This is a genomic window from Comamonas testosteroni (assembly GCF_000761245.1).
In the GTDB taxonomy this organism is placed as follows: Bacteria; Pseudomonadota; Gammaproteobacteria; order Burkholderiales; family Burkholderiaceae_C; genus Comamonas; species Comamonas testosteroni_C.
This window is the reverse complement of record NZ_AWOR01000001.1, coordinates 688219-745889: the sequence shown is the minus strand read 5'-3', so window position 1 is coordinate 745889 and position 57671 is coordinate 688219. Positions and strand designations below refer to the sequence as shown.

At 62.6% G+C, this 57671-nt stretch carries 50 protein-coding genes and 1 pseudogene (2 of these 51 only partly in view); 20 read left to right on the top strand and 31 right to left on the bottom strand.

The genetic code is table 11. From position 1 onward, the window contains the following. Both mutL and P353_RS03365 read left to right on the top strand, forming a co-directional pair. Nucleotides 1–1586, top strand: partial view of a DNA mismatch repair endonuclease MutL gene (gene mutL, locus P353_RS03370; protein ID WP_198529013.1) — the 3' portion only. It extends 712 nt beyond the left edge of the window; 1586 of the gene's 2298 nt are visible here — the last part of the coding sequence; its start codon lies off the left edge, out of view; the stop codon is at nt 1584–1586. 87 nt (nt 1587–1673) lie between these two features. Further along, nucleotides 1674–2549: a MurR/RpiR family transcriptional regulator gene (locus P353_RS03365; protein WP_034365140.1), complete on the top strand. Its 876-nt coding sequence runs from the start codon at nt 1674–1676 to the stop codon at nt 2547–2549. A 129-nt stretch (nt 2550–2678) separates the two neighbouring features. On the opposite strand, the gene P353_RS03360 is transcribed toward P353_RS03365, so the two are convergent. Together P353_RS03360 and P353_RS03355 are read right to left on the bottom strand one after the other, a co-directional pair. After that, entirely contained in the window at nt 2679–3383 is a 705-nt protein-coding gene (locus tag P353_RS03360; protein ID WP_034365138.1) for an aspartate/glutamate racemase family protein, read from the bottom strand. Next, nucleotides 3380–4876, bottom strand: coding sequence for an MFS transporter (locus P353_RS03355; RefSeq protein WP_034365136.1), 1497 nt, complete (start codon nt 4874–4876; stop codon nt 3380–3382). Before P353_RS03355 ends, P353_RS03360 begins: the two co-directional genes overlap by 4 nt. A 525-nt stretch (nt 4877–5401) precedes the next feature. On the opposite strand from P353_RS03355, the gene gdhA reads away from it, so the two are divergent. Continuing rightward, a complete protein-coding gene (gdhA, locus tag P353_RS03350; RefSeq protein ID WP_003064453.1) occupies nt 5402–6748 on the top strand; it encodes an NADP-specific glutamate dehydrogenase in 1347 nt (448 codons plus the stop codon). Between the two features lie 104 nt (nt 6749–6852). On the opposite strand, the gene P353_RS03345 is transcribed toward gdhA, so the two are convergent. Then, entirely contained in the window at nt 6853–9558 is a 2706-nt protein-coding gene (locus P353_RS03345; protein ID WP_034365133.1) for an HAD-IC family P-type ATPase, read from the bottom strand. A gap of 46 nt (nt 9559–9604) precedes the next feature. Between P353_RS03345 and P353_RS28970 the strand changes: the two genes are divergently transcribed. From P353_RS28970 to P353_RS03330, 4 genes are all read left to right on the top strand, one after another. Next, nucleotides 9605–9892 carry a hypothetical protein gene (locus P353_RS28970; protein ID WP_157839501.1) on the top strand — a complete coding sequence of 96 codons (288 nt, stop codon included), beginning with the start codon at nt 9605–9607 and terminating at the stop codon, nt 9890–9892. Between the two features lie 32 nt (nt 9893–9924). Further along, nucleotides 9925–10917: a Bug family tripartite tricarboxylate transporter substrate binding protein gene (locus P353_RS03340; protein WP_034365130.1), complete on the top strand. Its 993-nt coding sequence runs from the start codon at nt 9925–9927 to the stop codon at nt 10915–10917. A 162-nt stretch (nt 10918–11079) separates the two neighbouring features. Further along, nucleotides 11080–11532, top strand: a complete 453-nt coding sequence (locus P353_RS03335) for a cupin domain-containing protein (protein WP_080750408.1) — start codon at nt 11080–11082, stop codon at nt 11530–11532. A 93-nt stretch (nt 11533–11625) separates the two neighbouring features. Beyond that, nucleotides 11626–11991: a DUF5329 domain-containing protein gene (locus P353_RS03330; protein WP_034365127.1), complete on the top strand. Its 366-nt coding sequence runs from the start codon at nt 11626–11628 to the stop codon at nt 11989–11991. Between the two features lie 16 nt (nt 11992–12007). Here P353_RS03330 and P353_RS03325 read toward each other — a convergent pair whose 3' ends face one another. Continuing rightward, nucleotides 12008–12883, bottom strand: a complete 876-nt coding sequence (locus tag P353_RS03325) for a methylglyoxal synthase (RefSeq protein WP_012837335.1) — start codon at nt 12881–12883, stop codon at nt 12008–12010. A 184-nt stretch (nt 12884–13067) separates the two neighbouring features. Between P353_RS03325 and P353_RS03320 the strand changes: the two genes are divergently transcribed. The 5 genes from P353_RS03320 (at nt 13068) to miaA (ending at nt 18853) form a co-directional block, all read left to right on the top strand. Continuing rightward, nucleotides 13068–13931, top strand: a complete 864-nt coding sequence (locus P353_RS03320) for an alpha/beta hydrolase (protein WP_034365124.1) — start codon at nt 13068–13070, stop codon at nt 13929–13931. A gap of 158 nt (nt 13932–14089) precedes the next feature. Further along, entirely contained in the window at nt 14090–15265 is a 1176-nt protein-coding gene (locus P353_RS03315; RefSeq protein ID WP_034365122.1) for a multidrug effflux MFS transporter, read from the top strand. A gap of 116 nt (nt 15266–15381) precedes the next feature. Then, nucleotides 15382–16380 carry a tripartite tricarboxylate transporter substrate-binding protein gene (locus P353_RS03310; protein WP_034365119.1) on the top strand — a complete coding sequence of 333 codons (999 nt, stop codon included), beginning with the start codon at nt 15382–15384 and terminating at the stop codon, nt 16378–16380. A gap of 16 nt (nt 16381–16396) precedes the next feature. Next, nucleotides 16397–17719 (top strand): sulfatase, encoded by a 1323-nt coding sequence (locus P353_RS03305; RefSeq protein WP_034365116.1) that lies wholly within the window; start codon nt 16397–16399, stop codon nt 17717–17719. Between the two features lie 126 nt (nt 17720–17845). After that, nucleotides 17846–18853 carry a tRNA (adenosine(37)-N6)-dimethylallyltransferase MiaA gene (gene miaA / locus P353_RS03300; protein ID WP_034365521.1) on the top strand — a complete coding sequence of 336 codons (1008 nt, stop codon included), beginning with the start codon at nt 17846–17848 and terminating at the stop codon, nt 18851–18853. Nucleotides 18854–18871: 18 nt separating this feature from the next. Here miaA and P353_RS03295 read toward each other — a convergent pair whose 3' ends face one another. The 8 genes from P353_RS03295 to P353_RS03260 form a co-directional block, all read right to left on the bottom strand. Next, nucleotides 18872–20683 carry an acyclic terpene utilization AtuA family protein gene (locus P353_RS03295; protein ID WP_034365114.1) on the bottom strand — a complete coding sequence of 604 codons (1812 nt, stop codon included), beginning with the start codon at nt 20681–20683 and terminating at the stop codon, nt 18872–18874. Nucleotides 20684–20695: 12 nt separating this feature from the next. Next, on the bottom strand, nt 20696–21484 hold the full coding sequence (locus tag P353_RS03290) for an enoyl-CoA hydratase/isomerase family protein (RefSeq protein WP_052084653.1): 789 nt from the start codon (nt 21482–21484) through the stop codon (nt 20696–20698). 6 nt (nt 21485–21490) lie between these two features. After that, on the bottom strand, nt 21491–22708 hold the full coding sequence (locus tag P353_RS03285) for a CaiB/BaiF CoA transferase family protein (protein WP_052084651.1): 1218 nt from the start codon (nt 22706–22708) through the stop codon (nt 21491–21493). A gap of 14 nt (nt 22709–22722) precedes the next feature. Next, the gene (locus tag P353_RS03280) at nt 22723–23694 is read right to left on the bottom strand and encodes a Bug family tripartite tricarboxylate transporter substrate binding protein (protein WP_034365111.1); all 972 of its coding nucleotides are present in this window, start codon (nt 23692–23694) and stop codon (nt 22723–22725) included. Then, on the bottom strand, nt 23688–24530 hold the full coding sequence (locus P353_RS03275; RefSeq protein WP_034365108.1) for an enoyl-CoA hydratase/isomerase family protein: 843 nt from the start codon (nt 24528–24530) through the stop codon (nt 23688–23690). The genes P353_RS03280 and P353_RS03275 overlap by 7 nt, the downstream gene beginning before the upstream one ends. 15 nt (nt 24531–24545) lie before the next feature. Continuing rightward, nucleotides 24546–25679, bottom strand: coding sequence for a porin (locus P353_RS27445; protein WP_080750407.1), 1134 nt, complete (start codon nt 25677–25679; stop codon nt 24546–24548). Between the two features lie 81 nt (nt 25680–25760). Next, nucleotides 25761–26741, bottom strand: a complete 981-nt coding sequence (locus P353_RS03265; RefSeq protein WP_034365105.1) for a Bug family tripartite tricarboxylate transporter substrate binding protein — start codon at nt 26739–26741, stop codon at nt 25761–25763. Continuing rightward, nucleotides 26738–27913 (bottom strand): CaiB/BaiF CoA transferase family protein, encoded by a 1176-nt coding sequence (locus P353_RS03260; protein WP_052084645.1) that lies wholly within the window; start codon nt 27911–27913, stop codon nt 26738–26740. The genes P353_RS03265 and P353_RS03260 overlap by 4 nt, the downstream gene beginning before the upstream one ends. A 151-nt stretch (nt 27914–28064) precedes the next feature. Here P353_RS03260 and P353_RS03255 point away from each other — a divergent pair, with 151 nt between their 5' ends. Then, nucleotides 28065–28955, top strand: coding sequence for a LysR family transcriptional regulator (locus P353_RS03255; RefSeq protein ID WP_034365102.1), 891 nt, complete (start codon nt 28065–28067; stop codon nt 28953–28955). A 35-nt stretch (nt 28956–28990) separates the two neighbouring features. Here the strand turns inward: P353_RS03255 and P353_RS27710 are convergent. Next, nucleotides 28991–29808, bottom strand: a pseudogene (locus P353_RS27710) (IS481 family transposase). Between the two features lie 417 nt (nt 29809–30225). On the opposite strand from P353_RS27710, the gene P353_RS03240 reads away from it, so the two are divergent. From P353_RS03240 to P353_RS03225, 4 genes are all read left to right on the top strand, one after another. After that, the gene (locus tag P353_RS03240; RefSeq protein WP_034365099.1) at nt 30226–30960 is read left to right on the top strand and encodes an ABC transporter ATP-binding protein; all 735 of its coding nucleotides are present in this window, start codon (nt 30226–30228) and stop codon (nt 30958–30960) included. Beyond that, on the top strand, nt 30957–33605 hold the full coding sequence (locus tag P353_RS03235) for an FtsX-like permease family protein (protein WP_034365096.1): 2649 nt from the start codon (nt 30957–30959) through the stop codon (nt 33603–33605). The genes P353_RS03240 and P353_RS03235 overlap by 4 nt, the downstream gene beginning before the upstream one ends. A gap of 87 nt (nt 33606–33692) precedes the next feature. Next, nucleotides 33693–34133, top strand: a complete 441-nt coding sequence (locus P353_RS03230) for a VOC family protein (RefSeq protein WP_034365094.1) — start codon at nt 33693–33695, stop codon at nt 34131–34133. A 63-nt stretch (nt 34134–34196) separates the two neighbouring features. Then, nucleotides 34197–35369 carry a lipocalin-like domain-containing protein gene (locus P353_RS03225; RefSeq protein ID WP_034365092.1) on the top strand — a complete coding sequence of 391 codons (1173 nt, stop codon included), beginning with the start codon at nt 34197–34199 and terminating at the stop codon, nt 35367–35369. A 1-nt stretch (nt 35370) separates the two neighbouring features. Here P353_RS03225 and P353_RS03220 read toward each other — a convergent pair whose 3' ends face one another. The 7 genes from P353_RS03220 to P353_RS03190 all read right to left on the bottom strand — a co-directional run bounded on the left by P353_RS03220 (nt 35371) and on the right by P353_RS03190 (nt 43725). After that, complete coding sequence (locus P353_RS03220) at nt 35371–36042, bottom strand: TetR/AcrR family transcriptional regulator (RefSeq protein WP_052084677.1); 672 nt, start codon at nt 36040–36042, stop codon at nt 35371–35373. Between the two features lie 214 nt (nt 36043–36256). Further along, on the bottom strand, nt 36257–38701 hold the full coding sequence (locus P353_RS03215; protein ID WP_034365090.1) for a membrane-bound PQQ-dependent dehydrogenase, glucose/quinate/shikimate family: 2445 nt from the start codon (nt 38699–38701) through the stop codon (nt 36257–36259). A 222-nt stretch (nt 38702–38923) separates the two neighbouring features. Next, nucleotides 38924–39916, bottom strand: coding sequence for a branched-chain amino acid ABC transporter permease (locus P353_RS03210; RefSeq protein ID WP_034365087.1), 993 nt, complete (start codon nt 39914–39916; stop codon nt 38924–38926). A 12-nt stretch (nt 39917–39928) separates the two neighbouring features. After that, nucleotides 39929–40813: a branched-chain amino acid ABC transporter permease gene (locus P353_RS03205; protein WP_003057801.1), complete on the bottom strand. Its 885-nt coding sequence runs from the start codon at nt 40811–40813 to the stop codon at nt 39929–39931. A gap of 48 nt (nt 40814–40861) precedes the next feature. Continuing rightward, a complete protein-coding gene (locus P353_RS03200) occupies nt 40862–42058 on the bottom strand; it encodes an ABC transporter substrate-binding protein (protein ID WP_003076472.1) in 1197 nt (398 codons plus the stop codon). 55 nt (nt 42059–42113) lie between these two features. Continuing rightward, nucleotides 42114–42833, bottom strand: a complete 720-nt coding sequence (locus tag P353_RS03195) for an ABC transporter ATP-binding protein (RefSeq protein ID WP_034365084.1) — start codon at nt 42831–42833, stop codon at nt 42114–42116. Between the two features lie 121 nt (nt 42834–42954). After that, entirely contained in the window at nt 42955–43725 is a 771-nt protein-coding gene (locus tag P353_RS03190; protein ID WP_034365081.1) for an ABC transporter ATP-binding protein, read from the bottom strand. A 717-nt stretch (nt 43726–44442) separates the two neighbouring features. On the opposite strand from P353_RS03190, the gene P353_RS03185 reads away from it, so the two are divergent. Genes P353_RS03185 through P353_RS03175 form a run of 3 tightly spaced genes read left to right on the top strand, consistent with a single transcriptional unit; the run spans nt 44443 to nt 46160 of the window. Beyond that, nucleotides 44443–44832: a hypothetical protein gene (locus tag P353_RS03185; protein WP_034365078.1), complete on the top strand. Its 390-nt coding sequence runs from the start codon at nt 44443–44445 to the stop codon at nt 44830–44832. Then, nucleotides 44833–45360 carry an RNA polymerase sigma factor gene (locus P353_RS03180; RefSeq protein WP_034365075.1) on the top strand — a complete coding sequence of 176 codons (528 nt, stop codon included), beginning with the start codon at nt 44833–44835 and terminating at the stop codon, nt 45358–45360. An 11-nt stretch (nt 45361–45371) separates the two neighbouring features. Continuing rightward, nucleotides 45372–46160: an anti-sigma factor family protein gene (locus P353_RS03175; RefSeq protein ID WP_034365507.1), complete on the top strand. Its 789-nt coding sequence runs from the start codon at nt 45372–45374 to the stop codon at nt 46158–46160. Nucleotides 46161–46211: 51 nt separating this feature from the next. On the opposite strand, the gene P353_RS03170 is transcribed toward P353_RS03175, so the two are convergent. The 11 genes in view from P353_RS03170 to nuoF are tightly spaced (at most 56 nt apart) and all read right to left on the bottom strand, a layout consistent with a single transcriptional unit that may run on beyond the window. Further along, nucleotides 46212–46724: a DUF1178 family protein gene (locus P353_RS03170; RefSeq protein ID WP_034365073.1), complete on the bottom strand. Its 513-nt coding sequence runs from the start codon at nt 46722–46724 to the stop codon at nt 46212–46214. 8 nt (nt 46725–46732) lie between these two features. Beyond that, nucleotides 46733–47038: a DUF2818 family protein gene (locus tag P353_RS03165; RefSeq protein WP_003057814.1), complete on the bottom strand. Its 306-nt coding sequence runs from the start codon at nt 47036–47038 to the stop codon at nt 46733–46735. 56 nt (nt 47039–47094) lie between these two features. Beyond that, nucleotides 47095–48588 carry an NADH-quinone oxidoreductase subunit NuoN gene (nuoN, locus tag P353_RS03160; protein ID WP_034365070.1) on the bottom strand — a complete coding sequence of 498 codons (1494 nt, stop codon included), beginning with the start codon at nt 48586–48588 and terminating at the stop codon, nt 47095–47097. 24 nt (nt 48589–48612) lie between these two features. Next, a complete protein-coding gene (locus tag P353_RS03155) occupies nt 48613–50088 on the bottom strand; it encodes an NADH-quinone oxidoreductase subunit M (RefSeq protein ID WP_034365067.1) in 1476 nt (491 codons plus the stop codon). A gap of 16 nt (nt 50089–50104) precedes the next feature. Further along, the gene (gene nuoL, locus P353_RS03150; RefSeq protein ID WP_198529012.1) at nt 50105–52141 is read right to left on the bottom strand and encodes an NADH-quinone oxidoreductase subunit L; all 2037 of its coding nucleotides are present in this window, start codon (nt 52139–52141) and stop codon (nt 50105–50107) included. 30 nt (nt 52142–52171) lie between these two features. Then, on the bottom strand, nt 52172–52480 hold the full coding sequence (gene nuoK, locus P353_RS03145) for an NADH-quinone oxidoreductase subunit NuoK (RefSeq protein WP_003057821.1): 309 nt from the start codon (nt 52478–52480) through the stop codon (nt 52172–52174). After that, nucleotides 52477–53157, bottom strand: a complete 681-nt coding sequence (locus P353_RS03140) for an NADH-quinone oxidoreductase subunit J (protein WP_034365061.1) — start codon at nt 53155–53157, stop codon at nt 52477–52479. The genes nuoK and P353_RS03140 overlap by 4 nt, the downstream gene beginning before the upstream one ends. Nucleotides 53158–53191: 34 nt before the next feature. Beyond that, complete coding sequence (gene nuoI / locus P353_RS03135) at nt 53192–53701, bottom strand: NADH-quinone oxidoreductase subunit NuoI (RefSeq protein WP_003057824.1); 510 nt, start codon at nt 53699–53701, stop codon at nt 53192–53194. A gap of 11 nt (nt 53702–53712) precedes the next feature. Further along, nucleotides 53713–54789 carry an NADH-quinone oxidoreductase subunit NuoH gene (gene nuoH, locus P353_RS03130; RefSeq protein WP_003057825.1) on the bottom strand — a complete coding sequence of 359 codons (1077 nt, stop codon included), beginning with the start codon at nt 54787–54789 and terminating at the stop codon, nt 53713–53715. Beyond that, nucleotides 54786–56903, bottom strand: coding sequence for an NADH-quinone oxidoreductase subunit NuoG (gene nuoG, locus P353_RS03125; protein WP_034365059.1), 2118 nt, complete (start codon nt 56901–56903; stop codon nt 54786–54788). Before nuoG ends, nuoH begins: the two co-directional genes overlap by 4 nt. Nucleotides 56904–56926: 23 nt before the next feature. Then, nucleotides 56927–57671, bottom strand: partial view of an NADH-quinone oxidoreductase subunit NuoF gene (nuoF, locus tag P353_RS03120; protein WP_034365057.1) — the 3' portion only. 620 nt of this gene lie beyond the right edge of the window; the window shows 745 of its 1365 coding nt (coding positions 621–1365); the start codon falls outside the window, past its right edge — the gene reads right to left on this strand; it ends in the stop codon at nt 56927–56929.

The following is a 57671-nucleotide window of genomic DNA, read 5'->3' as shown; positions in this document are numbered from 1 at the left end:
ATGTGCTCAACGACAAGTTCGTCGACAACTCGGTGGCCGTCGATCACTGGGCCGGCCCCGTCCATGTCACGGGCCGCGCCGGCATCCCGGACGCGGCTCGCTCGCGTCCCGACCAGCAGTTCTGCTACGTTAACGGCCGATTTGTACGCGACAAGGTATTGACGCATGCGGCCCGCTCTGCTTACGAGGACGTGCTGCATGGCAACAAGCAGCCGGTCTACGCGCTCTACATCGAGATCGACCCCGCGCGCGTGGATGTGAACGTGCACCCCACCAAGATCGAGGTGCGCTTTCGCGACAGCCGCGAAGTCCACCAGGCGGTGCGCCACGCGATCGAGAACGCGCTGGCCACGCCGCGCGCCGCAGCCGTGGTCGAGGCGGCGGCTCAGGAAGCCGCGCGCCAGCCCGGCCTGATCGACGACGGCGCAGCCACGCCTGTGGCAGCCAAGGCCGCGACCAAGCCAGCCGCAGCCCCGGCCTGGCCGCAAACCCGCATGAGCTTTGGCGAGCCCGCCGTCGGCAATCCCGTGCGCGACCTGGCCAAGCTCTGGGAGCCCATGCGCGAAGCCGCAGCGCAAGCAGAGCCCGCGCCCCAGATGGCGACTGCGGCACCAGCCCCGGCGAGTGCCACCGCTGCCACGCCTGCGACAACACCTTCGACAACACCTGCGTCAACGCCTGCGCCACCCGCAACACCTGAATCTGCCAGCGGCGCGACCACGACCACGATCACCAACGCCACGGCCATGCCAAGCCCCGTGCCTCAGCCCGAGGACGAAGGCATCAGGCTGCGCCCTTCGGGCCAGTCCAGCTACTTTCAGCGAAAAGCGCCTGCTCCCCAGATGCAGGAAACGCCAGCCGCTGCGCAGGTCGCTGTCAAGGCTGCAACTGCAGCTGCGGCCGAGCCGGCTGCAGCCATGCAAGCTGCCGAACATGCCGCAGCGCCAGCAACGCAGCCCCCCGTAACGGCTGCGACAGACAGCGCCCCGGTCTGGCCGCTGGGCCGGGCCGTGGCCCAGCTGCACGGCGTCTATATCCTGGCCGAAAACAGCCAGGGCATGATCATCGTGGACATGCATGCAGCCCACGAGCGCATCGTCTATGAACAGCTCAAGAGCGCCGTGAATACGGAAAATGGCGACCAGCAGATTCCCAGCCAGCCGCTGCTGATTCCCGCCACCTTTGCCGCAACGCCCGAGGAAGTCGCCACGGCCGAAGCCCATGTCGAGACCTTGCTGACCCTGGGCATGGAGGTCTCTCCCTTCTCGCCCAAAACCCTGGCCGTGCGCGCCGTGCCGGCCACGCTGGCCCAGGGCGATGCCGTGGAGCTGGCGCGCAGCGTGCTGGCCGAGCTGGCCCAGCATGACGCCAGCACCGTGGTGCAGCGCGCGCGCAACGAGATTCTGGCCACCATGGCCTGCCACGGCGCGGTGCGCGCCAAACGCAAGCTCACGCTGGACGAGATGAATGCGCTGCTGCGCCAGATGGAGGTGACCGAGCGCTCCGACCAGTGCAATCACGGCCGCCCCACCTGGCGCCAGCTGAGCATGAAGGAGCTGGATGCGCTGTTTCTGCGCGGACGCTGATGGCAGGGCTGCAATAGCCGCTACATTGCCGTTATCGACCAAAACAGCGGGCCGGCAGATCAGCGGGCCCGCCTGCCATTCGCCGTCATGAACTCCAGCTCCTCCAACCCGGAACCCGCCGAAGCCCATTCCTTCATTGCTCGCGTGCGTGCGGCCCTGCCGCAGCTGCCGCCCTCGGAGCGGCGGCTGGCGGAATTCCTGCTGGACTTTCCCGGCAATCTGTCGAGCTACGCGGCGGCCGAGATGGCCAAGCTCACAGGGGTCTCGAATGCCACGGTCACGCGCTTCATACAGCGGCTGGGCTATGAGGGCTACGAGGATGCTCGCCGCCATGCACGCGCGCAGGGCGACAACGGCTCGCCACTGTTTCTGGCTGCCGCATCGGCCCAGGGCAGGCCCACGGCGGATGTGATCGCCACCCATCTGCGCCAGGCCTCGGAGAATCTGGCCGTCACCATCGGACAGATCTCGGCAGATCAGCTCGATGCCATCGCCATGGCCCTGATCGGCGCGCGCCAGCTGTTCTTTGTCGGCTATCGCCAGAACCGCAACTTTGCCGCCTATCTGCGCTGGCAGCTGCTGCAGGCGCTCGAGATGCCCAGCCAGGTCATTCCAGGCGCTGGCGAGACCTTGGGTGAATATGCGGCCCAGATCGGCGAAAACGATGTGGTGGTGATCTTTGCCCTGCGCCGCAGCGTGCGCGTGGTCAGCGAGTTCGCGCGCCAGGCCAGACTGCTGGGCGCCCGCCTGATCTGCATCACCGACCATGCCAGCCCGGCCCCCGAGGCGGACTGGCTGCTGCGCGTGCAGACCTCGGCCCCAGGTCCGCTGGACAATCACACGGCGCTTTTCATGCTCTGCCATCTGATTGCCACGGCCACCTTGCAGCAAAGCGGGCAGCCGGGGCGCAGACATATGGCGGCCATCGAGACCAGCCACGATGCGCTGGACGAGATGCTATGAAATCAGAAGCTTATTGCGCTTGTTATTCATAGATTTCAGATACTTTTCTATCTGAAATCTATTAAGTACTTGCGGTAAAAGCTCTCTAATCAATAGCAATCAACAGTAGCCCATAACAACCAACAGCAATCAGTGGATGGCGGCGAGCGCCAGGCCGGCCAGCGCCGCCTGCATCGCGGCCACCACGGGCGACAGCACAGGCACCTCAAAGCGCGGCGCCAGCCACAGTGCGGCTTCGGACAGCGGGCCGCCACCGATCACCACGGCCTGCGCGCCATCGCGCTGCACGCATTGGGCCACGGCATCGCCCAGCCGCTCGCACTGCAGGGCCGGGTCCGCGGCCAGCGCCAGCGGCTCGCCGACAGCAATGCGCGTGCCGCAGAACCAGGGCGTCAGGCCCAGCGCCGCGACCGAGGCGGCAATCGAAGCCTCCAGCCCCGGCGTAGTCGTCGCAATGCCAAAGCGGCGCGGCAGGCCCTGCTCGTCCCGCGCGGCCTGCCGCATGGCGGCTTCGCCGATGCCAAAGGCGGCAACTTGCTGCGGCAGGGCCGCTCTCAACAGCTCCAGCCCCGGATTGCCGAACGCGGCCACGATGATGGCCCGGCCAGCCTGGCTGTCATCTCCCCGGGCAAAGGCCAGGCCCAGGCGCAGCACCTCCTGCTCGGCGATCTTCAGCCCCGCCTCGTCGGTAATCATGGCCGCCCCCCGCTCGGCCGTCGCGCCATGCAGCAGCGCACCGGGCGGCAGACAGGCCCGCGCCTGCCTGAGCATCAGCGCCGTGGTCTGCTGCGAGGTATTGGGGTTGATCAGCAGAATATGCATGCCAGCTTTCATGCCGTGCGCTCCTGGCCAGCAGCGACCACGCCTGCAGCAGCGGCAGACTCCTGCTCGGCATGGGATTCCTCCCCTGCGCCTTCCTCGATGGAGCGGCCGAAGGTCTCGGGGGCAAACTGCACGGCAATCGCAAAGATGAAGTACATGGCGGCGATCATGCCGAACATTCCGGAGACGCCGTGCAGATCGAACATCTTGCCCGCCAGCACCTGGGACATGGCTCCGCCAATCGTGCCCAGCGCCAGCAGGAAGGAGGTTCCCAGCGCACGAATGCGCGTGGGGTAGAGCTCGGGCGCAAAAATCCAGATGGAAGTGTTGAGCGTCAGCACGCAGAACTGGAACAGCGCACCGCAGATCAAGATCATGGCCACGCTATCGGTGAAGTTGCCGAACGCCAGGCCCGCCATGCAGGCGGCAATTGCCCCTATCGTCAGCACCCGCTTGCGCGGGAAGTAATAGCCCATGGTCGATGCCGCGATCGCGCCGGCCAGACTGCCCATCTGCATGACGATGGTGAAGCTGAAGCTCTTGGTGATGGAGTAGCCCTGGGCGACCAAAATCGTCGGCATCAGCGTGAGCACCGAGAGCTGCGCACCAAACGTCATCCACGAAGCCATGCCCACGGCAATCGTGCGCCGCGCATAGCCGCCCCTGAAGATGTCGGTAAAAGAGCTGCGCTGCACGGCCTGCGCGGCAGCCGTCTGCGCCTGCGCACTGCCTGGGCTGATGAACTCGCGCAGCTCGTACTGCGCATTGGCCAGCTTGCCGGCCGCCAGCATGCTCAGCACCTGGTTGGCTTCCTCGACCCGTCCCTTGGAGAGCAGAAAGCGCGGCGTCTCCGGCACAAAGCGGCGGTAGAACACGATGAAGATGGCCGGCATGACCAGACAGCCGAACAGCCAGCGCCAGGAATCATCGCCCGGGAACAGCGTGAACACGCCCAGGGCAAATGCCGGCGCCAGCATATTGCCCAGACCGCCACCGCCCACATTGATGAGACCGACTGCCGTGCCGCGAAAGCGCGCCGAGCAGAACTCGGCCAGCATGGTCACGGCCGTGGTGATTTCGCCGCCCAGACCAAAGCCCACGATGGCACGCGCCACGGCAAGGAAAGCGTAGTCGGGCGCCAGCGCGCAGCCGACGGCACCCAGCGTGAACAGCGCCAGGTTCACATTGAGCATGAAGCGTCGCCCCATGCGGTCGGCCAGGTAGCCCGACAACAGACGCCCCATGGCGGCGGCAAAAAAGGTGATGGTGTTCAGAAAGGCAATGTCCGTCGCGTCCAGTCCCCATTGCTGGCGCAGCAGGGGACCGACCAGGCCGACCGCATTCTGTTCGAACACATCGAAGAGCACGCCGCAGACCACCAGAAAGATGATGCTTTTGTGCGAGCGCGTCACACCGATCTGGTTGAGCGCATTTTCCAGCTGCTGCATCTGCGCCGCACTGGCCTTGCCTGACGCCGAGGGCGTCACGGGGATCTCACCTGCCATATCCACCTCCTGTGTGCTGATGACCGCCCAGGCGCTGGGCCGGCAAAACGAATTTGAAATTTATTTTTCATATTTGAAATTATGAAAATAATTTTTCAAATCCATATTTACCCAGGCCATGAAGCCGGCTGCGCAGTCCGCCTGCAGAGTCGTGCGGCCGCCTTCATGAAAATCATTTTTCAGGACTGCAGATTTCGTGCCTTAAATCACATGCACCATGATGGTGCTAGCACAGATAAGACATGGCGAGCGCATGAAGCCATGTGTCACGACACAAAAAACGCTTGTGCGACAAGCCGCAAAAATGTTTTTACGACACCAGAATGAAAAATCTTTTACTTCAAATGCACCATCCAAGTGCCTGAAAACTAAGAATAAATACGACATAAATGTTCCAAATTCGGGCATGCACGCACCAGAATTGCGCCCTCATGCACCGAATCTATGCATGACGGCATAACTTTTTGGCATAATTTTGGTTTCGCGAGTTTCAGCGCATTCCCTGTCCCTGTCAGAAAGTTCTCTATGAAGTACGAGTCCGTAGGCCAATTCCTGGAAGAAGTGGCACAACGCAACCCCGGTCAGCCCGAATTCCTGCAAGCCGTCACCGAAGTGATGGAAAGCCTGTGGCCCTTCATCGAGAAGAATCCCAAGTACGCCGAGCACGCCCTGCTGGAGCGCCTGGTCGAGCCCGAGCGCATCATCCAGTTCCGCGTGAGCTGGACTGACGACAAGGGCCAGGTGCAGGTGAACCGCGGCTTCCGCATCCAGCACAGCATGGCCATCGGCCCCTTCAAGGGCGGTCTGCGCTTCCACCCCTCGGTCAACCAGTCCGTGCTGAAGTTCCTGGCTTTCGAGCAGACCTTCAAGAACGCACTGACCACGCTGCCTATGGGCGGCGGCAAGGGCGGCTCGGACTTCGACCCCAAGGGCAAGAGCCCTGCCGAAGTCATGCGCTTCTGCCAGGCTTTCGTGTCCGAATTGTTCCGCCACGTGGGTCCTGACACCGATGTGCCCGCAGGCGACATCGGCGTGGGCGGCCGTGAAGTGGGCTATATGGCCGGCATGTACAAGAAGCTGTCGAACACTGCAGCTTCCGTGTTCACCGGCAAGGGCCTGTCCTTCGGCGGCTCGCTGATCCGTCCCGAAGCCACCGGCTACGGCACCGTGTACTTCGCCCGTGAAATGCTGGCCACTCGCGGCCAGTCCTTTGAAGGCAAGACCGTGTCCGTGTCCGGTTCGGGCAACGTGGCTCAGTACGCCGTGGAAAAGGCCATGGAGCTGGGCGCCAAGGTCGTGACCGTGTCCGACTCCTCGGGCACCGTGTACGACGCTGCAGGTTTCACCACCGAAAAGCTGGCCATCCTGATGGATGTGAAGAACCACAAGTACGGCCGCGTCAGCGACTACGCCAAGCTGGTTTCCGGCGTGGAATTCCTGGCCGGCAAGAGCCCCTGGTCCATCAAGGTGGACGTGGCCCTGCCTTGCGCCACCCAGAACGAGCTGAATGAAGCCGATGCCAAGACCCTGATCGCCAACGGCGTGCTGTGCGTGGCTGAAGGCGCCAACATGCCCTCCACCAACGAAGCTGCCCGCGCCTTCGAAGCTGCCGGCGTGCTGTATGCACCCGGCAAGGCATCCAACGCCGGTGGCGTGGCCACTTCGGGTCTGGAAATGTCGCAAAACTCGGCCCGCCTGTCCTGGCCTGCCGAAGAAGTGGACGCCCGTCTGCTGCAAATCATGCAAAGCATTCACGCTGCCTGCGTGAAGCACGGCAAGCGCGAAGACGGCACCATCAGCTACATCGACGGCGCCAACATCGCCGGCTTCGTGAAGGTGGCAGATGCCATGCTGGCACAAGGCGTGATCTAAGCGCCAAGCGCTCAGCACTCACCAAAAAGGCCCTTCGGGGCCTTTTTTCATGCCCTCGCTCAGGCGGTGAAACAACGGCTTGAATGCCTTGCGTGCACAGCGCTCTAGGTCCTCATGCCCAGTCTCATCCAGCGTACCAAGAGCTTCTCGACCTCCAGCAACAGCAGCAGGGCCACACCCAGCCCTATCGCCAGCAGTCCGGCCGCCAGGTCGACAGGACGGCTGTCGAACAGTGCCTGCATGGGCGAGGTGTAGGTGAACAACAGTTGCACCAGGGTGACGCAGGCCACGCCCAGCAGCACAGCCGGGGTGCCCAGGACGCCGCGCAGGCTCAGCGAGGTTCCTTGCGTGTAGCGCACGCTGAACAGATAGAAGATCTCCATGATCACCAGCGCATTGACCACGATGGTGCGAGCCAGCTCGACCGAGTCGCCGCGGCGCCGCGACCACTCGAACATGCCGAAGCAGCCCAAGGCAAACAGCACCGAGACCAGGGCAACGCGCCACAGCAGGTAGGGCTGCAGCAGTTGCTCGTCTGGCGAGCGCGGCTTGCGCTGCATCAGCGTGGCCTCGGGCGGCTCGAAGGCCAGCGTCAGGCCCAGGGCCACGGCAGTGACCAGATTGACCCAGAGAATCTGCACCGGAGTGACGGGCAGCGACAGGCCCAGCAGAATCGCCACGACGATGACGATCGCCTGGCCGCCGTTGGTCGGCAAGGTCCAGGCAATGACCTTGCGCAGGTTTTCATAGACGGTGCGCCCTTCCTTGACGGCGGCGACGATGGTGGCAAAGTTGTCGTCGGCCAGCACCATGCCTGCGGCCTCCTTGGCGGCAGCCGTGCCGGTGATGCCCATGGCCACGCCGATGTCGGCCCGCTTGAGCGCTGGTGCGTCGTTGACGCCATCCCCGGTCATGGCGATGACGCTGCGATCTGCCTGCAGGGCCTGTACCAGGCGCAGCTTGTGTTCCGGGCTTGTGCGAGCGAATACCGTGGAGGCTCTGGCCACGTCGATCAGCTGGGCATCGTTGAGTCCATCGAGCTCATGGCCCGAAGTGACTCGGATGGTGTCGGCCAGCGCCAGCTCCCTGGCAATGGCGGCCGCAGTGGCGGCATGGTCGCCGGTGATCATCTTCACGGCAATGCCGGCGCTGCGGCATTCGCGCACGGCCTCCTTTGCCGATTCTCGCGGCGGATCTATCATGCCCAGCACACCAAGAAGAGTGAGGTCCTTGATGTCGGCCATATCAACCATGTCCCTGCCTTCAACCGGGACCCGGCTGGCCAGACCCAGCACGCGATAGCCTTTGGCGGCCAGGGCATCGATCTGCTCCAGCCAATAGGCTGCATCCAGCGCCTGCACGCCTTCTGCGCCCTGCTGGTCACGGCACATGGCTAGAACCTGCTCCGGAGCCCCTTTGACGAAAACCACGGCTGGAGCATCAACTGGGCGGTGCAAAGTGGCCATGTAGCGGTGGACGGCATCAAAGGGAACCTCGTCGAGTCGGCGCCAGTCCTGACGCAGGCGCTCCACATCGAGACCGGCGCGCGCGGCCAGCGTCACCAGCGCGCCTTCCATGGGGTCGCCTTCGACTACCCAGGCCTTGCCCTCGACATGTCTTACATGGGCGTCGTTGCAAAGTGCTGCGCCTGTGGCGAAGTGCAGCAACTGCGGATGCAGTGCAGGATCAATCTCCTCGCCCGCCAGGCTGAAACGCCCCAGGGGGGCATAACCTTCACCCTCTATGTCGAAGCTGGCACCTGGCAGCACCACGGCGCGCACGCTCATTTCGTTGCGAGTCAATGTACCGGTCTTGTCGGAGCAGATGACCGAGACGGCGCCCAGTGTCTCCACCGCCGGCAGACTGCGCACGATGGCATAGCGTGCGGCCATGCGCTGCACGCCAATGGCCAGCGCAATCGTCATGACCACGGGCAGGCCTTCGGGGATGGCAGATACGGCAATCCCCACCACGGCGATGAAGGCATCGGCTGTGTCGTAGTCGCGCACCCAGAGCGCGAAGCAGAACATCAGCGCGGACAGGCTCAGTATGGTGATGGTGAGCTGGCGCGCGAAACGGTCCATCAGCCGCGTCAGCGGGGTGGCCAGTGTCTGCACCGAGCCCAGCATGGTGCTGATCAGGCCCAGCTCGGTACGAGGTCCTGTGGCCACCACCACGCCCAGGCCCTGCCCGGCAGCCACCAGGGTGCCGGAGTAGGCCATGGAAAAGCGGTCGCCGAGAGCGGCATCGAAGGCCACCGGATCGGCCGACTTGTCGACGGCGACCGACTCCCCGGTCAGCATGGCCTCGTCCAGCTTCAGGCTGCTGGCGCGCAGCAGGCGCAGATCGGCCGGGACGCGATCGCCAGCCTCGAGCAGCACGCAGTCGCCGGCGACCAGCTCCTGTGCAGGCACCGCCATGCGCAAGCCGTCGCGCAGCACATTGGCGCGGCTGGAGACCATGGCCTTCACTGCGTCCAGCGCCTTCTCGGCACGGCCTTCCTGCACGAATCCGAAGACCGCATTGATCAGCACCACTGCGAGGATCACCCCCGTATCGACCCAATGCCGCAGCAAGGCGGTGACCACCGCCGAGCCAAGCAGCACATAGATCAGCAAATTGTTGAACTGCGACAGAAAGCGGGCCAGCATGCCGCGTGAAGCGGCGGCAGGCAAGGCGTTGGGGCCCTGCTGCTGCAAGCGCTCGCGAGCCTGGTCGCAGCTCAGCCCGGCTGCAGTCGATTGCAATTGAGCGAGTACGGCATCGGTCGGCAACGCGTGCCAGGCGGCAACGCGACTCTGTTCCTGCATCTGAGACTCCCTGACGATTCAACTGAAACGCTTGTGAGCCGGATCTGTGCCCGGTTGGCTGTCTGCCGCGAAGAACGCGCCGTTGCATGGTATGCGCTGGGCAGGCCTTGCCACTGACTATAAGCAGGAATATCGATCATTGATTGACTGCAACGGGCCGATTGCCTTGGCCAGCCAATGCTGCTGCAGGTTCCGCCAGCTCTGCCGGCGCGAGGCCCGGCGCAAGGCACTGGCTAAAAATCAGATGAACTGCTGGTTTTCATGGATTCCTCCTCACATCAAATTTCATGACAATCAATTAAGTTTTGTTGAGCAATTCAACACCAATCACTGAATCAACCTTCACCACAAATAATTGTGGGACTTATGAATCCAGACCGCGCCACTCTTTCCCGCCGACTTTGCATCGCCTGTGCCGTGACCAGCCTGTTCGCAGGCGCGGTGCAGGCACAGGATGCCTATCCCAGCAAGCCCATCCGCATCGTGATTGGCTATGCCCCGGGCGGCTCCGTCGACATGGTCGGCCGCGTGGTCGGGGACATACTGGCCAGGCAGTTGAACGCCACCGTAGTGGTCGAGAACGTGCCGGGCGCCGCAGGCGTGGTGGGAGCGCAGCGCGTGGTATCGGCCAAGCCCGACGGCTACACGTTGCTGGCAGGCTCCAGCAACGAAATGGCAGGCACCAAGTTTGTGAATGCCGCGCAGAAGTACGACCCGGCTGTGGATCTGACCCCGGTGAGCCTGACCGCCCTGGCCCCCAATCTATGGGTGGCCGGAGCGCATGTTCCTGTCAAGACCGTGGATGACTTCGTCAAGCTGGCCAAGGCCAACCCTGGCAAATACAGCTACGGCAGCCCCGGCATTGGCTCGACACCGCATTTTTCGGGAGAGCTGATCAAGAAGACTGCGGGTGTCTACCTCGTGCACATCCCCTACAAGGGCTCTCCGGCCATGACCAGCGATCTGGGCGGCGGCAACCTGGACTTCGCCATCCTCTCGCCCATGGCCGCAGCGCCGCTGGCGCAGTCCGGAAAGATCAGGATTCTGGGCGCCACCACGGCCACCCGCATCGCCACGCTCAAGGAGGTTCCGGCGCTGGCGGAACATCCCGCGCTCAAGGGCTATGCCCTGAGCGGCTGGTTTGCCCTGGCAGCGCCCAAGGGCCTGCCCCCGGAAGTGCTGGCCAAGCTGCAAAAAGCGATACAGACAGGTCTCGCCGATCCGGCCATCCGCCAGAAGCTGGAAGCAGCAGGAACCCCGCCCGCCAAGGGCAATGAAAGCCTTGCCCAGGTGATGCGCACAGACATGGACAAATACGCCGAGCTGGTGAAGTTCGCCAGGATCACGGCCGACAACTAAAGCAGCGGCCTGCAGCGCCATATGCGCTCCTGCCCGCAGGGCCTTGCATCACCGCGCCCGGTTTTGTTCTCAGCGCCCCCTGCGACTAGGGCTGCCCCCATGGCATGCCCGCGCTCCTTGCCGGTACAAGTGACAGGTTTCACACATCCGGAGGGATATCTCATGATCTTGATTCGCCGCGCCAGCTTTTCGAGTCTGCTTTGCAGCAGCGCCTTCATGCTGTTCAGCCAAAATGCCCTGGCCCAGGCTGCAGCGCCCCAGCCGGGTGTGGCCCAGCCGAGTGCGGCCCAGACCGGAGGCCTGTCCCGGACCCTGGTCGGCAAGGCCGATGTTTCGGTACCGGGTCGCGAAGCCGTAGTGGCCAAGGTGGAGGTCGCCCCAGGCTCGCGCGCGGGTCGCCACACTCACCCTGGTGACGAGATCAGCTATATCAGCGAAGGTGAGGTCGATCTGCTGATCGACGGCCAGCCGCCGCGCACACTCAAGGCCGGCGAGACTTTTGTCGTGCCCGCTGGTGTGATTCATGACGCACACAACGCCAGCAATGGCACGGTCAAGCTGATTGGCGTGTATGTCGTGGAGAAGGGCAAGCCTCTGGCCACACCGGAGCCTTGAGAGCCGCACGGCTTCGACCGACCAAGACAAGGCCGCAGTCCATCGCTGCGGCCTTTGCTCTTTGCTCGGCTCTTCTTCTGTAGGATCAACCACATGAAACACACCATTGCCGCCTTGCTGCTGGGTGCAGCCTGCAGCTTGAGCCTTGCCGCATCGCCCACGCCTGCGGCGACTCAGGAGATCGAGTACCTGATCGGCCGCCTCAAGGCCTCGGGCTGCGAGTTTGAGCGCAATGGCAGCTGGCATGACAGCGCCAAGGCCGCCGAGCATCTGCGCGGCAAATACGACTATCTGCTCAAAAAGGGCTTGGTGGCGACAGCCGAGGACTTCATTGCCCGCGCAGGCACGGAGAGCAGCATGAGCCACAAGCCCTATCAGGTGCGCTGCAGCGGCAAGCAGGCCGAAGCCAGCGCCAGCTGGCTGCAGGCCGAGCTCAAGCGCTACCGCAACCGCCAGTAGCGCTCAGCAACCCGCCTCAGCCCGCGCGCTTGACGGCCGCATCGCACCAGCGCTGCGCCACCTGGGGCGAGGTACTGCAGACCGCATCGTGCGTGACCGTGGTCACGGCGCGTTCCAGCAACTGGATATCGGCTTCGTGCTGGCGTGCAACATGCGGGTCTTCAAAGAAGATGGCGCGGTGGCAGCGCTTTTCCAGCACCAGATCGGCAATCTGCGCATCGCCGCCCAGCGGACCGCTGTTGTAGCGGTCCACCCAGGGCTTGTCGGCAGGCCAGCCCTTGCTCCAGGCCATCTCGTTGAGTTTCTGACCCGTGGTGCCTGTACCGACGCGGCGGCGGTAGCGGCTGAGCAGCTCGAAGTTGTGCGCGGCAAAGTCCAGCATGGTGGGCTTCATGGCATCGTGGGCAATCAGCGCCAGCGTCTGGTTTTCATAGTCGTGAAAGCGGTCGGCATTGCGGTCACGTGCCAGGCCGGCGTGAATGCGCTCCATCTCTATCCAGTCGCGCGTGGAAGCGACGGTGGAAAGAAAAGGCTTGCCGTGAATCACGCACTGGCGTTTCAGGGCCAGGGCTTCAGGGAAGATGGACGATGGGTCCACCGGGTCCATCAGATAGATGGCTCCATCGAGAGTGCGCTCGTCCCCCTCCATGCCCACCACCTCGGCCACCAGCCTCATGAGCCCGCCCTCGCGGCCATAGGGGTAGCGCACCAGGCCTTTGTAGCCCTGGAGCATGCTGGCCGCCGTGATGGCGTCATAGGTGCGGCCCACGGTATGAAAGCCGAGCTTGAGCTCGCGAATTCCGGCCTCACAGGCGCGCAGCAGGGCAAACAACGCGGCGTCCTCGGTTTGGTGGTGGAGTTTGTTGGCGGCAAGACCCAGGCAGATCGACATAGTGAACTAATCCTTCAAACAGGCTTCAAACGCTCGCAAACCCTGCGCAACCAGCTATGCATTTGCGGTTTGAAACACCCGCAAGAATATCGCCAATTCATGCACTCCAGATGACTGGGGCCGGGTCAGACAGCCATACTTGCACAGCACTTGACAGCCGCCCTCTTCCGCCGCTCTTCTTCCCATGCCCAAGACCTCACGCTTCTGGAGCCCCCGCCGCATCGCGGCAGCACTCGGTCTGGCCTTGCTGCTGGCGCTCGCGAGCTGGGGCATGCGCGAGCTCGATGCCAGGCAGCGCGTCTGGATTTTTCAGCCCAGCGACCGCAGCTGGCCCGGAGCCAACACGGCCGGCATGCAGGAGCAATGGATAGCGTTTCGCAGCCGCGACGGCAGCGCCGCCAGGCTGCATGCCCTCTGGATGCCATCCAGTGATGCACGCGCCCCGCTGCTGCTGTTTCTGCATGGAGCGCGCTGGAACGTGACGGGCTCCTCTCCACGCATACGGCGCCTGCAGGCCATGGGCTTTTCGGTGCTGGCCGTGGACTACCGCGGCTTTGGCAAGAGCAGCCCGGCCCTGCCCTCGCAGGCCTCGGCCGCCGAGGATGCCCGCGCCGCCTGGGACTGGCTGGGCCGCCAGGCCGCAGGCAGGCCGCGCTATATCTTCGGCCACTCGCTGGGCGGTGCGGTCGCTATCGATCTGGCCAGCTCCGTCAAGGATGAAAGCGGGGTGCTGGTCGAGTCCACCTTCACCAGCATTCCCGATGTGTTCGAATCCATGCGCTGGGGCTGGCTGCCCGTGAACTGGTTGATCACGCAGCGCTTCAACTCGCTCGATACAGTGGCGGACATCGGCTCGCCGCTGCTGGTCGTGCACGGCACGGCCGATCCGCTGATTCCGGCCCGGCTGGGCCAGCAGCTGTTCGATGCGGCGCGCGAGCCCAAGCGCCTGATCCTGGTCGAAGGTGCCAGCCACCACAACACCCAATCCAAGGCCCTGGCGCAATATCGCCAGGCACTGCATGAGCTGTTCGGCCTGAATCCGCGCTGAGCGACATCGCCACATACTGTCTCGTCAGCATACGGATCAATCGGCAGCTTCTGATAGTCTGTCTGGCTATGTCTGCGCCGCCTGCCCTGAACTCCAAACCAAATACCGCTCAATCCCTTGATGAGCAAGCGAAGAGTGCTCCTGAATCTGCAGTCTTCGTGATTCTCACGCTGGGGCTGCTGCTCGGTCTTCAGCCACTGGCAACAGACCTCTATCTGCCCGCCCTGCCCCAGCTGCAGCAAGGCTTTGGTGCCCATGTCTCGCAGACCCAGCTGACATTGACCGGCTTTTTGCTGGCCTTTGGCTGCTCGCAGATTCTCTGGGGCCCTCTGTCCGATCACCTGGGCCGACGCCCGGTCTTGCTGCTGGGCATCAGCGGCTATGTGATCGCAGCGCTGGGCTGCGCCAGCTCCCAGAGCATGGAGGCCTTGATTGCCTGGCGCAGCCTGCAAGGTGCCGCCCTGGGAGCCGGTGTGATGTGCGCGCGTGCCGTGGTCCGAGATCTCTACGCACCGCATATGGGCGCGCAAGTCATGTCCAAGGCGCTGACGGGCCTGGGCGTGCTGGCTTTTCTGGCTCCCATCAGCGGCAGCCTGCTCGTGGGCTGGCTGGGCTGGCGCTCCACCATGCTGGCCCAGGCCTTCATGGGCTGCCTGGCCTGGCTGCTGGTGATGCTGCGCTTCAGGGAATCGATTCCCCAGCGCAACCCGCAGGCACTGCAAGCGGGCAATCTGCTGCGCACCTGGTCGCGCATTGTGCGCAACCCCATGTTCCAGGCCTACAACCTGCTGACCTGCTTCAGCTATGCGGGCCTGTTCACCAATCTGGCGGCCTCTTCGTTCACCTACATCAACGTGCTGCATATGGAGCGCACGCAGTACGGGCTGATGCTGGGCGGCAATGCGCTGTGCTATATCGCCGGCACCTTTGCCTGCCGCCGTCTGCTGCGCAGCATGAGCGTGCAGCGCGCCGTGGCCGTGGCGGGGGTGCTGTCGCTGACGGCGGGCTCCATCATGGGCCTGGCGGCCCTGTTCGATCTGCGCAGCATCTGGGCCTATGCCCTGCCTTTTTGCCTCTACCAGATCGCCCACGGCATTCACATGCCCTGCGGACAAAGCAATGCCATCGCGCCCTTCCCCCAGGCTGCGGGCACAGCCTCGGCCATCAACGGCCTAGTGATGATGCTCATCGCTTTTGCCATGGGGCATTGGCTGGGATTGAATCTGGATGCGGACTCCACCATGCCGCTGGCCTTCGGCATCTGGTTCTGGTCGGCTTGCACGGCCATCACGGCATGGACGCTGGTACAGCGTTTTGGCATCAGCAAATCATGATTTGAAATAAGATGATTGGGTTATTTAAAAACCAATTTTTATTATTTTTCTTTTTATAGAGATTTTTTGAGAATGCCTGGACTGGCCAACGCGCCGCACTTTTGTGATCTCCAGCCATGCATTCCCGCCGCCTCTTTCTGCAGCAATCGCTGCTCGCCGCCAGCTCCGCTGGCTTCTCCCTGAGCTCTCTGGCCAAGGCCGCCGAGATCTCCGCCGTTCCTCAGGCCAGCCGCATTCTGGTGGGCTTTGGCGCAGGCGGCGGCATCGACCTGCTGGCACGCGTGCTGGCCGAAAACATCGCGGGACAACTGGGCAAGAGCCACTATGTGGTGGTGGACAACAAGCCCGGCGCCAACGGCCAGATTGCCGCACAGACCCTGCTCAACGCCCCCAGCGACGGCAGCACCTATCTGATCGCTCCGCTGATCACCCCGGTGCTATCGCAGATCGTCTACAAAAAGCCTGGCTACGATCCAGCACGCGACTTCTCCCCCGTGGGTCTGCTCGCGCATTTCCAGTTCGGTCTGGCCGTCCCCGCCAGGCACCCGGCGCGCAATATTCAGGAATATGTGGGCTGGCTCAAGGCCAACCCTGAAAAAGCCAACTTCGGCAGCCCCGCCGTGGGCAGCCTGCCGCATTTCTTCGGACTGCTGCTGGGCGAGGCAGCCGGCGTCAACATCGTGCATGTGCCCTACAAGGGCGGCCCGGCCATGATGACGGATCTGATCAGCGGCCAGCTGGCGTCGGCCATCCAGACCACCAGCGAGCTGGCGCCGCTGCACAAGGAAGGCAAGGTACGCATTCTGGGCACCTTCGGCAGCCAGCGCGGCCGCGAGCTGCCCGATGTGCCGACCTTTGCCGAAGCCGGCTACCCCAAGGCCACGGGCAGCGGCTGGTACAGCCTGTGGGCACGCAAAGGCACATCGCCCGAAGCCATTGCCGCCGTCAACCGCGCCGTCAACCATGCGCTGCTGGACCCCAGGCTGCAGCCCAAATGGGCGGAGCTGTCCCTGCAGCCCGACCCGCGCACGCCGCAGGCGCTGGAGCAGTTGCGCGTGGCCGAAGTCGCCAAGTGGCGTCCCGTGATCACCAACTCCGGCTTTGCCATCGAATAAGCAAGGCGAAGAACTCATGACCGCACCGAACATCGTTTTCATCCTCGCCGACGATCTGGGCTGGGCCGACCTGGGCGTCTATGGCGCCACCGATTTCAAGACCCCGCATCTGGACCGGCTCGCCGCCCAGGGCGTGCGCTTCAATCAGGCCTATGCCAACTCGGCCGTCTGCTCGGCCACACGCATTGCGCTGATCACCGGGCGCTATCAGTACCGGCTGCAGGCCGGACTCGAAGAGCCGCTGGCACGCCATGGAGCGCAACTCGGCCTGCCGCCCGATCACCCCACGCTGCCATCGCTGCTCAAGCAGGCCGGCTACGACACGGCGTTGATCGGCAAATGGCATCTGGGCAAGCCGCCCTCCTATGGCCCGCAGCGCAGCGGCTACGACTATTTCTTCGGCAACCACAGCGGTGCCATCGACTACTTCACGCACAAGCCCGGCGTGGGCGAACAGTTCAGCTCCGACCTCTGGCAAGGCAACGAGCCCGTGCAGCGCACGGGCTACTACACCTATATCCTGGGTGATGAAGCCACGCGCTATGTGCATGAGCGCAAGGGCCAGGACAAGCCTTTTTTCCTGTCGCTGCACTTCACGGCTCCGCACTGGCCCTGGGAAGGGCCCGACGACGAGCATGTCGCGCACAGCATCAAGGATCTGTTCCACTACGACGGCGGCAGTCTGAAGAAATACGGCGAAATCGTCGAGGCGCTGGACAAGGCCGTGGGCCAGGTGCTGCAGGCGCTCGATGACAGCGGCCAGGCCGACAACACCATCGTCATCTTCACCAGCGACAACGGCGGCGAACGCTTTTCCAAGACCTGGCCCTTCACGGGCCAGAAGACCGAGCTGCTCGAAGGCGGCATCCGCGTGCCCACGCTGCTGCGCTGGAGCGCCCGCATCCGGCCCCAGGTCCAGGAGCAAGTCACAGCCTCCTTTGACTGGCTGCCCACGCTGCTGGCCGCAGCAGGTGCCAGGCCGCACCAGGATTTCCCCAGCGACGGCCAGAACATCCTGCCCATCCTGGAGGGCAATGCGGCCCCTACCGAGCGCAGCCTGTTCTGGCGCTACAAATCCCAGGCCCAGCGTGCCGTGCGCCAGGGGCCCTGGAAATATCTCAAGATCAACGACAACGAGTTCTTGTTCAATGTGGAGGAGGACGCCCGCGAGCGCGCCAATCTCAAGGAGCATCAGCCCGAGATCTTTGCCAGCCTGCGCAGGCAATGGGAGCTGTGGAACGAGCAATTGCTGCCCATCACGGCCGAAAGCTACAGCCACGGCCTCTCGCCCGATATTCAAGCCGACCGCTATGTGCCAGCAAGACTGAGCCAGGGATAGGCCAGGCAGGGCACTAAGCCCCGCCGCAGCCGCAAGGCGGCAGGCTGCGTTATCCTTCACAACCAGCAAGAACCAATGACCGGCGGTCATTGGTTCTTGTGCTTTGACCTGTACGGATTTCGCCCCATGACTGCTGCCCACGCCCTGCCCTGTATCGCCATTGCCGGCCCCACTGCCTCGGGCAAGACTGCGGCAGCGCTGGCACTGGCCGAGCGACTGGCACAGCGCGGGCAGAAGGCCGAGATCATCAGCGTGGACTCGGCCCTGGTCTACCAGGGCATGGACATCGGCACGGCCAAGCCCACGGCGGCAGAGCTGGCCGCCGTCCCGCATCACCTCATCGACATCATCGATCCGCTGCAGGCCTATAGCGCAGCCGAGTTCGTGCGCGACACGCAGAAGCTGGTCGGTGAAATCCGCGCCCGCAACGCCATACCGCTGCTGGTGGGCGGCACCATGCTGTACTTCAAGGCGCTGATGGACGGACTGGACGATATGCCCGCAGCCAACTCCGAAGTGCGCGCCATGCTGGACGCGCAGGCCGCCGAGCTGGGCTGGCCCGCCATGCATGCCAGACTGGCCGAGGTGGACCCCGTCACGGCCGCACGTCTGGCCCCCGGCGACAGCCAGCGCATCCAGCGCGCACTCGAGGTCTGGCAGGTCTCCGGCAAACCGCTTTCGAGCTTTCACACGACCAAGAACAAGACGGGCGCTGCAGCGCAGATGGGACTTGCAACGCTGTTTTCGCTGGAGCCTGCAGAGCGAGCCTGGCTGCACCAGCGCATTGCGCTGCGCTTTGATCTGATGCTGGAGCAAGGCTTCCTCGACGAAGTGCGCAGCCTGCGCGCGCGCGGCGATCTGCATCTGGATCTGCCCTCAATGCGCTGCGTGGGCTACCGCCAGGCCTGGGAAGCGCTGGATGCATTGCAGGGCGACCCCGGCAAGCCGCTGGACATGGCAGGCCTGCGCGAGCGCGGCATCGCCTCCACACGCCAGCTGGCCAAGCGCCAGATCACCTGGCTGCGCTCCATGCCCCAGCGCCATGCCATTGCCTGCGATGCACCAGGCGCCCAGCAGCAACTGCTGGATGCTGCCATGGCTGCCATTGACGCGGCGCAGCAGGCCAGTGCTTGAGGACTGCTGCGACCAGTTCTAGGCGTCTACGCTCCGTAAATCCCCCATGCCAAGCAATCCGCAAGGAACAGAAACCGGCATGGCCAGCAGGATCTGGGCCATGCCCTTGCCTAGTGGATCATTGCGCAGCGAGGCCATGCCGCCCCCGTCCAGCGCTGCTTCGCAGACGAAGTTCAAGGCGTCGAAGCCCGGCAGCTCGTAGCGCGTGACCGGACCCTCGACCAGATGGGCCAGCCATGCGGCCACGCGCTCGGTCGTGACCTGTGCCTTAAGCACTGGCAGGTATTCAGGGCGTCTGGCGATCAGGCCTATATTGGAGATGTCGCCCTTATCACCGCTGCGGCCATAGGCTAGGCGTATCAGGGGTAGCTTCACGCAGTCTTGGGACTGGGACTGGGCCACGGTCAGCCGACCGGCCTCGGGCCTGCTCGGCAAGCTGAGCTCGCCGCCCTGGGGTATGGACACAGGCCTGCGCTGGCCGTCCATGAGCACGCTGGGAGCCAGGGCAGACTTGTCCAGCAAAAAGCCATATTGCCGAATCGAGGGCGAGGGGCCGGGACGCCCGCCGCCCGAACCCGTGGTTCCTGGCGACCAGCTCGTGCCCGCGGCCGCGATTTCGCGTGCAAACAGCTCCAGCGCGGCCTTGTCCTGGTGCATCACGGCCAGCCTCATGGTGGCTTCGCGCGTGTGCTGGGTTATTGCGTGCGGGCCAAAGCAGGACTCGGCGCCCAGCACCTCGATGCGCGTGCGACTGTAGTCTCCCCAGCCATGGACCGCGAACAGCTTTCGCGTACGCGCCAGAATGGCCTCACCCGTGCGCCTGGCCTTGGCGGCTGCGTCCAGGCCCACGATGGACAGCTGGGCATCGCAGCGGTAACCCTCCATATAGGTCGCGCAGACCTTGTAGGCCCCGCCGGGAGCGCGCCCGCGCGCACCCGTCACCGCAACGCGGTCCGGCCCTTGCTGCTGCAGTCTGACCTGGGTGAAGTCACAGCACACATCGGGCAGCAGATAGGCCGCCGGATCGCCAATCTCATAGAGCACCTGCTCGCCCACGGTGGCCGTGCTGACCAGGCCTCCTGTGCCTTGGGGCTTGCTCACGACAAAGCTACCCTCCTCGCTGCACTCGACGATGGGATAGCCCATGTCGGCCCAGTCGGGCACGCTTTCCCAGTCGGTATGCAGGCCTCCGGTCGCCTGGCAACCGCATTCGAGAATATGGCCTGCCAGACTACCCTGGGCCAGGCGATCGTAGTCGCCGGCCGCCCAGCCGAACTCGTGCATCAAGACGCCTAGCGTGACCGCGCTGTCCACGCAGCGCCCCGTGACCACGATTTGCGCGCCCTGGTCCAGGGCCTCGCGGATCGGCAGAGCGCCCAGATAGGCGTTGGCGCTGATCACCTTGTCGGGCAGGGGCTGCTGCTTTTGCATGTCACGCACCCCGGCCTCGCGCAACGCGGGCAGCAGGGGCATGACGTCGTCGCCCTCGACCACGGCGATCTTGACCGACAGGCCTTGCTCGGCGGCCAGCGCGGCAATGGCCTGTGCACAGCCCTGGGGGTTGATGCCGCCCGCATTACTGACCACGCGAATGCCGCGCTCCACAATGCTTTTGAGCAGGCTCTTCATGGTGACCGTGACAAAGTCCGTGGCATAGCCCATCTCGGGCTTGCGCATGCGCGCCGAGGCCAGCAACGACATGGTCAGCTCAGCCAAGTAGTCGAACACCAGATAGTCCACATTCCCGTCTTGCACCAGTTGCGGGGCACCCACGCTGCTATCGCCCCAGAAGCCGCTGGCACCGCCTATGCGAATATTTTTCTTGCTCATGGCTTAAGCCTCCTATCGTCCAGTCCACTGGGGCTGGCGCTTTTCACGAAACGCCAGCTGACCCTCGACCGCGTCCTTGGTCAGGGCGAAAAGCCCGATCTGGCTTTCAGTAAAGGCCATGGACTGCTCAAAGGGCATGGCCTCGATCTGGTTCATCAGGTAAAGCCCGCGGCGTATGGCTGCCGGCGACTTGTCCAGCAAGCGCCCCAGCAGCTTTTGCACCTGGGCATCCAGGTCATCGCCCATGTCGTTGATCAAGCCGCAGGCCAGGGCCTGGCTCGCGTCTATGGCCTCGCCCGTCACGCAAAGCTCGGTCAGCATACGCCGCCCGACCAGGCCCTGGAGCACGCTGAGCACCTGGGCCGGGAAAACGCCGACCTTGACCTCGGGCAAGCTGAAGCGCGCATGCGATGCGGCCATGGCCAGATCGCACATGGCCAGCAAGCCCATGCCGCCGGCCATGCAAGCGCCGTTGATTCTGGCGATCTTGGGCACATGCGTGGTCCTGGCCAAGCGCAGGAGCTGGGCCAGGCCCTGGCTGGGCTCGGAGTAGTCGAACTCGAAGGACTTGCCCGTCTGCAGGTCGGCGCCGGCGCAAAAAGCCTTGTCGCCCGCACCCGTGAGCACGATGGCGCGCAGCGAGCGGTCGCTGCCGGCCCGGGCAAAGGCCTCGCAAAGGCCTTGGAGCACGCTAGTGCTCAAGGCGTTACGGCGCTGCTCGCGGCAAATCGTCAGCCACAGCACGCCGTCCTCATGGCGCTGCTCCAGCTCCTGGCCCAGCTTGATGCTTTCTTCACTCATGTTCTCTCACTTCCTTGTCTGTGCTGCAATCAACTCTTTGATATCAGCGTCTGCGTAGCCTGCCTCGGCCAGTACCTGTTGCGTGTGCTGGCCTAGGGCAGGCGCGAGATGACGCGCTTGGGGAGGCGTGCCCGACCATTCACTGGGCACGGCCATGTCCAGGATGCGGCCCACGACGGGATGCTCGACCTGGCGGAAGAAGCCGGTCTCGGCCAGATGCCCGTCCTCGAGCAGGCTCTCAAAGCTGTGTATGGGAAAGATGGGGATTTCCTCCTGCGGCAGCAATTGCTCCCACTGGGCCGTGGTGCGCTGGGCGAGCTCGTCGGCCACGAGCTGGTAGAGCTCGTCTATGGCCTGGGTGCGCGTACGAATGTTCTTGAAGCGCGCATCGGTGCGCAGCAGCTCGGACTTGCCCACGGCTTCGAGAAACAGCGCCCAGTGCTTGTCGGTGTAAATCAGGCAGCACACATGGCCATCCAGGGTTTTGTAAGGCCGACGGTTGGGCGACATCAAACGCGGATAGCCGAAATCTCCCTTGGGCGGCTCAAAGCTGCGGCCATACAAGTGGTCGCCCAGCACATAGGGAATCATGGTCTCGAACATGGGTATGTCCACGCTCTGACCTTCGCCCGTGCGGTCGCGCGCATACAGCGCGGCGCAGATCACGCCAAAAGCGTAAATGCCCACGGAGCGGTCGGCGATGGTGATCGGTAGATAGCGGGGCTCGCCCTCGGCAGCCTGGCCCAGGGTTGCGGCCAGGCCCGTGGCCGCCTGGATCATGTCGTCGAAAGCGGCCTTGGCGGCATAAGGCCCGCGCTGGGAAAAGCCCACCATGCTGGCATAGACCAGGCGCGGGTTCACGGCCTTGAGCTGCTCATAGCCCAGTCCCAGCCTGTGCATGGCCGCGGGGCGTACGTTGCTGGCGAAGACATCGGCGCTCTTTGCCAGATGCAGCAAGGCCTGCACGCCCTGCGGGGTCTTGAGATCCAGGACCACGCTGCGCTTGTTGCGGTTCAGGCCCAGGAAAAGCGGCCCCAGGCCCAGCTCGCCCCCGGGCCCTATGGCGCGCGTGGAGTCACCTCCGGGCGCCTCGATCTTGATCACATCGGCGCCCAGATCGGCCAGATACTGGGTGGCGGACGGTCCCATGAACACCGTGGTGAGATCCAGCACCCTCACGCCCGACAAGGGACCCGATGCTGTAGAGGTCTGAGCACAACTCATGTCTAAACCCTGGTTTATTGCGGCTTGAGGCCTGCGCGCTGGAAGGTGCTCTTGGCGCGCTCGATTTCCGAGCGTATGAACTGGTTCATCTGCTTGGGGCTGAGGTTTTCGTGAAAGCTGGCGTTCTCTGCCGCGTATTTTTCGTAGTCCGCGCTTTGCAGGTACTGGTTGAAAGCCTGCCTGAGCTTTTCCAGCACGGGCTGGGGAGTTCCGGCCCTAGCGAAAAATGCGGCCCAGCCGTTGAGCCGTATGTCGGGCAGACCGGCCTCGGCCATGGTCGGCGTGTCCGGCAAGGCCGCCACCCTGCGCCCCGAAGTCACGGCCAGCGCCTTGAGCTTGCCCGAGCGCACCATGGGCATGGCGGCTCCGCCATCGACGATCGTGAAGTCCACATGGCCGCCCAGCAGATCGGTCATGGACTGGGCACTGCCTTTGTAGGCCACGTCATGAAAATCGAGGCCGGCTTCATGGCGCAGCAGGTGGACCGCCAGCTGCTGAAACGCGCTGCCCGTGGCGGCTGTGTATTTGCCTGGCTGCTTGCGTATCAGCTCCACGAGCTGGGCCGTCGTGTCTACCTGCAGGGAAGGCCGTGCCAGCAGCACCATGGGCGAGAACACCACAGAGACCACGGGCACCATGTCCTTGACCGGGTCATAGGGCAGTTGTTTGAACAGCGCCGAGTTCACGCCATGCGTGGTGCCGCCCGAATACAGCAAGGTATAGCCGTCGGCGCTTGCGCGCATGAAGTCATGAACACCGATGAAGCTGTTGCCGCCCGGCTTGTTGTCCACCACAAAGGTCCAGCCCGTGGCCTGGGCGATCTTGCTCGTCACATAGCGCAGGCTTGCGTCCGAGCCGCTGCCGCTGGCAAAAGGCAGGACTACGCGAATCGGCTTTTCTGGAAAACCGCCCTGGGCCAGAACGCCTTGCGCCGCCAGGGCGCTGCAGGCCATGGGCAGGGCTAAAAGACTGCGTCGCTTCAACATGTTTTGCCTCCTTCAAATTCATTTTTTGGCTGGGCCGGCCATGCGAACAAAGGCGGCCGCTTGTTGAGAAAGCGCTCCTTGGCCTCACGGTGATAGGCCGTGGAAAAGGCTAGGCCCTGGGCATTCGCCTCGAGCTCAACCATGGAGTGCAGATCGCTGGACAGCGAGTTGTTCAGCGCGGTCTTGGTCATGGCTGTGGCTGCGGGCGATGCGCCGGCCATGGCCTGGGCCAGTTGCAAGGCGCGCGCCAGCGCCCCGCCCCTGGGCACGACCTCCATGGCAATGCCCCAGTCGTGGGCCTGGTCCGCATCGAGCTCACGCGCGCTGAACATCAGCTCCTTGGCACGCTGAACACCAACGATGCGCGGCAGCGTGTAAAGCGCGCCACTGTCGGGGACCAGGCCGACGCGCGCGAACGACATGCAAAAGCGCGCGCCCTGCGCGGCGATCACCATGTCGGCCAGCAAGGCCAGGCCAAAGCCTCCGCCATAGGCGCAGCCCTCGACCGCGGCCAGCACGGGCTTGTCGCAACTGTAGAGCGCCGAGACGCTTTGCAGCGTCCTGCGCATGCGCTCTCGCCCGACTTCGGCGCTCATGCCCTCGGGACCTTGGCCCATGGAGCCTATGTCGCCGCCCGCGCAAAAATGCCCGCCGCGCCCCGTAAGCACAATGGCCCTGAGGCTTTCGTCGGCAAGGCTCTGGGCCGCCAGGCGCGCGAACTCCTCGCGCATGGACATGTCCATGGCATTGCGCCTGTCGGGGCGGTCAAAGGCGATGACGGCAACCGCGCCATGCCTTTCCAGGGCGACGCCGCATGGACTGGAAGCTGACAGCATGCCTCGCCTCCGGACTTAGAAGCTGTGCCTCAGGCCCAGGGCCAGCACATTGACCTTGGCCCCGGCCGCGCCCGCCGCAAACGAGGTATCGCTGCCGGTGACGCCGAACTGCCCCGTGGCGTTGTTGCTGGTGCGGCTGAACGAGGTATAGAGCTGGGTGCGCTTGGACAGCGCATGCTCGTATACCGCGCCCACCACCGTGGCCCGCCTGTCCTTGCCCGAGGGGTTGTCCTGGCGCAGCCTCTGGACCTGGAGCTTGACCGTGTTGGCGCCAAAGGTATAGCCCGCGCCAAGCCAGGTGTCCTCGCCGCGCGCCGGAGCGTTGACGCGGAAATGCCCCGCGGACAGCAGCCACGGCCCGGTTCTGTACTGGGCGCCCAGAATGGTATCCCGGCGCGTGCGCAGTCCGGTAAAGGCCAGGGGGCTGCCGCCCACAGTGGGCAGCTTGATCTCCTGGTAAGCGGCGCTGAGCACTAGGCCTCCCGTGCTGAAGTCCGCGCCCAGGCCGTACAAGGTCTGGGCGTCCTTGGGCGGCATGCCGGGGCCACCCGCGCTTTCCGCACCAAAGCCATAGGCCGCGCGCATGCGCAGGCCGCCGAACTGCGGCGAGGTATAGAAGATGCCGTTGCTCATGCGCGCCAGACGCTCCGAGCCGCCGCCCAGCGCCAGCAGGGCCTGGACATTGCCCAGATAGGCGAGCTTGAAGGTGTCCGTGGCCAGCGCCGTGTAGTACATGGGCGTGTAGTCGCGGCCCAGCAGCAGCGTTCCCCAGCCCGATTGCAGGCCTACATGGGAGCGGCGGTTAAAGCCTCCCGTGGAAGCCAGGCCGCCAGGCGCGCCAGGCGTGGCCGAGGCGTAGTTGCCAGTAAAGGTCTTGAGGCTGCCCGTATCCGCCTCCAGCCCCATTTCCAGCTGGAAGACCGCCTTCAGGCCCGCGCCAAGATCCTCTTGCCCCCTAAGCCCTATGCGCGAGCCCGTGCCCACGCCCGAGGACAGGCCCGAGACCCGGCGGGCTCCGTTGTCGCTTGAAGTGACGCTGAGATCCAGAGAGCCGTAAAGCGTCACACCGCTTTGCGCCAGAGCCGAAAGCGAGCAGCACGCGGCCGCAGCGCCCACCAGCATGGTGCGCCGTAATGATTGGAAAGCCATTTTGTCTCCTTGGATTTTTGTAGATGAGCCCTTGTTTTTCGACCCGTACGCTCTGTGGGTCGGGTGCGTGCAAGGCCTTTGTTATTCGGGCTTGATGCCTGCCTCTCGAATAATGCGTCCCCACTTGCGGGACTCCGCGGCCTGGAATCTGGCCAGCCCCTCGGGGCTGCTCAAGGCGGTCTCGCCGCTGGCCTTGAGCTGAAAGCTCTTGACCTCGGCCGAGGCCGAAGCCTTGGCCAGCAACTGGTTGAGCCTCTCCACCAGAGGCCTGGGCGTGGCCGCGGGCAGGTAGGCCCCGGTCCAGTACGTCATCTCATAGCCCTTGACTCCCGACTCGTCCAGCGTGGGAATCTGCGGTGCGGCACCAAGCCTTTGGCTGCCGCTTGCCGCCAGCGCGCGCAACCTGCCGCCCTCGACCTGGGGAAGGGCTGTTGGTGCATCGGCAAACATGAAATCAAGCTGCCCACCCATGAGATCAGTAATCGCCATGGGATTGCTCTTGTAGGCCACATCCACCATGTCCAGGCCCGCCAGCTGCTTGAGTAGCTCGCCCGCCACACGGCTTGACGAAGAGCCACTGCCGAAGTTGAGCTTGCCCGGATGCTTTTGCGCCGTGGCAATCAGATCGGCCAGGGTTTTATAAGGCGAGTCCTGGCGTACCAGCAGCAGCATCTGGCCCTTGGACAACAGACCGACCGGGGCAAAGTCGGCTACCGGGTCGTAAGGCAGCTTCTTGAACAAAAACTCGTTCGCCGCCTGCGTGGTGTTGGTCGTGATCAGCACCGTATAACCATCGGCGGTGGCCTTGGCCACATGCTGGGCAGCGATGAAGCCGCTGGCGCCTGCGCGGTTTTCCACCAGCACGGGCTGCCCGGTGTCCTCGCTAAGCGCCTGGGCCAGCACGCGCGCCTGCTGGTCTGTTCCGCTGCCTGGGGAAAAGGGCACGACCAGGGTAATAGGCTTTCTTGGAAATGCTTGGGCCGCTTCCTGAGCCTGCGCAGGTACAAGAGCTGCCATCGCGCTCGCGCACAGCGCAGCAATACGCCAAAGGGAATTGATCATGACGTCTCCTTTTTGTTGCGGATACCTGAAGCTTGGGCAGCCAGCGCGGTAATCCCGTGGCGGCTGTTGTGCTCGCCGAGCCGGGGGGCTGCGGCAGCGATGGCTGGCCGGTACCCGTCGAAAGACAAAGGCATGCCCGTCAGGCTGAAGCCCTCGCCGGGCACGGACAGCAGCATCTCCTGCATGCGGACCTGCTCCGTGGCCAAGGCCTGCGGCAAGCTGTGTATAGGCGCGCATGGCACGCCAACCGCCTCGAAGCTCTCCACCCATTTAGCCCTAGAGCGCGTGTGCAGCAGAGGCTCCAGCTCGGCCAGCAAAGCCTGCTTGTTTTCCAGCCTGGCGCGATTGCTCTCAAAGCGCGCATCCTGCAGCCATTGCTCCTGACCTAGAACCTGGGCCAACTTGGCAAACAGGCGGTCGTTGCCGCAGCAAATCAGCAGCGGGCCATCAGCCGTCTCGAAAGCTTCGTAAGGCACAAAACCCGGATGGCCGGACCGGTGACGCAGCGGCAGCCGGCCCTCGTTGACGAAGGCATCGCTTTTTTGTGCAGCCCAGGCCAGGGCAGTCTCCAGCAGCGAGGTCTGTAGCAGACCGCCACGGCCGGACCGCCCTCGTTGATGCAGCATGGACAACACGCCTATCACCAGCCACATGCCGCTGCCCTGGTCGCACAGGGAGGCGCCGGCACGCAGCGGCGGATCGTCCGGGCCGCCGTTCATGCTGGAGAGTCCGCTGAAGGCCTGGATCAGTGGCTCGTATCCAGGCCTGTCGGCCATGGGGCCGCGGTGGCCGAAAGCCGAGATCTCGCCATAGATCAGCCTGGGATAGCGGACACCTAGCGATGCCGCGTCTATGCCCAGGGCCCTGGGCACGTCGGGGCGCAGATTGTGGATCAGCACATCGGCCTCGGCCACCAACGTGTGAAAGGCATCAAGCCCCTGGGAAACGCGCAAATCCAGCGCCACGGAATGCTTTCCCCGGTTGAAGACATGAAAGTTCAGCGCATCGCCATGGCGGAACTCCGCCCCCATGCAGCGCCCGTCATCGCCGCCTTCAAGGCGCTCGATCTTGATTACCTCGGCCCCGAGATCCGCAAAAATCGCCCCCGCAAAAGGGCCGGCCAAGACCTGACCAAGCTCGATAACCTTTAGTCCTTGAAGCGGCCCTGCCATTGCTGTACTCCTTGCCCGAACTTCTGTTCGCCATCCATGTCCGCAGCCAGTCTAGTCAGCTCTCACCTATATTGAAATGCGTTCAATCTTCTATCTGTGATAAATTTATTGGATCAATCCAGGACAGTGAACACCTTCGAAAACCAGCGATATGCGCCTCAATCTCAGTCTTCAGCAACTCGAGGCCGTGGTTCGCATAGCGGACGCCGGCAGCTTTCGCGCGGCAGCGCGGCAGCTCGATATTTCCCAGCCTGCGCTAAGCCGCACACTGCGCCTGGCCGAAGAGGCTCTGGGCACTCGCCTGTTCGACCGGGACACGCGCAGCGTGACAATTACCGCAGCGGGCCAGGAGTTGCTGCACATTGCCCGCAGAGTGCTCCAAGACTTTGATAGCGCCTTGAGCGAGCTGGGGCACTTCATGCAAGGCCATCGCGGCCTGATCACCGTGGCCGCCCTGCCCTCGGCAAGCGTGACGCTACTACCCAAGCCCATTGCCGGCTTCAGGCGCGAGTTTCCTCTGGTGGAGTTCAAACTGCTGGAGCTGCCTGCCGAGCCCTTGCTCGCGGCCATTGAGGAGGGGCGCGCCGATTTCGGCCTGTGCACTCAGCCCGCCGAGGACCAGCGTCTCAAATACCAGCATTTGCACAATGACCCCATGGTGCTGGTCTGCCGCAAGAGCGATCCCCTAGCCCGTGAGCAAAGCCTGCCATGGACGGCTCTTGCGGAGCGCGACTATCTAACAGTCCAAGCCGGCAGCAGTATTAGAGGCATTGTGGATCCCGTGCTCATTCGCAAGCGAATCAAGCTGCAACCTGTCATAGAAGCAGCCAGCGTCGCTACCTGCTGCGCCCTGATCAAAGCCGGCTTTGGCGTTACCGTTTTACCCCGTTTCTCCCTGGGCCTGGCCGATATGAGCGACATGGCCTCCATCCCCCTGGCCCAGCCCTCAGTGTCCAGGTCAGTTGGCATTGTGACCCGCATTGGCCGTACCCTTTCGCCCGCCTGCCTGCGCTTCATCCAATCCATGATCGCCGCAAACTGACCCTTTGCGCGGCCTTAACTCGCAGCCTGACCTGACTAGGTGTTTAGTCCCAGCATTCGATGGATTGGCTCCATCCTTAACCGTTCAGGCTCGGATATCCATTGTTTGCAGATGAATTTATGGGGCGTCAAACCCTCGAAGGTCTTAAGTCTGCGGATGAAGTTGTAGGTATCGATAAAGTTAGCAAGGTGCTGCAGCACCGGCGCGTGATCGTCATAGTGGACACACTTGACGATGGCTTCCTTGATGGCCCGATTCATCTGCCCGACCGGCCCATTGGACTATGGATGCTTGAACTTGGTGAGGCGATGTTCGATGCCGCGTTTCTCGCAAACTCGACCGAACATCTTGTAAGCCGAGGGTTGGAGTTCGGTGACCGCGAACCTGGACGTCCTGTCGATGGCCACGATGAGATAGAGCCTGCCATCGGTAGTCTGCAGCTCTGCAATGTCGACACGGAAGTAGCTAATGGGGTAGCTCTTGAACTGCTTCTTGGTCGGCTTGTCGCCCTTCAGCTCGGTGCAGCCGCGAGATACCGTGCCGCTGCAGGCAGCGGTGCAGCAGCGAGCGCACCAGATGCGAGATGGCCGGCTGCAGTTCGTAAACAGTGGCAGCTTGGTATGCCAGCGAAGGCGAAGCCCACCGCTTCATCCTCAACAAACAAAGCAGCGGAGCGCGGCTGCCTCGGCCCTGTTGGCAGATCGGCGACCGAAGCCCGTTTCCTCCAATTCGCCACCGTCTTCTGATTAATGTCATAGCGTACGGGAAGCGCTCTCGAGCTCTCTTGACTCTGTTGCATCGCTCGAAGGATCGCCTCTGTCGTTGTGGCGTTCCCGTCTAGAAACTGGCCCATAGCCCGTGCTTCCATTCAGGAGAAAAGATTGCTGCATCAAAATATCGGATCACCCCCCAAGCCGCCTAAGCTGCTAGCCATATCGAGCAACAGGTCCCCAGCATAGCCAGCAACGACTGAGAATCGTGCCTACCTTGAAAGGCAAAACCACCGCAGGCTGTGCCCTGTTCTGACGCTCCCCCTTAATCTGGCGCACCAAGACCAGTGGAAACACCTCAAGATCAACGACAACAGATTTTGTTCACCTTGGCAGGAGACGCCTTTGAGCGGAGCACAAGCCAAGCGACATGCCATTGCCTGCGATGCACTAGGCGCCCAGCAGCAACTGCTGGATGCTGCCATGGCGGCTATTGACGCAGCACAGCAGGCTGCAGGCTAAGGAGCTGCCGCAGCAGCGCCCATCGTTAAGATCGCTGCATGGCTGCCACCGACTCATCCCACGCCCATCCGCTGCTGCAGGTCAGCGATCTTGCCAAACGCTATGGCGAGGGCGACTCCCAGACCACGGTCTTCGCCCAGGTGAGCTGCGAGATCGCGGCCGGCGAATTTGTCGCCATCGTCGGCAACTCCGGCGTGGGCAAGTCCACCTTTCTCAACTGTCTGGCCGGGCTGGACAGCTGGCAGCAAGGCCGGATTCTGCACAGCGGCACGGATCTGTCCACGCTCGATGAAGCCCGGCGCGCCATCTGGCGGCGCGCGCATCTGGGCTTTGTGTTCCAGGCCTTTCATGTGCTGCCCCATCTCGATGTGGCACAGAACATTGCACTGCCGCTGATGCTGCTGGGCCGCATGGACGGCCAGGGTCAACAGCGCGTGCAGCAGGTGCTGCAGGCCGTGGGACTCGCGGGTCTGGGCCAGCGCCTGCCCCAGCAGCTCAGCGGCGGCCAGCTGCAGCGCGTGGCCATTGCGCGTGCCCTGGTGCATTCACCGCCTCTGCTGCTGGCCGACGAGCCCACGGGCAATCTCGACCCCTCCACTGCCCAGCAGATCATGGATTTGCTGCTGCAGCAAACCCGCGACAACGGCACGGCGCTGGTACTGGTCACCCATTCCGCAGAAGCGGCCAGACGAGCCGACCGCGTGCTGCGCCTGACGGCAGACGGCATGCAGGCCGAACTATCCACATCCCAGCAAACCACCCTAGGCCTGTGACTTCACGCCCTCCGCTTCTTCTGCTGCTGACCAGCTTCTCCTGGCAGGAGCTGCGCCAGCATCCCTGGCGCACGGCCACGGCGCTGATTGCCATCATGCTCGGCGTGGCGCTGGGCTTTGCCGTCCATGTGATCAACCAGTCGGCGCTGGACGAATTCTCCAGGGCGGTGCGCAGCGTCAACGGCCAGCCCGATCTGCAGCTGCACGCCATGCAGGGCGGCCTGCCGCTGGCACTCTATGCGCAGGTGGCGCAGGCCCGGGGCGTGGCCAGCGCCGTGCCCTGGGTCGAAACCACGGTATTGCTGCCCGGCAGCACTGCAGATCTGCAGACGCGCAGCACGCAAGGGGCGGCGCAAGGCGTGAGCTTGCGCGTGCTCGGCAGCGATGCCCTCAAGCTCGCCCCTGTCGCCCCGGCATTGATGCCGCGCCTGTTCGAAGGCGGCGACCGGCTGGATCTGTTTGCACCCGACGCCGTGTTTCTCAATGCCGCCGCCTTGCAGGCCCTGAGACTGAGTCCTGAACAAGCCGTCAACGCCCCCGTGCAATGGCTGCTCAACGGCCAGGCCCAGCAGTTGCGCATTGCGGGCACCGTCGCCGCCAGCGGCGCACCGGTCGCGGTCATGGACATTGCCGCACTGCAGCAAAAGATCGGCCTGTTTGACCGCATCGACCGGCTTGACCTTTTGCTCACCGACAGCGCCAGCCGCAGCCAGGTAAGCACCGCCCTGCACGCAGTGGCGGCCTGGCAAGACCAGATACTGATCCAGCAGCCCAGCGACGATCAGCAGCGCGTGGGCGAGATGTCGCGCGCCTATCGCGTCAACCTCACTGTGCTGGCGCTGGTGGCCTTGTTCACGGGAGCGTTTCTGGTGTTCTCGGTGCTGGCGCTCAGCGTGGCCCAGCGCGCGCCGCAGTTTGCGCTGCTGGCCGTGCTTGGGGCCACGCCACGCCAGCGCATGGCGCTGGTGCTGCTGGAAGCGCTGGCTCTGGGGACTCTGGGCAGCCTGGCCGGCATTGCGCTGGGTACGGCGCTGGCCTGGCTGGCACTGCAGGTGCTGGGTGGCGATCTGGGCGGCGGATTCTTTGCCGGCGTGCAGCCAGCCCTGCACTGGAGTCCTGGCGCGGCGCTGGTCTTTGGTCTGCTGGGCCTTGCCGCCACGCTGGCCGGGGCCTGGTGGCCGGCACGCGCTGCCATGGATCTGCCGCCTGCGGCCACACTCAAGGGACTGGGCAGCACGCATGAGAGAGCCCCACGCCTGTGGCCCGCTGTGGCGCTACTTGGAGCCAGCCTGGTGCTGGCCTTTATGCCGCCGGTAGCAGGTGTCCCTCTGGCCGCCTATATGGCCGTGGGCCTGCTGTTGCTGGGCGGCATGGCAGCCCTGCCCTGGCTGCTGGGTGCGGTGCTTGGACTGGTGCCCAACGCCTTCTCGCGCCAGCCGCTGGCCATGCTGGCGCTGGAGCGCGCGCGGCGCATGCGCCACGCCACTACCGTGGCCGTGGGCGGTGTGGTGGCCAGCCTGAGCCTGGCCGTGGCCCTGACGGTGATGGTCACCAGCTTTCGCGGCAGCATGATGGAGTGGCTGGACGCCGTGTTGCCTGCTCCCCTGTATGTACGCGCCGCCGGTGGCTCCAGCCGCGCGGATGCAGCCCTGCTGCCGGCCGATGCGGCGCAGCGCCTGGAGCAGCTACCCGGCATAGAACGAGCCCAGGCCATGCGCAGCAGCCAGCTGGTACTCAGCCCCGAACGCCCGGCCCTGAGTCTGCTGATTCGCCCGCTTCAAGGTGAGCAGGCCATGCAGCTGCCCTGGGTGGAGGGCCCAATCCATCAGACGGGCCCAGGCATTGCCGTGCACATCAGCGAAGCCGTGGCCCAGCTCTATGGTTTGAAGCCCGGTGACAGCTGGCCGCTGCTTTCCAAGGCCTTCAGCCTTCAAACCCAGGACCACCAAGCGCCAGCAGCTTCCTTTTACATAGCATCCGTGTGGCGCGACTATGTGCGTCAGTTCGGTGCCGTGGCCCTGGACTGGAAGGACTACCTGGCGCTGGTGGGTCATGCAGGCAATGCAGCTCAGATCAGCGAGATCGCCATCTGGCCAGAGACCCAAAGCCAGCTGTCTGGCACCGATCTGCAAGCAGCGATAGAGCAGGCCCTCGGCACGCCGGGGCAGCCACCGCCGGCGCTGGAGTTTGTCAGCAGCCAGGCTCTGCGCGAGCGTTCCTTGCGCATTTTCGATCGAAGCTTTGCCGTCACCTACTGGCTGCAGGCCGTGGCCATAGGCATAGGCCTGTTCGGCATTGCCGCCAGCTTCAGCGCCCAGGTGCTGGCAAGGCGCAAGGAGTTCGGGCTGCTGGCCCATCTGGGCCTGACGCGCCGCAATGTGCTGAGCGTGGTTGCCGCCGAGGGTCTGGCCTGGACCATGCTGGGCACCATCGCGGGCACACTGCTGGGCCTGGGCGTGGCCGTGATCCTGGTGCATGTGGTCAATCCGCAGAGCTTTCACTGGACCATGGAGCTGCGCCTGCCTCTGCTGCGCCTGCTGGCGCTGGGCGCTGCCGTGATACTGGCCGGCGTCATCACCGCGTGGCTGGCCGGGCGCCGGGCCGCCAGTGCCGACGCGGTGCTGGCCGTCAAGGAGGACTGGTAGCTATACCTGCAACCCTGTCAGCGTTTTTCACATGATTGAGCCATGGCGCGGCGCACAATGAAATCTTCACCGCTGCGAGGAGTTCGTATGCAAATCCAGCCCTATCTCTTTTTCGATGGCCGCTGCGAAGAGGCCCTGGATTTCTACCAGGCCGCTCTGGGGGCTGAGATCACCATGTTGATGCGCTACAAGGATGCTCCGCCGCAGCCCGAGTCATCGAGCCAGCAAGGCTGCGGCCCGGGCCAGATGGATCCCGAAAAAATCATGCACGCCAATGTCCAGATCGGTGAGACGCAGATCATGGCATCTGACGGCATGAACGGCGGCAAGCCCGACTTCAAAGGCTTTTCTCTGTCCATCACCGCGCCCAGCGAGAATGAGGCCGACCGCATCTTTTCTGCCATCGGCGAGGGCGGCAAGGTACAGATGGCGCTGGACACCACGTTCTTTGCGCGTCGTTTTGGCATGGTGACCGACCGCTTCGGGGTCAGCTGGATGGTGATCGTTCCCCTGGTCGATATAGGCTGAGCCCGCGCAAAGCAGCACCTCGGGATGATGGCATTGCGCTGATCGGCTGGGCGACAATGGGCCATGCCTTATCAGCCCACACCCTCCCAGCTTCGACAACCGGCACTGCAGGCCCTGTCACGCAGGCAGTCCCTGCAGACGCTGGCTGCTGCCGGTCTGGGCTGGGCGAGCCTGGGCCTGCCTCTGCCAAGCATGGCTTTGCCGTCCAGAACCCTGCAGTTTCCTCGCGACTTCGGCAGCCACCCTGATTTGCAGACCGAGTGGTGGTACATCACCGGGCAGTTGCAGGCCGGCGGCAAGCCCTGGGGCTTTCAGCTGACCTTCTTTCGCTCGCGCATCGAAGCCGCGCAAGGCCTGCAATCGGCGCTCGCGGCCAAGCAGCTGATCTTCGCCCATGCGGCCCTGTGCGATGTACAGGGCCAAAAGCTGCGCCACGACCAGCGCATGGCGCGCGCGGGACTGGGCCTGGCCGGAGCCAGCGAAAACGATACCGATGTGCATATCAACGACTGGTATCTCCAGCGTCAACCCGTACCAGGACGAAGCGCCAGCGAAGCCAGCCGCTACAGAGCTTTGCTGAGCAGCCAGGACTTCATACTGGATCTTGAATTTGAAAGCACGCAGCCACTGCTGCTGCAGGGCTTGAATGGTCTTTCACGCAAAGGCCCGCGTGAGGAACAGGCCAGCTACTACTACAGCCAGCCTCAGCTTGAGGTCGGTGGCTCCATCACCGTGGGCGGGCAGCAACTGCCTGTGCAAGCCAGCGCACACAACCGCGCCTGGCTGGACCATGAATGCAGCGCGGCCATCATGGACCCAGAGGCTCAGGGCTGGGACTGGATAGGCATGAACCTCGATGACGGCAGCGCCCTCACCGCCTTTCATCTTCGCCGCCGCAATGGCTCGGCACTCTGGGCCGGTGGCTCATTTCGTGCACAGAACCAGAGCGCGCAAATCTTTGCCGCCGATCAGGTACGGTTCAAGCCACTGCGCCACTGGAGCAGCCCGCACAGCAAAGCAAGTTACCCCGTGGCCTGGAGCGTGCAGACACCGGCGGGCCGTTTTGAGGTTCATGCGCTGGTGGACGACCAGGAACTGGACAGCCGCGCCAGCACCGGCGCCATTTACTGGGAGGGTCTGTGCGAGCTGCGCAGCATCGGCGCCGACGGCAAAAGCGTCCGCGTAGGCAGCGGTTACCTGGAAATGACCGGCTATGCGAATGCGCTGAGGCTTTAGATCAGCCCTGCTCCTTGCAAACCAGAGCACTGAGCTGACCGAGCAGCAGCTGCAGATGGCGCGCGCGCAGGTCGTCGCCCAACAGGTCGACCTGCAGCAGGCTGTGCCAGGTCGCAGCATGATCCACGCGGAAGCCGGACAGGGCCGAAATCAGATAGTGGACATCGACAGCGGTCAGTTGATCCTTGAACAGGCCCTGCGCCACGCCGCGCTGCAGAATGCGCTCAATCGGCTCCAGCGCCGCATTGCGCAGCAATTCGGTCTTGGAGATCTGGCCCAGCATCTCGCCGCCCTGGAAATTCTCCTGCAGCACCAGACGCGTGAACTCCTGGTTCTGCTCGTGATACTCGAAGCTCCTTTGCGCCAGCGCATGCAGCGCCTGCAAGGGCTCCAGCGCATCGAGATTGAGCTGCTCCTCCGACTCGCGAATATCCGAGTAGCTCTGCTCGATGACCGCGAGGTACACGTCTTTCTTGTTGCCAAAGTAGTAGTAGAGCATGCGCTTGGCGCAGCCCGCCTTGGCGGCAATGCGCTCCAGCCGCGCTCCGTCATAGCCGTAATTGGCAAACTCGGTCTTGCCCGCATCTAGCAGGGCTCGGCGCATATCGGCCGATGCCTCGTCTGCCGAAGGCTGCTGGCTCAGTGAAGTTTCAAGACCTTGCTGCTCGCTCACGACCACATCTCCATTGATTCAAGCGCGCCAGCCTACCACGCAGCGCAGGCATGAAAAAAGGCCCCCCACGCTTCCCATTGCGTGTGGTTTGCGTGTGGTTTGCGTGTGGTCGCAGCCCCTCCGAGAGGGGCGCTTTTCATCCTGGGGCTGCCCGGCGATGAAAAAAGCCATGGCTCTGACGAGCCATGGCTGTTCGGTTCAATGCCTGCGTCGCTTATTTGCCGCTATCGGGCAATGCGTAGGCAATCACGTAGTCACCGCGGTCGGGCGACTGGCGGGCACCACCGGCCGAGATCACCACGTATTGCTTGCCTGTCTTGGGCGACTTGTAAGTCATGGGTCCACCCTGGCTGCCCACGGGCAGGCGGCTCTTCCAGATTTCCTTGCCGGTGGCGCTATCCCAGGCGCGCAGATAGTAATCCTGCGTACCGGCAAAGAACACCAGACCGCCCTGGGTCGCCAGCGTGCCGCCCAGTGTGGGCAGGCCAACAGGCATGGGCATGCGCATCTTGATGCCCATGGGGCCTTGATCCTGCACCGTACCCACGGGCACCTGCCAGAGCACTTGCTGGGTCTTCATGTCGATGGCGGTCAGCGTGCCGAACGGAGGCTTCTGGCAAGGAATGCCCAGAGGAGACATGAAACGGTCCTTGATCACCGCGTAGGGAGTGCCTCCCAGCGGCACCTGACCCATGCCGGTGTTGGGCGCCTCTCCGCCGTCGGACAGCTTGTCCTTTTTCTGCTGGGGCATCATCTGCACCCACAGGCCCAGACGCATGTCGTTCACAAAGATCAGATGGTTGCCTGGATCCGCAGACAGGCCGCCCCAGTTCATGCCGCCCAGCGAACCCGGGAAGCTCAGCGACACATCGGTGCCAGGCGCAGTGAACAGGCCTTCATAGCGCATGGACTTGAACTTGATGCGGCAGATCAGCTGATCCACCGGCGTCGCGCCCCACATATCGGCTTCGGTCAAGGTCTTGGTGCCGATCTGCGGCATGCCCACGGACAGGGGCTGGGTCGGGGCATACTTTTCGCCGGGAATATGACCAGGCTTGACGGCAATGTCTTCCACCTTGGTCAGCGGCTTGCCGCTGTGGCGGTCCAGCACAAAGATCTGACCGGCCTTGGTACCGACCACCAGCGCTGGGGTCGTGTTGCCATCGTGCAAAGGGAAATCGATCAGCGTGGGAGCCATGGGAAGGTCGAAGTCCCACAAGTCGTTGTGCACGGTCTGGTACACCCATTTTTCCTTGCCCGTGGCGGCATCCAGCGCGAGGATGGAAGCACCGTACTTCAGGTCCGCTGCAGAGCGCGTGGCGCCATACAGGTCCACCGAAGCCGATCCCATGGGCAGGTACACGGTATTGGAGCTCGGGTCGTAGGTCGTTCCCGCCCAGACATTGGCCGATGAGCGGGTGTAGGTCTGGCCGGGCTTGAGCACTTCATTGGGCGTGGCCGAACCGGAGTCGAACGCCCAGCGCTGTGCACCGCTCACCACATCAAAGCCGCGGATCACGCCACCGGGCATGTCCACTTGCACGTTGTCAGCCACGCGACCGCCGACCACCACCGTGGTGCCGGCCACCGTGGGGGCCGATGTCAGGGTGTAGAAGGCGGGATTGGAGACATTGCCAATGCCCTGCTTGAGGTCGACCACGCCGTGATCGCCAAACTCGCCGCACAACTCGCCGTTGTCTGCGTTGATGGCAAACAAACGTGCATCGATGGTGTTCATCAGGATGCGGCGCTTGCAGGCGGCGCCAGCAGGCAGGCTCACCGCCTGTACAGGAGTCGATCCCGGCACGCTGGGCTGAGCCAGTGCGGCATCCGCATCAAAGTAGGCCAGTCCGCGGCAGCGCTCCCACACGCCGCCCACATGGGAGTTGGTGTCATGGCGCCACAGTTGCTTGCCGGTGTCGGCGTCGAGCGCAATCACATTGTTGCTGGGGGTGCAGACAAACACCTTGTCGCCCACCTGCAGCGGTGTGGTCTGGTCCTCAGCGCCAGCGCCTGTGGACTTGGGTACGTCGCCGGTGCGGAAGGTCCAGGCCACCTGCAGCTGGTTCACGTTGTCCACGTTGATCTGATCCAGCGCGGCAAAGCGGTCATTGCTGCTGCTGTTGCCGTAATGGCTCCAGTCCTTTTGCTCGCTGGCCGCATCCACGGGCTTGCGTGCCACGGCAGACTGGGCCTGCACCTCGGGGTGAATCTGGAACATGGACACAAAGGCCGCCATGCCAGCCACCAGCATGACCGCCGCTGCAGCAAATGGTGCCTTGCTGGACGAGGCCTTGCCCGGCTCGCCGGCCTTGCGCAGCAAGGGCATGCTGGCCAGCACCGCCACGGCAGCAAAGGTCAGCGCCAGCAGACGCGAAATCAGACTCCAGTAATCCAGACCGACTTCGGCCAGCGCCCACAGCACGGTCGCGCCGAAAGTGCTCAGGTAAAACCATGCGCCGCTCCTGCGGCGGCGAACCATTTGCACGCCGGACAGCAGCAGACCCAGACCCGCCAGCAAAAAGTACCAGCTGCCGCCCAGGCTGATGAGCTTGCCACCGCCTATCAAGAAGAACAGGCCGGCAAGCACCAGCGCCGCCCCCAGAACCCAGAGCCAGATGCGCGCGGCCAAGGGCTGCGCCTGCTCCCGATGTGTCATATCGAACCTCGAACTGTATGAGCCTGCACGCGCCCCGTCATCCGGCTGCACTCAGGCATTTTTTGAAATGAGAAAAAAAGTCCATTGTTGTGAGAAATAAAGTCCATCGCTTGCAAACGTGTACCAGGAGTTTCAGGAATCTCTGAAATTTCCATTTCCACGCAGAAGTCAGGGCAACAAAAAAGGCCGCAGATGCGGCCTTTGGAGAGAGGGCGAAACGCCTTATTTGCGACGCTGCAGCCAGGCGATAAGCTCGCCCATGATGCCCTTGCGGAACAGCAGCACACACAGCACGAAGATCAGGCCAGTGACAATGGTGACCGATTCTCCCAGCGTGCCAAACCATTCCACTCCCGTGGCGTGCGCAAGAAAGGTACCAAACTCGCCGATCTTGTTTTCCAGCGCCACCACGACGGCCGAGCCCAGCAAGGGACCCGACAACGTGCCCAAGCCCCCCATCAGCGTCATCAAAATCACGTGACCGGAAGTGGTCCAGTGCACATCGGACAAGGTCGCAAAGCCCAGCACCAGGGTCTTGAGCGAACCTGCCAGACCGGTGAGCGCGGCAGAGATCACAAAGGCCAGCAGCTTGAAGCGGTTGACGTCGTAGCCCAGCGAGATGGCTCTCGGCTCGTTCTCCTTGATGGCCTTGAGTACCTGTCCGAACGGCGAGTGAATGGTGCGCACGATGAGCAGAAAAGCCGCCGCCACGATGATCAGCGCCACGTAGTACATGACCATATCGCTGCTCAGATCGATCACGCCGAACAGCTTGCCGCGCGGCACGCCCTGCAGGCCGTCTTCACCGCCGGTGAACTTGGCCTGCAGCGCCACGAAGAACAACATCTGCGCCAGCGCCAGCGTGATCATGGAGAAGTAGATGCCCTGGCGGCGAATGGCCAGCCAGCCGAAGATCAGGCCCAGCAGAGCGCCGACCACCGTGCCCAGCAGCATGCCGATTTCGGGCGTGACGCCCCAGGCCTTGATGCTGTAGCCCGCCACGTAGGCCGCGCCGCCCAGAAACGCGGCATGACCAAAGGACAGCAGACCCGTATAGCCCAGCAAGAGATTGAAGGCCGAAGCAAACAGTGCAAAGCACATCAGCTTCATGACAAAAACGGGGTAGGCACCGAGGAAGGGCGCGACGATCAGGCCCAGCAGCAGCAGGCCGTAGCCCACGGGGGCAATGCGTTGAACAAGCGTCTTGGATTTCATGTCGTGCCCCTCTTATTTTTCTTTACCGAACAAGCCAGCGGGGCGAATCAGCAAAACGATGACCATGATGAAAAACACGACGGTGGACGATGCTTCAGGCCAGAAAACCTTGGTCAGTCCTTCGATGACACCCAGCGCCAGACCGGTGAGGATGGAGCCCATGATCGAGCCCATGCCGCCAATCACCACCACGGCAAACACCACGATGATGAGGTTCTGGCCCATCAGCGGCGTGACCTGGTAGACCGGCGCGGCCAGCACGCCGGCAAAGGCCGCCAGCGCCGCGCCGAAGGCATAGGTCAGCGTGATCATTACAGGCACGTTGACGCCGAACGCCTCGACCAGACGCGGGTTTTCGGTGCCGGCACGCAGATAGGCACCGATGCGCGTCTTCTCGATCACAAACCAGGTTGCCACGCACACCACGATGGAAGCCACGACCACCCAGGCACGGTAATTGGGCAGGATCATGAAGCCCAGATTGGTCGCGCCTTCGAGCAGCTCTGGCGTGTCATAGCCCAGGCCCGAGACACCATAGACGGAGCGGAACACCCCCTCGATCAGCAGCGACAGCCCCAGCGTCAGCAGCAGGCCGTAGAGGTGATCGAGCTTGTAGATCCAGCGCAGCAAGAAGCGCTCGATCAACACCCCCAGAATCCCCACCAGCACCGGCGACAGGATCAGCATCACCCAGTAGTTGATGCCGAAATAGCTCATGGCCATCCAGGTGCACATGGCCCCCAGCATGAACAGGGCGCCATGCGCAAAGTTGATGACATTGAGCAGGCCGAAGATCACGGCCAGGCCCAGACTCAGAATTGCGTAGAACGAACCGTTGACCAGCCCCAGAAGGAGCTGGCTCATCAGGCCGGGCAATGAAACGCCGAAGATTTCCATGAGAGATACGCTGGTGAGGGTGAGGTGTGCATCAAACCGGTAGCGCCATTACTTCCAGAGCGCGCACTTGGTTTCGGCCTTGGTGGTCCAGACCGTATCAGCAGGCAACTTGGTCAGCACCTTGAGGTAGTCCCAGGGCTTGGTGGATTCGCTGGGCTTCTTGGCCTCTACCAGGTACATATCGTGGGCAAACGTGCCGTCGGGACGGATCACGCCCTTGCCGTAGAAGTCGTTGATGGGCGTGCTCTTGAGGTGGGCCATCACCTTGTCGGCATTGGTGGTCTTGACCGCTTCGACGGCCTTCAGATAGTTCATCACGGCCGAGTAGTCAGCGGCCTGCACATCGGTAGGCATGCGCTTGGTCTTGGCAAAGAACTTGTTGGCGAACTTGCGCGATTCGTCGTTCATGTCCCAGTACCAGCTGGTGGTGTGCAGCAGGCCTTCGGTGTTCTTCAGACCCAGGCTGTGGATGTCGGTCAGGAAGACCAGCAGGCCGGCGGTCTTCATGGTCTTGTTGATGCCGAACTCCTTGGCAGCCTTGATGGCATTGATGGTGTCGCCGCCCGCATTGGCCAGACCCAGGATATGGGCCTTGGAGCTTTGCGCCTGCAGCAGGAAGGAGGAGAAGTCCGAGGCATTGAGCGGGTGCTTGACCGAGCCCAGCACCTTGCCGCCCTTGGCATTGATGACCTTGGTGGTGTCTGCCTCCAGAGCTTGGCCGAAGGCATAGTCGGCTGTCAGGAAGAACCAGTCCTTGCCGCCGCGATCCACCACGGCACCGCCCGTGCCCTTGGCCAGGGCCACGGTGTCGTAGGCGTAGTGCACGGTATAGGGGTTGCACTGCTCGTTGGTCAGCGCGGAAGAGCCCGCGCCGCTGTTGAAGTGCACGCGCTTTTTCTCGTTGGCGATCTGGGAAACCGCCAGTGCAGTGCCGGAGTTGGTGCCGCTGAAGACCATGGAGATACCCTGCGTATCAATCCATTCGCGCACCTTGGAGGCAGCGATGTCGGCCTTGTTCTGATGGTCTGCGCTGACCAGCTCGATGGGCTGGCCCAGGGCCTTGCCGCCGAAGTCGTCGATTGCCATCTGCATGGCGACCGCACCGTTCTTGCCCTCCACGTCGGCGTACAGGCTGGACATATCGGTGACGAAACCGATCTTCACCTTTTCCTGGGCCTGGGCCAGAGGGCTGGACAGACCGGCCACGGCCAGCATGCACGAGAGAACGCTCAGTTTTGCTTTCATCTTTATCTCCACGGGTTGGGTCTTTGTTGTGAACGAATGGGAATTGCTTGCAGGCTCAGACGCCCAGCAGCTCGTTGAGCACGGACATCTTCTCGTCCAGTTCGCTGGCTCCGAAGCGCAAGGCGACATGGCCGTGCTCGACCACATAGAAGCGGTCGGCCAGCGGCGCGGCAAAGCGGAAGTTCTGCTCCACCATCACCACGGTGTAGCCCTTTTCGCGCAGCGTGGTGATCATGCGAGCCAGGGTCTGGACGATGACGGGGGCCAGACCTTCGGAAATCTCATCGAGCAGCAACAGGCGCGCGCCCGTGCGCAGAATGCGCGCCACAGCCAGCATCTGCTGCTCGCCGCCCGACAGGCGTGTGCCCTGGCTGTTCCTGCGCTCATAGAGATTGGGGAACATCTGGTAGATCTCGTCGATGCTCATCCCCGGCTTGCCGGTCTTGAGCGGCGGCGGCAGCATCAGGTTCTCCTCGCAGGACAGGCTGGAGAAAATGCCGCGCTCCTCGGGGCAGTAGCCCACGCCCAGGTGGGCGATCTTGTGCGTGGGCATGTGAATGGTTTCCACGCCGTTGATCCTGATCGAGCCCTTGCGCGAGCCGGTCAGTCCCATGATGGCGCGCAGCGTGGAAGTGCGCCCCGCGCCATTGCGGCCCAGCAGTGTCACCACCTCGCCTGGGTTCACCACCAGATCCATGCCATGCAGCACATGGGACTCGCCATACCAGGCATTGAGTCCCGAAATTTCCAGCGCCGGAGTACTTGTCTTATTCATTGTTCATCTGATCTCAAAACTGGCACGAACCCAAGTCAGAAACACCAAGCAAGGGCCGCCCCGCAGCGATGGTGTTGTCCCCCTCAGGGGCAAGCCGCGTGAGCGGCACAGAGGGGAGCATTCAATGCGCCCCCTGCAGTTGCCCGTCCGTGGTCCCCATATAGGCTTCCATCACCTGCGGATTGCGCGAAACCTCTTCGTAGCGACCTTCGGCCAAAACGGCGCCGCGCTGCAGCACGGTGATGCGATCGGCGATGGTGGCGATCACCTTCATGTTGTGCTCCACCATCAAAATGGTGCGGCCGGCAGAGACCTTCTTGATGAGCTGCGTCACACGGTCCACGTCCTCGTGGCCCATGCCCTGCGTGGGTTCGTCCAGCAGCATCAGCTCGGGCTCCATGGCCAGCGTGGTGGCAATCTCCAGGGCGCGCTTGCGACCATAGGGCAGGTTCACGGTCACTTCATCGGCCAGATCCTGCAGACCGACTTCGGTCAGCAACTCCATGGCGCGGTCATTGAGCTGATTGAGCGTTTTTTCGCTGGTCCAGAACTGGTAGGCCGTGCCCAGCTTGCGCTGCAGGCCGATGCGCACGTTCTCCAGCAAGGTGCAGTGCGGAAAGACGGCGGAAATCTGAAACGAGCGAATCACGCCGCGCCGCGCAATCTGCGCCGGCGCCTCGCGGGTAATGTCCACCCCGTTGAACTGAATGCTCCCGGAAGTGGGCTCCAGAAACTTGGTCAGCAGATTGAAGCAAGTGGTCTTGCCCGCGCCATTGGGTCCGATCAGCGCGTGGATGGAGCCACGCTGCACGGCCAGATCCACCTTGCTGACGGCGGTAAAGCCTTTGAACTCTTTGGTGAGTTGCCTGGTTTCGAGAATAAGGTCGCTCATGCGCTGGCCGTCAGTCCTGAATGCTGCAAAACAAAGAGGGGAGCAACTTGCTGTGCTTCCTCTGCCTGAGCGGCATCTTGGTCTTTCATGCTGCAGTGCCGCAGCGGGAAACTCCTAGGAATGAAGAGCCGCCGGACTTATGCTTTCCCTAATCCCTCATAAAACAAATAGCAACAGCAGAAGTAACTGCAAACTTCAAACTCATCGCAACTGCAAGTCAAGCCAGAGACGGCGGCATCCGCAGGAATGACAGCATCCACTTCGAAGTCTCCAAAAAGCTTATGCCTTATATATATTGCGCTATCAATATTAATAAGATCGGGCGAAATGTATCCCCATGGCACAGCGCTCCCCAGATTGGCCCTGATGCCGTAAACCCTGAGTCGCTCAATTCCCACTGGAGTAACTAGGTTACTAGCCCAATGCCCGCAAATATGCTTGCCATTTGTCGCCCTAAAAAACCTGGGGCGACAAAGATCAAGCATATCGCTATCAATTTAAAAGCTTATGACGCTTTCCCTATATGAGTTTCATATTCTTTTATCTTTGAAACACATACCTATTGGTCGATAGAAGCTATCAAATTATTTGGCCACCGGCGTATGAAGCCATGTCCAAGAAACCGGCTGCACTGCTCTTGAGTTCCTTCGTGAAAACGCATGGAATAAAACCCCTTGCAGAACTGTTTACTGCAGGTCAACCACAAGGAGAGACCTTATGTTTCGCATCGCTTCTCTGACGCTAGCTTCCGCCGCCCTGCTGGCTGCCTGCTCGACCGGCTCGGTCACTTCGGCAAAATCCCCTGCCACCACCCTCAATGGCGTGCTGGTAGGTCCGACCCAGATGACGCTTTATGTCTTTGACAAGGATGCAGCAGGCTCCGGCAAAAGCGTCTGCAACGGCGGCTGCGCCACCAACTGGCCTCCTTTGATGGCCCCCGCGAATGCGGCGCCGATCGGCGACTGGGGCGTGGTGATGCGCGACGACGGCAGCAAGCAATGGGCTTACAAGGGCCGCCCGCTCTATCACTGGGCCAAGGATGCCAAGCCCGGCGACATGACGGGTGACGGCTTCCTCAACAATAGCTGGCATGTTGCCAAGCCTTGAGTGAAGGTCGACGCCGCCCTGGTCCATATTCCCCGCCTGCGCCGCTATGCGCGTGCGCTGGCGGGAGATGCTGCACTGGCAGACGATCTGGTGCAGGACACCCTGGAGCGAGCCTGCCAGAAGTGGGACTTGTGGCAGCCGCCAGCAGCCGCCTCGATCGAGCAGGTGCAAAAGGCCTTGCTCAGCTGGCTGCTGACCTTGATGCACAACCTCTACGCCAATCAGTGGCAGCAGTCGTCGCGGCATCGCATGGTGGCGCTTGATGAGGCGCAGGACACGCCCCACGACCCCATGCCCAGACTGGCGCTGCAGCTGGATCTGGAGCGGGCCCTGTCCCATCTCACGCCGCAGGCACGCGAGGTGCTGCTGCTGATCGGCATGGAGCAGTTCAGCTATGGCGAAGCCGCGCAGATGCTGGGCGTTCCCGTAGGAACGGTGATGTCGCGCCTCTCGCGCGCCCGCGAGCAACTCAGGCGCCTCATGGAAGGAGAAAGACCCGCGACGACCGTGTTGAGGGCTGTCAAATGAAGGAAAGTGCAATGACACTCCAGCGCCCCGATGAAACCACGCTGCATGCCTGGGTGGATGGAGAGTTGCAGCCCGATGCCGCTGCGGCCGTGGCGCAATGGCTGGCTGAACATCCCGAAGAGGCAGCGCGCATGGCCGCCATCCAGGCCCAGAACGCAGGCCTTCAGGCCCTGCATGCGCAACTGCTCGATGAGCCGGTCCCAGCCCGACTTATCCGCCCCCTGCAAAAGCCGGCGCTGCAGTGGCGCTGGCCACATGCGCTGGCCGCCGGCATCATGCTCAGCGTAGGCCTGGGGCTTGGCTATGGTGCAGGCCAGCAAAGATCAGGCTCACTGCCAACCGACACGGCCGTGCAGTTGCCGGGCTTTGTCCGCGAGGCAGCGGCTGCCCATGCCGTCTATGTGCCCGAGCAGCGCCACCCCGTCGAGGTCGCGGTGCAGCAGCAGGCGCATCTGGTGCAGTGGCTGTCCAAGCGGCTGGGCGTTGCGCTCAAGCCCCCGGTGCTGGAGGCCCAGGGCTTTCACCTCATGGGCGGGCGGCTGCTGCCAGGAGAGAGCGGCCAGGCCCGCGCCCAATTCATGTACGAGGATCAGGCCGGCCAGCGCGTCACTCTGTATGTCTCGGTGCTCAAACCCGGGACGACAGCCACCTCCGCCCCCGCCTCCTTTGAATGGAGCAGCGACGGTGCAAGCCATGGTTTCTACTGGATCGACGGCCGGCAAGGCTATGCCTTGAGCGCCTCCTTGCCGCGCGAGCGCCTGCAGACTCTGGCCAACGCGATTTATCAGCAACTGAGCTGAAGCGACAGCCCCTAGCGTCGAGCAAGTGAGAGTGAGAGTGAGAGTCTGGGCTTATTGCAGGCTGCCGCTGCCGCCTTCGCCGCTGGCCGACTCGGGCAAGGCCAGGGGCAGAACGCCAATGCCCTCTTCCAGCAGTTCCATGGCCTCCTGGGCACTGGTCTGGCCGCGAATGGCGCGTTCCTCGGTTTCGCCGTAGTGAATGCGGCGTGCCTCTTCGGCGAATTTCTTGCCCACATCCTCACTGCTTTGCGCGACCTTGCGCGACCACTGCATCCAGGCGGCCTGCATGGACTGCAGATGCGCACGCGCTTCGGCACTGATTTCAGGGCTGGTGGCGGCAAGTGCTGGCGCTGCAGCAGGGGCCGTCTGCAAGGCCCGGGCAGTTTTTGGCGGCTGTGCGCCCAGGTTGATGCGGGGAGCACTCAAGCGCTTGGTCACATCGCTGTCGCCACAGACAGGACATTGCACCAGCTGGCGCTGCAGCTGATTCTGAAAATCATCTTCCGAAGCAAACCAGCCTTCGAAGACATGGCCTGCTGGGCAGTGAAGATCAAGCACTTTCATGGCGCCACTCAACCCTTGCGGTGAACCAGATAGCGATAAACGAAGCCGGGAAATGCCAGCGTCAGAAACAGCGTAGCAGTAATGGCATAGAACTCCCAGCCTTGGGGAGATATCTGGCCGGCGCGGCGCTCCAGCAGCAAGCCCAGGCCGCCTACCAGCAGATACAGGGCAATCATTTCCAGCAGACGCACCCACAGCGGCTTGCGACCGGCCATGACGGGTCCGACAATGCCCAGACGCTGGTTGATAAAAGGCAAATTGGCTGCCACAAGGGCAGCCAAGATGATGAGCCAGATAGAGGCGGTTATAGACACAAAGCCATTCCTAGAAAAAGCGATGAGGGCATCGAGCCCTCATCACATTCGTCTTATCAGGAAGCCAGGGCACGCACAACGGCGTCAGCGCACAAGGCCATCAGACCGCCGGGCAAGATACCCAGCAGCAGAACCAGCGCACCGTTGATCGTCAGCACAACGCGCACATCCAGAGGAGCAGACACGCTGGTAGCAGTGATTGGAGCATCAAAGTACATGACCTTGACCACGCGCAGGTAATAGAAGGCGCCGATCAGCGACATGATCACGGCAAACACGGCCAGACCGATGTACAGGCTGCTGCCCGAAGCAACCAGTGCCTGCAGCACGGACAGCTTGGCGTAGAAGCCGACCAGCGGAGGAATACCGGCCATGGAGAACAGGCAGATCGCCATCACGCCGGCGTACAGCGGGCTGCGCTGGTTCAGGCCGGCCAGATCGGCGATCTCTTCGCTTTCAAAGCCTTCACGGGCCAGCAGCAGGATCACGCCGAAGGAAGCCAGGGCGGTCAGCACATAGGTCACGATGTAGAACATCGCCGAGCTGTAGGCGTTTTCGACGGTGGCAGGGTCCACCTTGCCGTCCACCACACCCGACATCAGACCCAGCAGCACAAAGCCCATCTGGGAAATCGTCGAGTAAGCCAGCATGCGCTTGAGGCTGGTCTGCTGCAGACCGGCCAGGTTACCGATGAGCAGCGAGCAGACGGCCAGAACCATCAGCATCTGCTGCCAGTCGATGGCCAGCGGCAGCAGGCCGTCCACCAGCAGGCGGATGGTCATGGCAAAGGCAGCCAGCTTGGGCGCGCCGCCGATCAAGGCGGTGATGGCGGTAGGTGCACCCTGGTAAACGTCGGGCACCCACATGTGGAAGGGAACCACCCCCAGCTTGAAGGCCAGACCGGCGACCACGAAGACCAGACCGAAGACCAGCACCTGGTGCTTGATTTCACCGGAATTGATGGCCTTGAAGACTTGTCCGACATCCAGCGAACCGGTAGCGCCATAGAGCATGGACATGCCGTACAGCAGGAAGCCGGAAGCCATGGCCCCCAGAACGAAGTACTTCATGGCGGCTTCGACGGACACGGTGTGGTCGCGGCGCAGAGCCACCAGCGCATAGCTCGACAGTGTCAGCAGCTCCAGGCCCAGATACAGAACCAGGAAGTTGTTACCGCTGATCATGATGAACATGCCCAGCAGGGCCAGCATGGACAGTGTGAAGAACTCACCGCCGCGCAGCATGTCGCGCTCGGCCGCATATGGGCGGCCATAGACCATGGTGATCATCACGGCGATGGTGGCAAAGCACTTGAGCCAGTTGCCCATGGCGTCCGAGACAACCATGTTGCCCCAGCCGTAGAAGGTGTTGCCGCTTGCGGCGTACATGCCTTGCATCACCGCCACGACAAGCAGGGTGAGCATGGTCAGAACATAGGTGCCGGTGCGACGGGCGCTCTTGACGCCCAGGTCCACCAAGGCAATGACGCAGGCCATGACCAGGAGTGTGATCTCCGGGTAGATCGCCAGCCAGCTGATGTTGTCAATCATCTCGTGTCTCTCGTTTCAGTCTGGTCAGTTGAGCTTGCTCACAGCCACATGCTTGATGAGCTCTGCCACAGACACATCCATCACATCGGTGAAGGGCTTGGGATACAGACCCATGACCAGCACGGCCGCGGCCAGCAGGCCAAGCACCAGGAATTCGCGGCAGTTGATGTCCTTGAGCTCAGCCACATGGTCGTTGGCTACGGCACCCAGGTACACGCGCTTGTACATCCACAGGGTGTAGGCAGCGCCGAAGATCAGAGCGGTTGCAGCGCCCAGACCAATCCAGAAGTTGTATTGCACGGCACCCAGGATCACCATCCACTCGCCGACAAAACCGGCGGTTGCAGGAAGACCGCAGTTGGCCATGGCGAACAGCAGGGCAAAGGCAGCGAACTTGGGCATGGTGTTGACCACACCGCCGTAAGCGGCGATTTCGCGCGAGTGAACGCGGTCGTACAGCACGCCGATGCACAGGAACATGGCGCCGGACACGAAACCGTGGGCAATCATCTGCACCAGGCCACCGGAGATGCCCAGGTTGTTGAACATGAAGAAGCCCAGGGTCACAAAGCCCATGTGAGCCACGGACGAATAAGCCACCAGCTTCTTCATGTCCTTTTGCACCAGAGCCACCACACCCACGTAGATCACGGCAATCAGCGACAGCGTGATCATCAGGCCCGACCACTCATGCGCCGCATCAGGAGCAATGGGCAGAGAAAAGCGCAGGAAACCATAGGCACCCAGCTTCAGCATGATGGCGGCCAGCACGGCGGAACCGCCGGTAGGGGCTTCAACGTGAACGTCGGGCAGCCAGGTGTGGACCGGGAACATGGGCACCTTCACCGCAAAAGCGGCGAAGAAGGCGAAGAAGATCAGCGTCTGCGCGGTACCGGACAGGGGCAGCTTGTGCCAGTCCAGGATCTCGAAGCTGCCGCCCGACTGGGTGTACAGATAGATCAGAGCGACCAGCGTGAGCAGCGAGCCCATCAAGGTGTACAGGAAGAACTTGAAGGCTGCGTAGATCTTGTTCGGACCACCCCAGATACCGATGATCAGATACATCGGGATCAGAGTCGCTTCGAAGAATACGTAGAACAACATGCCGTCCAGGGACGCGAACACACCGATCATCAGACCCGACAGGATCAGGAAAGCGGCCATGTACTGGTTGACGCGCTCGGTGATGTTGGCCCAGGAGGCGATCACCACGATGACGGTGATGAAGGCCGTCAGCGGCACGAACCACATGGAGATGCCATCCACGCCCAGGTGGTAGTGGATGTTGAAGCGCTCGATCCAGAGCGCGTTCTCCACAAACTGCATATTGGCAGTCGTGGTGTCGAAGCCGGTGACCAGAGGAATGGTCACCGCAAAACCGATCAGCGCACCGATCAGTGCCAGCCAGCGCACCGCGTTGGCCTGCCCTTCTTTGCTGAAGGCCAGCAGGAGGGCGCCAAAAGCAATCGGCACCCAGATAGAAAGACTCAACAAACCCATTTTTGTTCTTCCCCTACTACTTGTTGAGCCACACGAAGTACGTCATGAGGGCAACGATACCCAGCAGCATGACCAACGCGTAGTGATAGAGATAGCCTGTTTGCAGGCCGCGCACCCACTGACCCAACTTGGCCATGAGCTTCCAGGAGCCGTTCACGATGGCGCCATCGATGATGGCCTGATCGCCAGCCTTCCAGAAGAAGGTACCGAAAGCACGGGAGCCGCGGGCGAAGATGTTCTCATACACCCAGTCCACGCCGTACTTGCCTTCCAGAACCTGGTAGAGACCAATCTTCTTGGAGAAAGCCATGATGGCGGCAGGAATCTCGGGTTTGACCATGTAGAACACATAGGACACCACCACACCGGCCAGAGCCAGCCAGAACGGTGCAGCCGTGAAGCCGTGCAGCGCCATGGGTACCCAGCCGTGGATCTTCTCGGCCAGTTCGGCCATGGCGCCATGCTTGGAGCCATCGACGTGGATCACGCCCTTGAAGAAGTCGCCAAACAGCATGGGCATCAACGCAATCGCACCGATCACCACCGAAGGAATGGCCAGCAGCACCAGAGGACCGGTCACCACCAGAGGCGACTCGTGGGGCTTGGCATCGTGGCCATGGCCGTGGTCATCATGACCGTGGTGGTCATCATGGTGGGCATCGGGGTTCTGGTCGTAGCGCTCCTTGCCGTGGAAGACGATGAAGTACAGACGGAAGGAGTAGAAAGCCGTGATGAACACACCGGCCAGCACTGCAAAATTGGCAAAGCCGGCAGCAGGCAGGTTGGAAGCATGAACCGCCTCGATGATCGCGTCCTTGGAGTAGAAGCCCGAGAAGAACGGCGTGCCGATCAGTGCGAGATTACCCAGCAGGAAAGTGATCCAGGTGATGGGCATGTACTTGCGCACGCCGCCCATCCAGCGGATGTCCTGATTGTGGTGCATGCCCATGATGACGGAGCCGGCACCGAGGAACAGCAGCGCCTTGAAGAAGGCGTGGGTCATCAGGTGGAACACGGACACCGAGTAGGCCGACACACCCAGAGCGATGGTCATATAGCCCAGCTGGGACAGCGTGGAGTACGCGATCACGCGCTTGATGTCGTTCTGGATGATGCCCAGGATACCCATGAACAGCGCTGTGATGGAGCCGATCACCAGGATGAAGTTCAGCGCAACATCCGACAGCTCATACAGAGGAGACATGCGCGACACCATGAAGATACCGGCCGTCACCATGGTCGCCGCGTGAATCAGCGCGGAGATAGGTGTGGGGCCTTCCATGGAGTCCGGCAGCCAGGCGTGCAGCGGGAACTGGGCCGACTTGCCCATCGCGCCGATGAACAGGCAGATGGCAGTCACGGTCACCAGCAACCAGCCCGTACCGGGCAGCTGGGTGTTCTGGATCTCTGGCAGCTTGGCGAAGATTTCAGAGTAGTTCAGCGTGCCGGTGTAGGCAGCGATCAGGCCGATACCCAGAATGAAGCCAAAGTCACCCACGCGGTTGACCAGGAAGGCCTTCAGGTTCGCGAAGATGGCCGTGGGCTTCTTGTAGTAAAAGCCGATCAGCAGATAGGACACCAGACCCACGGCTTCCCAGCCGAAGAACAGCTGCAACAGGTTGTTGCTCATCACGAGCATCAACATGGAGAAGGTGAACAGCGAGATATAGGAGAAGAAACGGTTGTAGCCGTCATCTTCTTCCATGTAGCCCATGGTGTAGATGTGAACCATCAGCGACACAAAGGTCACCACGCACATCATCATGGCCGTGATGGAGTCGATCAGGAAACCGACTTCCATCTTCAGGCCACCGACAACCATCCAGGTGTAGATGGTTTCGTTGAACTTTGCGCCGTCGAACACGACAGCCTTGAACGTGAGGGCCGACAGAACGAAGGCCAAGAGCACGCTCAGAATCGTCAGGGAACTGCTGCCAGTGCGACCAATCTTGTTGCCGCCAAAGGCCGTGCCCCAGATACCCGCGAGTGCGGAGCCGACCAGCGGTGCCAACGGCACCGCAAGCAGCATGGATGCAGAAAGGGTTTGACTCATTTCTTGAGAACCTTGCAAGTTACGGCGGACTCAACCCTTGAGGGCGTTGAGATCTTCCGCATCGATGCTTGTCTTGTTACGGAACAGCAGCACCAAGATCGCCAGACCGATGGCCGATTCAGCAGCAGCCACTGTCAGGATGAAAAACACGAACACCTGGCCGTGCATGTCGCCCAGATAGCTGGAAAACGCGACAAAGTTCATGTTCACGGCCAGCAGCATCAGCTCGATGGCCATGAGCAAGACAATCAGGTTCTTGCGGTTCAGAAAGATGCCAACCACGGAGAGTGCAAACAGCATGGCACCCAGCGTCAGGAAGTGGCCCAAAGTCAGCGTCATGCTTTTGTCTCCACAGCAGGCGCTGCAGCCACGGCTTCAGCGTCAGGTTTTTGTGCAGGCTTGGTGCTGTCGACCTTGACCAGCTTGATGCGGTCAGAGGCGCGTACACGAATTTGATCTGCAGGGTTCATGGCCTTGCTGTCCTTGCGCTTGCGCAGCGTCAGGGCAATTGCGGCAATCATGGCCACCAGCAGGATCACGGCCGCAATTTCCACGGGATACAGGTATTCCGTGTACAGCAGCTTGCCCAGAGCCTGTGTGTTCGAGTAAGGAACAGTCTGGCCGGCTGCATTGACCATGGTCGCACCAACAGCCTTGGCGTCTTCGACGTCGCCGAAACCGCCCATGAGCACCATGCCCATTTCAAAGGCGATCAGCACACCGATCAGGGCGGCGAAGGGGAAATGCTTCCAGAAGCCGCGGCGCATGGAGTCGATACGGATATCGAGCATCATCACCACGAACAGGAACAGCACCATCACAGCGCCCAGATAGACCAGCACCAGAGCGATGCCGAGGAATTCAGCCTTGAGCAGCAGCCAGATGGCAGCCGCTTGCGAGAAGGCCAGAATCAGATTGAGCACGGCGTGCACAGGGTTGCGAGCCGTGACAACCCGGAAGGCTGCAAACAGCAGCACGACCGAGAACAGATAGAAAAAACCAGTTTTGGCGTCCATGGATCGAATCTTTTCAAGTGATCAAGGAGCCGCTTCAGCGGTACTTGGCATCTGCTGCCTTGTTGGCAGCGATCTCGGCTTCATAACGGTCACCCACTGCCAGGAGCATGTCCTTGGTGAAGTAGAGATCACCGCGCTTTTCGCCGTGGTATTCGAAGATGTGCGTCTCCACGATGGAGTCCACCGGGCAGCTTTCTTCGCAGAAGCCGCAGAAGATGCACTTGGTCAGATCGATGTCATAGCGCGTGGTACGGCGCGAGCCGTCGTCACGCACATCGGACTCGATGGTGATGGCCATGGCAGGGCACACGGCTTCGCAAAGCTTGCAGGCAATGCAGCGCTCTTCGCCGTTTTCGTAACGGCGCAGGGCGTGCAGACCACGGAAGCGTGGCGACTGAGGTGTTTTTTCCTCAGGGAACTGCACCGTGATCTTGCGACGGAAGGTGTAGCGACCAGTCAGGGCCATGCCCTTGGCCAGTTCCCAGAGCATGAAGCTCTTGAGGAAATCCTTGAAGGAGAAAGGTGTTGCAGCTACTGCAGACATACGTACTCCGCTTATTTCCAGATGTTCCAGGGCGAGTACAGCCAAGCACCCACAACCACCAGCCACACCAGGGTGACGGGAATGAAGATCTTCCAACCCAGACGCATGATCTGGTCATAACGGAAGCGCGGGAAGGTAGCGCGAATCCAGATGAAGCACGACACCACCAAGAAGGTCTTGATCGCCAGCCAGATCCAACCGGGGATGAAACCCAGGAAGTCGAACGGAGGCAACCAGCCGCCCAGGAACATGATCACGGCCAGGATGGAGACCAGCCACATGCTCGCGTATTCGGCCAGGAAGAAGACCGCAAAGCCCATGCCCGAGTACTCGACCATGTGACCGGCCACGATTTCGGCTTCACCTTCGACCACGTCAAACGGGTGACGGTTGGTTTCGGCAACGACCGAGATCAGGTAGACGATGAAGATAGGCAGCAGCGGCAGCCAGTTCCAGGACAGGATGCTCATGCCCATGGATGCGAACTGGCCTTGACCCTGGCTCATCACGATGGCCGAGAGGTTCATGCTGCCCGTGACCATGATGACCACCAGGAAGCAGAAGCCCAGCGCGATTTCGTAGCTCACCATCTGAGCGGAGGCGCGCAGCGCGCCCAGGAAGGCGTACTTGGAGTTGGAAGCCCAGCCCGCAATGATCACGCCATAGACTTCGATGGAAGTGATGGCCATCAGCAGCAGCAGGCCCGCGTTCACGTTGGCCAGGGCTACATCGGGAGCAAAGGGAATCACCACCCAGGCCGCCAGGGCGGGCATGATGGCCATGACGGGGCCCACATAGAACAGGCCCTTGGCAGCTGCCGTGGGCTGAATCAGCTCCTTGGTCAGCAGTTTCAGGCCGTCAGCCAGAGGCTGCAGCAGACCCGACGGACCCACGCGGTTGGGGCCCAGACGGATTTGCATGAAACCCAGCAGCTTGCGTTCCCACAATGTGAGGTAGGCCACGGCACCCATCAGGGGAGCCACGATGGCCACGATGCCGAGCAGAATCCAGATGACGGGCCAGGCCACATCGGTCCAGAAAGGAGCGGCGGACAGGCCCGCGCCCCAGGCTTTCAATGCGTCGATCATGCGGCGCCTCCCTCACGAACCTGACGAGCGTCAGCCGTCAATTGCAGCGACGTAGCGCGGCGCACGATGCTGTCGAGCTGGTAAATGCTGGCGACTGCAGGCGCAGTCACATTGCCGGCGGGCACTGCGCTCACGGCCTGGGCCGCATTGCTCAGCACATTGGCAGGCACTTGGGCAGCGCCGCCAGTGGCCGCAGCGAGCACGTCTTGCGACGTCTCATAGTCCACGCCCGGCACACCCATCAGATTGGCCAGCACGCGCAGCACCTTCCATGCAGGACGCGTGTCGGCCAGAGGCTTGACCACGGCGTGGAAGCTCTGCAGACGGCCTTCGGCATTGACAAAGCTGCCCGAGGTTTCCGTGAACGGAGCAATGGGCAGCAGCACATCGCTGAATTCGAGGTTGGCCTTGAAGGGGCTCAGTGTCACCACCATCTCGGCCTTGTTCAGACCGGCGATGGCGGCCTTGCCGGCAGCGCTGTCGAACTCTGGCTCGTTGTTCAGCAAGATGGCAGCCTTGAGGCCACCGTCAATCATTTGAGCCGCATTCAGACCGTTGCCAGCAGGCATGGCCTTGACCCATTGCGCGCCCACGGTGTTGGCGGCTTCGGTCAGATAGCCCACGGCGGCGCCGGTCTGCTCGGCAACCCAGTTGGCCAGAGCCAGCAGTGCGGAAGCCTGGGCATGGTGCGCTGCGGCATTGCCCAGCAGAACCGCCTTTTGCTCGCCAGCCAGCAGGGCAGCGGCAATCGCCTTGGCTTCGTCATGGACCTGACCGGCCACCGGAGCCGTCACGCCCTTGGCCTCGGCCACAGCGGCGGCCACATCGGCCAGGGCCTGAGCCCAGTCGCCGGCAGCGACCACCGATGCGTTGACAGGCAAGGCCCAGTCATAGACGCGATCGTTGATGGCGAAGACCTTGCAGCCCTTCTTGGCAGCCTGGCGAATGCGCTGTGCGAACAGCGGATGGTCCTTGCGCAGGTTGGAGCCCACGATCAGAGCCGACTGCAGATTGCTCAATGCAGCGATGGGCAGACCCAGCCACTGAACGCCTTGCGTGGCAGTGAACTCGGCATTGCGCAGACGGTAGTCGATGTTCTCGCTACCGATGCCGCGCACCAGCTTGCCAGCCAGGAACAGCTCTTCCACTGTGCTGTGAGGGCTGACCAGAGCGCCGATGGTGCTGGCACCATGGTTGCTCTTGATCTGCTGCAGGCCGTTGGCCACATATTCCAGAGCGGTCTGCCAGTCGACTTCCTTCCACTCGCCGCCCTGCTTGAGCATGGGCTTGGTGAGGCGTTCGTCGCTGTTCAGCGCTTCGTAGGAGAAGCGGTCGCGGTCGGCAATCCAGCATTCGTTGACTTCTTCGTTCTCGAAGGGCACAACGCGCATGACCTTGTGGTTCTTGACCTGAACGATCAGGTTGGAGCCTGTGGAGTCGTGAGGAGCCACCGACTTGCGGCGCGACAGCTCCCAGGTACGGGCGCTGTAGCGGAAGGGCTTGCTGGTCAACGCGCCCACGGGGCAGATGTCGATCATATTGCCCGACAGCTCGGAGTCCACGCTGTCGCCCACCACGGTGGTGATCTCGGAGTGCTCGCCGCGGTGAATCATGCCCAGTTCCATGACGCCGGCCACTTCCTGGCCAAAGCGCACGCAACGTGTGCAGTGAATGCAGCGGCTCATTTCCTCCATGGAAATCAGCGGCCCCACGTTCTTGTGGAACACCACGCGCTTTTCTTCTTCGTAGCGCGAAGAGCTGCTGCCATAACCCACTGCCAGATCCTGGAGCTGGCATTCGCCGCCCTGGTCGCAGATGGGGCAGTCCAGTGGGTGATTGATGAGCAGGAACTCCATCACCGACTGTTGTGCCTTGATGGCCTTCTCGCTCTTGGTGCGCACGATCATGCCCTGCGTCACTGGCGTGGCGCAGGCGGGCATGGGCTTGGGAGCCTTTTCCACATCCACAAGGCACATGCGGCAGTTGGCCGCAATGGATAGCTTCTTGTGGTAGCAGAAGTGAGGAATATAGGTGCCGGCCTTCTCGGCTGCATGCATGACCATGCTGCCTTCCGTCACCTCGACCTTTTTTCCGTCCAGTTCAATTTCAACCATATGCTTGTCTCGCGATCAGGCGCTCATGCAGCCTGTTTGGAAGCGTTCTGGATCTTCGCTTCGAACTCGTGGCGGAAGTGCTTGATCATGGCGCGAACCGGCATGGCTGCCGCGTCGCCGAGCGCACAGATCGTGCGGCCCATGATGTTCACGGATACCGAGTCCAACAGCTCGATATCTTCCGGACGGCCTTCGCCGTGCTGAATACGGTTCACCACGCGCCACAGCCAGCCCGTGCCTTCACGGCAGGGCGTGCACTGGCCGCAGGACTCGTGCGAATAGAAGTACGACAGACGCAGCAGGCACTCGACCATGTCGCGCGAATCATCCATCACGATCACGGCGCCCGAACCCAGCATGGAGCCGGCCTTGGAGATGGAGTCATAGTCCATCGTGCAGTCCATGATGATGTCGGCAGGCAGCACGGGCGACGAAGAGCCGCCGGGGATCACTGCCTTGAGCTTGCGACCGGTACGCACACCGCCCGCCAGCTCCAGCAGCTTGCTGAAAGGCGTGCCCATGGGGACTTCGTAGTTGCCGGGCAGGTTCACGTCGCCGCTGACCGAGAAGATCTTGGTGCCGCCGTTGTTGGGCTTGCCGCATTCCAGATAGGCCTGGCCACCGTTGCGGATGATCCAGGGAACGGCCGCAAAAGTCTCGGTGTTGTTGATGGTCGTGGGCTTGCCGTACAGGCCGAAGCTGGCGGGGAATGGCGGCTTGAAGCGGGGCTGGCCCTTCTTGCCTTCCAGCGATTCCAGCAGCGCGGTT

Coding starts and splice junctions, on each gene's coding strand:
- P353_RS03365 (WP_034365140.1), top strand. CDS start 1,674: ATGAACTCCAGCTCCTCCAACCCGGAACCCGCCGAAGCCCATTCCTTC.
- P353_RS03360 (WP_034365138.1), bottom strand. CDS start 3,383: ATGAAAGCTGGCATGCATATTCTGCTGATCAACCCCAATACCTCGCAG.
- P353_RS03355 (WP_034365136.1), bottom strand. CDS start 4,876: ATGGCAGGTGAGATCCCCGTGACGCCCTCGGCGTCAGGCAAGGCCAGT.
- gdhA (WP_003064453.1), top strand. CDS start 5,402: ATGAAGTACGAGTCCGTAGGCCAATTCCTGGAAGAAGTGGCACAACGC.
- P353_RS03345 (WP_034365133.1), bottom strand. CDS start 9,558: ATGCAGGAACAGAGTCGCGTTGCCGCCTGGCACGCGTTGCCGACCGAT.
- P353_RS03340 (WP_034365130.1), top strand. CDS start 9,925: ATGAATCCAGACCGCGCCACTCTTTCCCGCCGACTTTGCATCGCCTGT.
- P353_RS03335 (WP_080750408.1), top strand. CDS start 11,080: ATGATCTTGATTCGCCGCGCCAGCTTTTCGAGTCTGCTTTGCAGCAGC.
- P353_RS03330 (WP_034365127.1), top strand. CDS start 11,626: ATGAAACACACCATTGCCGCCTTGCTGCTGGGTGCAGCCTGCAGCTTG.
- P353_RS03325 (WP_012837335.1), bottom strand. CDS start 12,883: ATGTCGATCTGCCTGGGTCTTGCCGCCAACAAACTCCACCACCAAACC.
- P353_RS03320 (WP_034365124.1), top strand. CDS start 13,068: ATGCCCAAGACCTCACGCTTCTGGAGCCCCCGCCGCATCGCGGCAGCA.
- P353_RS03310 (WP_034365119.1), top strand. CDS start 15,382: ATGCATTCCCGCCGCCTCTTTCTGCAGCAATCGCTGCTCGCCGCCAGC.
- P353_RS03305 (WP_034365116.1), top strand. CDS start 16,397: ATGACCGCACCGAACATCGTTTTCATCCTCGCCGACGATCTGGGCTGG.
- miaA (WP_034365521.1), top strand. CDS start 17,846: ATGACTGCTGCCCACGCCCTGCCCTGTATCGCCATTGCCGGCCCCACT.
- P353_RS03295 (WP_034365114.1), bottom strand. CDS start 20,683: ATGAGCAAGAAAAATATTCGCATAGGCGGTGCCAGCGGCTTCTGGGGC.
- P353_RS03290 (WP_052084653.1), bottom strand. CDS start 21,484: ATGAGTGAAGAAAGCATCAAGCTGGGCCAGGAGCTGGAGCAGCGCCAT.
- P353_RS03285 (WP_052084651.1), bottom strand. CDS start 22,708: ATGAGTTGTGCTCAGACCTCTACAGCATCGGGTCCCTTGTCGGGCGTG.
- P353_RS03280 (WP_034365111.1), bottom strand. CDS start 23,694: ATGTTGAAGCGACGCAGTCTTTTAGCCCTGCCCATGGCCTGCAGCGCC.
- P353_RS03275 (WP_034365108.1), bottom strand. CDS start 24,530: ATGCTGTCAGCTTCCAGTCCATGCGGCGTCGCCCTGGAAAGGCATGGC.
- P353_RS27445 (WP_080750407.1), bottom strand. CDS start 25,679: ATGGCTTTCCAATCATTACGGCGCACCATGCTGGTGGGCGCTGCGGCC.
- P353_RS03265 (WP_034365105.1), bottom strand. CDS start 26,741: ATGATCAATTCCCTTTGGCGTATTGCTGCGCTGTGCGCGAGCGCGATG.
- P353_RS03260 (WP_052084645.1), bottom strand. CDS start 27,913: ATGGCAGGGCCGCTTCAAGGACTAAAGGTTATCGAGCTTGGTCAGGTC.
- P353_RS03255 (WP_034365102.1), top strand. CDS start 28,065: ATGCGCCTCAATCTCAGTCTTCAGCAACTCGAGGCCGTGGTTCGCATA.
- P353_RS03240 (WP_034365099.1), top strand. CDS start 30,226: ATGGCTGCCACCGACTCATCCCACGCCCATCCGCTGCTGCAGGTCAGC.
- P353_RS03230 (WP_034365094.1), top strand. CDS start 33,693: ATGCAAATCCAGCCCTATCTCTTTTTCGATGGCCGCTGCGAAGAGGCC.
- P353_RS03225 (WP_034365092.1), top strand. CDS start 34,197: ATGCCTTATCAGCCCACACCCTCCCAGCTTCGACAACCGGCACTGCAG.
- P353_RS03215 (WP_034365090.1), bottom strand. CDS start 38,701: ATGACACATCGGGAGCAGGCGCAGCCCTTGGCCGCGCGCATCTGGCTC.
- P353_RS03210 (WP_034365087.1), bottom strand. CDS start 39,916: ATGAAATCCAAGACGCTTGTTCAACGCATTGCCCCCGTGGGCTACGGC.
- P353_RS03205 (WP_003057801.1), bottom strand. CDS start 40,813: ATGGAAATCTTCGGCGTTTCATTGCCCGGCCTGATGAGCCAGCTCCTT.
- P353_RS03200 (WP_003076472.1), bottom strand. CDS start 42,058: ATGAAAGCAAAACTGAGCGTTCTCTCGTGCATGCTGGCCGTGGCCGGT.
- P353_RS03195 (WP_034365084.1), bottom strand. CDS start 42,833: ATGAATAAGACAAGTACTCCGGCGCTGGAAATTTCGGGACTCAATGCC.
- P353_RS03190 (WP_034365081.1), bottom strand. CDS start 43,725: ATGAGCGACCTTATTCTCGAAACCAGGCAACTCACCAAAGAGTTCAAA.
- P353_RS03185 (WP_034365078.1), top strand. CDS start 44,443: ATGTTTCGCATCGCTTCTCTGACGCTAGCTTCCGCCGCCCTGCTGGCT.
- P353_RS03175 (WP_034365507.1), top strand. CDS start 45,372: ATGACACTCCAGCGCCCCGATGAAACCACGCTGCATGCCTGGGTGGAT.
- P353_RS03170 (WP_034365073.1), bottom strand. CDS start 46,724: ATGAAAGTGCTTGATCTTCACTGCCCAGCAGGCCATGTCTTCGAAGGC.
- nuoN (WP_034365070.1), bottom strand. CDS start 48,588: ATGATTGACAACATCAGCTGGCTGGCGATCTACCCGGAGATCACACTC.
- P353_RS03155 (WP_034365067.1), bottom strand. CDS start 50,088: ATGGGTTTGTTGAGTCTTTCTATCTGGGTGCCGATTGCTTTTGGCGCC.
- nuoL (WP_198529012.1), bottom strand. CDS start 52,141: ATGAGTCAAACCCTTTCTGCATCCATGCTGCTTGCGGTGCCGTTGGCA.
- nuoK (WP_003057821.1), bottom strand. CDS start 52,480: ATGACGCTGACTTTGGGCCACTTCCTGACGCTGGGTGCCATGCTGTTT.
- P353_RS03140 (WP_034365061.1), bottom strand. CDS start 53,157: ATGGACGCCAAAACTGGTTTTTTCTATCTGTTCTCGGTCGTGCTGCTG.
- nuoI (WP_003057824.1), bottom strand. CDS start 53,701: ATGTCTGCAGTAGCTGCAACACCTTTCTCCTTCAAGGATTTCCTCAAG.
- nuoH (WP_003057825.1), bottom strand. CDS start 54,789: ATGATCGACGCATTGAAAGCCTGGGGCGCGGGCCTGTCCGCCGCTCCT.
- nuoG (WP_034365059.1), bottom strand. CDS start 56,903: ATGGTTGAAATTGAACTGGACGGAAAAAAGGTCGAGGTGACGGAAGGC.